The sequence below is a fragment of the Lutibacter sp. genome, from assembly GCF_021647475.1.
Taxonomy (GTDB): Bacteria; Bacteroidota; Bacteroidia; order Flavobacteriales; family Flavobacteriaceae; genus Lutibacter.
Genome location: NZ_JAKIUR010000028.1, coordinates 1 through 41,018, shown reverse-complemented (window position 1 = coordinate 41,018; position 41,018 = coordinate 1). Strand labels below are relative to the sequence as shown.

42 protein-coding genes are annotated in these 41,018 nt (G+C 27.8%); 26 read left to right on the top strand and 16 right to left on the bottom strand.

Annotated elements, in window-relative coordinates; all coding sequences use genetic code 11:
• Positions 1 to 104: 104 nt before the first annotated feature.
• The 3 genes from L3J60_RS08230 to L3J60_RS08220 all read right to left on the bottom strand — a co-directional run bounded on the left by L3J60_RS08230 (position 105) and on the right by L3J60_RS08220 (position 2,360).
• Positions 105 to 731: a hypothetical protein gene (locus L3J60_RS08230; RefSeq protein WP_291975019.1), complete on the bottom strand. Its 627-nt coding sequence runs from the start codon at positions 729 to 731 to the stop codon at positions 105 to 107.
• A gap of 9 nt (positions 732 to 740) precedes the next feature.
• The gene (locus L3J60_RS08225) at positions 741 to 2,144 is read right to left on the bottom strand and encodes a carboxypeptidase-like regulatory domain-containing protein (protein WP_291975018.1); all 1,404 of its coding nucleotides are present in this window, start codon (positions 2,142 to 2,144) and stop codon (positions 741 to 743) included.
• A 72-nt stretch (positions 2,145 to 2,216) separates the two neighbouring features.
• On the bottom strand, positions 2,217 to 2,360 hold the full coding sequence (locus L3J60_RS08220) for a hypothetical protein (protein WP_291975017.1): 144 nt from the start codon (positions 2,358 to 2,360) through the stop codon (positions 2,217 to 2,219).
• Positions 2,361 to 3,022: 662 nt separating this feature from the next.
• On the opposite strand from L3J60_RS08220, the gene L3J60_RS08215 reads away from it, so the two are divergent.
• From L3J60_RS08215 to lipA, 5 genes are read left to right on the top strand one after another with little or no spacing between them, the layout of a single operon-like run.
• Entirely contained in the window at positions 3,023 to 3,211 is a 189-nt protein-coding gene (locus L3J60_RS08215) for a membrane or secreted protein (RefSeq protein WP_291975016.1), read from the top strand.
• Between the two features lie 3 nt (positions 3,212 to 3,214).
• Positions 3,215 to 4,324 carry a glycosyltransferase gene (locus L3J60_RS08210; RefSeq protein WP_291975015.1) on the top strand — a complete coding sequence of 370 codons (1,110 nt, stop codon included), beginning with the start codon at positions 3,215 to 3,217 and terminating at the stop codon, positions 4,322 to 4,324.
• An 8-nt stretch (positions 4,325 to 4,332) separates the two neighbouring features.
• Positions 4,333 to 4,884 carry an RNA polymerase sigma factor gene (locus tag L3J60_RS08205; RefSeq protein ID WP_291975021.1) on the top strand — a complete coding sequence of 184 codons (552 nt, stop codon included), beginning with the start codon at positions 4,333 to 4,335 and terminating at the stop codon, positions 4,882 to 4,884.
• Position 4,885: 1 nt separating this feature from the next.
• Complete coding sequence (locus tag L3J60_RS08200; RefSeq protein ID WP_291975014.1) at positions 4,886 to 6,106, top strand: Nramp family divalent metal transporter; 1,221 nt, start codon at positions 4,886 to 4,888, stop codon at positions 6,104 to 6,106.
• A gap of 33 nt (positions 6,107 to 6,139) precedes the next feature.
• A complete protein-coding gene (gene lipA, locus L3J60_RS08195; protein ID WP_291975013.1) occupies positions 6,140 to 7,009 on the top strand; it encodes a lipoyl synthase in 870 nt (289 codons plus the stop codon).
• Positions 7,010 to 7,368: 359 nt separating this feature from the next.
• Here the strand turns inward: lipA and L3J60_RS08190 are convergent, their stop codons facing one another.
• A complete protein-coding gene (locus L3J60_RS08190) occupies positions 7,369 to 8,034 on the bottom strand; it encodes a uracil-DNA glycosylase (protein ID WP_291975012.1) in 666 nt (221 codons plus the stop codon).
• A gap of 59 nt (positions 8,035 to 8,093) precedes the next feature.
• Here L3J60_RS08190 and L3J60_RS08185 point away from each other — a divergent pair, with 59 nt between their 5' ends.
• From L3J60_RS08185 to L3J60_RS08175, 3 genes are all read left to right on the top strand, one after another.
• Entirely contained in the window at positions 8,094 to 10,298 is a 2,205-nt protein-coding gene (locus tag L3J60_RS08185) for a DNA mismatch repair protein MutS (RefSeq protein WP_291975011.1), read from the top strand.
• An 88-nt stretch (positions 10,299 to 10,386) separates the two neighbouring features.
• Complete coding sequence (locus L3J60_RS08180; protein ID WP_291975010.1) at positions 10,387 to 11,247, top strand: OmpA family protein; 861 nt, start codon at positions 10,387 to 10,389, stop codon at positions 11,245 to 11,247.
• 7 nt (positions 11,248 to 11,254) lie between these two features.
• On the top strand, positions 11,255 to 11,776 hold the full coding sequence (locus L3J60_RS08175; RefSeq protein ID WP_291975009.1) for a hypothetical protein: 522 nt from the start codon (positions 11,255 to 11,257) through the stop codon (positions 11,774 to 11,776).
• On the opposite strand, the gene L3J60_RS08170 is transcribed toward L3J60_RS08175, so the two are convergent.
• Together L3J60_RS08170 and L3J60_RS08165 are read right to left on the bottom strand one after the other, a co-directional pair.
• The gene (locus L3J60_RS08170) at positions 11,773 to 12,003 is read right to left on the bottom strand and encodes a hypothetical protein (RefSeq protein WP_291975008.1); all 231 of its coding nucleotides are present in this window, start codon (positions 12,001 to 12,003) and stop codon (positions 11,773 to 11,775) included. The two genes, L3J60_RS08175 and L3J60_RS08170, sit on opposite strands and share 4 nt — an antisense overlap.
• Positions 11,990 to 13,348: an MATE family efflux transporter gene (locus tag L3J60_RS08165; RefSeq protein ID WP_291975007.1), complete on the bottom strand. Its 1,359-nt coding sequence runs from the start codon at positions 13,346 to 13,348 to the stop codon at positions 11,990 to 11,992. The genes L3J60_RS08170 and L3J60_RS08165 overlap by 14 nt, the downstream gene beginning before the upstream one ends.
• A 363-nt stretch (positions 13,349 to 13,711) precedes the next feature.
• On the opposite strand from L3J60_RS08165, the gene L3J60_RS08160 reads away from it, so the two are divergent.
• From L3J60_RS08160 to L3J60_RS08125, 8 genes are all read left to right on the top strand, one after another.
• Positions 13,712 to 14,344, top strand: coding sequence for a peroxiredoxin (locus L3J60_RS08160; protein WP_291975006.1), 633 nt, complete (start codon positions 13,712 to 13,714; stop codon positions 14,342 to 14,344).
• A 93-nt stretch (positions 14,345 to 14,437) separates the two neighbouring features.
• The gene (gene tpx / locus L3J60_RS08155; protein ID WP_291975005.1) at positions 14,438 to 14,935 is read left to right on the top strand and encodes a thiol peroxidase; all 498 of its coding nucleotides are present in this window, start codon (positions 14,438 to 14,440) and stop codon (positions 14,933 to 14,935) included.
• Positions 14,936 to 15,304 (top strand): diacylglycerol kinase family protein, encoded by a 369-nt coding sequence (locus L3J60_RS08150; RefSeq protein WP_291975004.1) that lies wholly within the window; start codon positions 14,936 to 14,938, stop codon positions 15,302 to 15,304.
• Between the two features lie 52 nt (positions 15,305 to 15,356).
• Positions 15,357 to 17,714 (top strand): DNA translocase FtsK, encoded by a 2,358-nt coding sequence (locus L3J60_RS08145; RefSeq protein ID WP_291975003.1) that lies wholly within the window; start codon positions 15,357 to 15,359, stop codon positions 17,712 to 17,714.
• Positions 17,715 to 17,733: 19 nt separating this feature from the next.
• A complete protein-coding gene (locus L3J60_RS08140; protein ID WP_291975002.1) occupies positions 17,734 to 18,387 on the top strand; it encodes an outer membrane lipoprotein carrier protein LolA in 654 nt (217 codons plus the stop codon).
• 5 nt (positions 18,388 to 18,392) lie between these two features.
• A complete protein-coding gene (locus tag L3J60_RS08135) occupies positions 18,393 to 19,826 on the top strand; it encodes an LptF/LptG family permease (RefSeq protein WP_291975001.1) in 1,434 nt (477 codons plus the stop codon).
• 10 nt (positions 19,827 to 19,836) lie between these two features.
• Positions 19,837 to 20,979: a 3,4-dihydroxy-2-butanone-4-phosphate synthase gene (gene ribB / locus L3J60_RS08130; protein WP_291975020.1), complete on the top strand. Its 1,143-nt coding sequence runs from the start codon at positions 19,837 to 19,839 to the stop codon at positions 20,977 to 20,979.
• Positions 20,980 to 20,995: 16 nt separating this feature from the next.
• Positions 20,996 to 21,700, top strand: a complete 705-nt coding sequence (locus L3J60_RS08125; protein WP_291975000.1) for a DUF4369 domain-containing protein — start codon at positions 20,996 to 20,998, stop codon at positions 21,698 to 21,700.
• Here L3J60_RS08125 and pepE read toward each other — a convergent pair.
• Positions 21,692 to 22,399, bottom strand: coding sequence for a dipeptidase PepE (gene pepE, locus L3J60_RS08120; protein ID WP_291974999.1), 708 nt, complete (start codon positions 22,397 to 22,399; stop codon positions 21,692 to 21,694). The two genes, L3J60_RS08125 and pepE, sit on opposite strands and share 9 nt — an antisense overlap.
• A gap of 102 nt (positions 22,400 to 22,501) precedes the next feature.
• Between pepE and L3J60_RS08115 the strand changes: the two genes are divergently transcribed.
• The 4 genes from L3J60_RS08115 (at position 22,502) to L3J60_RS08100 (ending at position 26,941) form a co-directional block, all read left to right on the top strand.
• Positions 22,502 to 23,293: a hypothetical protein gene (locus L3J60_RS08115; RefSeq protein WP_291974998.1), complete on the top strand. Its 792-nt coding sequence runs from the start codon at positions 22,502 to 22,504 to the stop codon at positions 23,291 to 23,293.
• Positions 23,259 to 24,047, top strand: a complete 789-nt coding sequence (locus tag L3J60_RS08110) for a carboxypeptidase-like regulatory domain-containing protein (protein WP_291974997.1) — start codon at positions 23,259 to 23,261, stop codon at positions 24,045 to 24,047. Before L3J60_RS08115 ends, L3J60_RS08110 begins: the two co-directional genes overlap by 35 nt.
• A 60-nt stretch (positions 24,048 to 24,107) precedes the next feature.
• Positions 24,108 to 24,605, top strand: a complete 498-nt coding sequence (locus L3J60_RS08105) for a DUF6702 family protein (RefSeq protein WP_291974996.1) — start codon at positions 24,108 to 24,110, stop codon at positions 24,603 to 24,605.
• 65 nt (positions 24,606 to 24,670) lie between these two features.
• A complete protein-coding gene (locus L3J60_RS08100; protein WP_291974995.1) occupies positions 24,671 to 26,941 on the top strand; it encodes a M1 family metallopeptidase in 2,271 nt (756 codons plus the stop codon).
• Between the two features lie 362 nt (positions 26,942 to 27,303).
• Here the strand turns inward: L3J60_RS08100 and L3J60_RS08095 are convergent, their stop codons facing one another.
• The 4 genes from L3J60_RS08095 to cysS are packed head-to-tail and all read right to left on the bottom strand — an operon-like array spanning position 27,304 to position 30,464.
• Positions 27,304 to 27,879 (bottom strand): pentapeptide repeat-containing protein, encoded by a 576-nt coding sequence (locus L3J60_RS08095; protein ID WP_291974994.1) that lies wholly within the window; start codon positions 27,877 to 27,879, stop codon positions 27,304 to 27,306.
• 8 nt (positions 27,880 to 27,887) lie between these two features.
• Entirely contained in the window at positions 27,888 to 28,700 is an 813-nt protein-coding gene (gene lgt, locus L3J60_RS08090; RefSeq protein ID WP_291974993.1) for a prolipoprotein diacylglyceryl transferase, read from the bottom strand.
• Between the two features lie 11 nt (positions 28,701 to 28,711).
• The gene (gene yidD / locus L3J60_RS08085) at positions 28,712 to 28,990 is read right to left on the bottom strand and encodes a membrane protein insertion efficiency factor YidD (protein WP_291974992.1); all 279 of its coding nucleotides are present in this window, start codon (positions 28,988 to 28,990) and stop codon (positions 28,712 to 28,714) included.
• A 1-nt stretch (position 28,991) separates the two neighbouring features.
• A complete protein-coding gene (gene cysS / locus L3J60_RS08080) occupies positions 28,992 to 30,464 on the bottom strand; it encodes a cysteine--tRNA ligase (RefSeq protein ID WP_291974991.1) in 1,473 nt (490 codons plus the stop codon).
• A 415-nt stretch (positions 30,465 to 30,879) separates the two neighbouring features.
• Here cysS and L3J60_RS08075 point away from each other — a divergent pair, with 415 nt between their 5' ends.
• The 6 genes from L3J60_RS08075 to L3J60_RS08050 all read left to right on the top strand — a co-directional run bounded on the left by L3J60_RS08075 (position 30,880) and on the right by L3J60_RS08050 (position 36,842).
• Positions 30,880 to 31,632, top strand: a complete 753-nt coding sequence (locus L3J60_RS08075; protein ID WP_291974990.1) for a glycosyltransferase — start codon at positions 30,880 to 30,882, stop codon at positions 31,630 to 31,632.
• A gap of 15 nt (positions 31,633 to 31,647) precedes the next feature.
• On the top strand, positions 31,648 to 33,069 hold the full coding sequence (locus L3J60_RS08070; RefSeq protein WP_291974989.1) for a glycosyltransferase family 39 protein: 1,422 nt from the start codon (positions 31,648 to 31,650) through the stop codon (positions 33,067 to 33,069).
• A gap of 120 nt (positions 33,070 to 33,189) precedes the next feature.
• A complete protein-coding gene (locus tag L3J60_RS08065; protein WP_291974988.1) occupies positions 33,190 to 33,903 on the top strand; it encodes a glycosyltransferase family 2 protein in 714 nt (237 codons plus the stop codon).
• Entirely contained in the window at positions 33,903 to 34,523 is a 621-nt protein-coding gene (locus L3J60_RS08060; RefSeq protein ID WP_291974987.1) for a lipid-A-disaccharide synthase N-terminal domain-containing protein, read from the top strand. The genes L3J60_RS08065 and L3J60_RS08060 overlap by 1 nt, the downstream gene beginning before the upstream one ends.
• Complete coding sequence (locus L3J60_RS08055; protein WP_291974986.1) at positions 34,524 to 36,149, top strand: phospholipid carrier-dependent glycosyltransferase; 1,626 nt, start codon at positions 34,524 to 34,526, stop codon at positions 36,147 to 36,149.
• Positions 36,150 to 36,161: 12 nt separating this feature from the next.
• A complete protein-coding gene (locus L3J60_RS08050; RefSeq protein ID WP_291974985.1) occupies positions 36,162 to 36,842 on the top strand; it encodes a hypothetical protein in 681 nt (226 codons plus the stop codon).
• Here L3J60_RS08050 and L3J60_RS08045 read toward each other — a convergent pair.
• Genes L3J60_RS08045 through L3J60_RS08025 form a run of 5 tightly spaced genes read right to left on the bottom strand, consistent with a single transcriptional unit; the run spans position 36,832 to position 40,805 of the window.
• A complete protein-coding gene (locus L3J60_RS08045; protein WP_291974984.1) occupies positions 36,832 to 37,401 on the bottom strand; it encodes a phosphatase PAP2 family protein in 570 nt (189 codons plus the stop codon). The two genes, L3J60_RS08050 and L3J60_RS08045, sit on opposite strands and share 11 nt — an antisense overlap.
• A 9-nt stretch (positions 37,402 to 37,410) precedes the next feature.
• On the bottom strand, positions 37,411 to 38,523 hold the full coding sequence (locus L3J60_RS08040; RefSeq protein ID WP_291974983.1) for a peptidylprolyl isomerase: 1,113 nt from the start codon (positions 38,521 to 38,523) through the stop codon (positions 37,411 to 37,413).
• Positions 38,524 to 38,541: 18 nt separating this feature from the next.
• Entirely contained in the window at positions 38,542 to 39,264 is a 723-nt protein-coding gene (locus L3J60_RS08035) for an FKBP-type peptidyl-prolyl cis-trans isomerase (RefSeq protein WP_291974982.1), read from the bottom strand.
• Complete coding sequence (gene gldI, locus L3J60_RS08030; RefSeq protein WP_291974981.1) at positions 39,251 to 39,784, bottom strand: gliding motility-associated peptidyl-prolyl isomerase GldI; 534 nt, start codon at positions 39,782 to 39,784, stop codon at positions 39,251 to 39,253. The genes L3J60_RS08035 and gldI overlap by 14 nt, the downstream gene beginning before the upstream one ends.
• A complete protein-coding gene (locus L3J60_RS08025; RefSeq protein WP_291974980.1) occupies positions 39,774 to 40,805 on the bottom strand; it encodes a bifunctional oligoribonuclease/PAP phosphatase NrnA in 1,032 nt (343 codons plus the stop codon). The genes gldI and L3J60_RS08025 overlap by 11 nt, the downstream gene beginning before the upstream one ends.
• Positions 40,806 to 41,018 lie beyond the last annotated feature (213 nt).

Genomic DNA, 41,018 nt, shown 5'->3' with positions numbered 1-41,018 from the left:
AATCCCTGATTTTAATAGTTCAACTATCATAACCTTAAACTCATTGTCATACTTTGTTCTTGCCATAATTCAAATATATATTATTTATGGGCTTATTAAAATTGTCACATCAAAGGTAGACACTCCACTAATGCTACTAAGGCAGGAAAGAATATATATATTAAATCAAAGTCACTAATAGCTGTCCATAACCAAGGAGGATAAAACTCTTTTTTAAAATAAGTAGTGGTATCAAAATATCTATTAAACTTCCTAACATTTTCAAATGTGTAATCTGTTTTAAAAATTAAAAAATATATATTAGACAACATTTTAGGAATATAAAATAATATATAGCTTAATATAGTAACTTTTAAAATGTCCAGATATTTAACAATATTAAGCGTTTTATGAAATAAAAAGAAGAGCAAAAGCAAACAACTATAACCAAAAGCCACAACAAGCAATGGTACAAGCACTACTAGTGTATCTATATAAAAATAATCCCAATCGTACGAAGTGTCAACATCTGCCGATTGTTGGTCAAATGCTGCGAGCTCATCCTTAAACTCTGATAAATCTACATCTAAATCTTTATATTCATTATATTTTTTTTCGTATTTTTTATTTAAATATTTTTGATACACATTATCATTCATCACCACATCTAGGGAGATAAAATTAAGGGTATAGCCCATAATAACAACCAATAATAACAATAACCAAGTATTACTGTTTAGTATTTTACTCATAAACTTATATTAATTATGCTGTTTAAATTGTTCTTTTAATCCTACCTTTTTTTCTAAGTCATGTCTCATTTTTTGTTCTGTTGCACTCTCTAACAATACATTATAGTTTTTCCAAAATGCAGCATGATAAGGGTGTGGGCTAAACAAATTATCATTCCAAGGCTTATTTAGTAGCTTGTTAATCTTAACAGTATCTGTTATAATTTTAGTAAATAAAATTTCTTGCTTACTATAATAAAAATCTTCAGAATTAGGCTCAATACCATTTTTAATTTTTTCAAAAATAGTCTTTACTCTATTAATTGCTACAGGTTTGGAATAAGACAAATATTTTGGATACATTTTACCCGCAATTTCAATAAATTTTATAATAAAATGAGAGGCTACTCGTGTGCCTTTTATCTCAGAGAATAACTCACCTTTTTTACTATTTAACAATACATAATCTAATTTAATAATAGCATAATCTTTTTTTCTTATATAAATCCAACCGAAAGGAAGTTCATAATCGCCAACTTTTCTATTTAATTTTGCTGGTGGATTTTTGGGCATAATTTTAATTTTATAAATTATATCGCTATTATAAAGTATAGTATCTAACTTAAAAGTATGTGTTTTTAGCAGCTGTTTATTAAAAATTGCATTTTTTTGATTGTAATATCTAATTTTATTATTATCTGTTGTAAATATAGATGCCTGATTCTTTTTTAGATTATCTATAAAACTAACTGCATTTCTAAAATCATCCTTAGGAATTTCAGATAAATTAGCGGATTTTATACGACTATTTCTAAAAGATAAATGTTTTGCCTCTCTTAAATAAAAGTTATAAATCATAGAGGTATCAAGCACTCTATAATCCAAACTTTTACGTTTTTCTATAATATTCAATTTTATTTTTTTACACGGTTTATTAAAGCCGGGGTCATAAACCTCAATTGCCGCTTCTACCAACCATTTATAGGCTGTTTTGGTTTTTTCAGTATAACGTAAAAATCCTTTTTCTATAAAAGGTTTATCTGGGAAATTTTTATAATAATTAGCAAAAGCCTGTTTTACAATTTTGTTTACCGAAAGGGCTTTTACATTAATAGTTACTTGGTTTAGGTTTATAGTACTGGGGTTTAATTTTATTATTTGTGAACCAGCAGTAGTTAACTTAGCAATGTTTACTTTATAGGTTTCAAAACCCATAAAAGAAAAAACCAAGGTAGCCTTGGTATATTTTTGTGGGATGTTAATTTCAAATAAACCCTCAGTATTGCTAACAACTCCTATTGATGTATTTTTAATATAAATATTGGCAAAAGGGATAGGCTCGTTACTACTAGCATTAACTATATTCCCTTTAACAACATTTTGTCCGTAACTAAATATTGACGTTAAAATAAATAAAAATAGGATCCTTTTCATATTAAATTTAAACATAAAAATATTTTAAAAAGGGAAGTAAGTATATTTCCCTTTTTAAAATATTATTTTGAATTAATAACAATTTTTTACTAATCTAGCCAATAATCTTTCACCTCCTCCTCCATTAATATATCTAGCCTCCATCCTAGCACATCTTGCAGGAGAAGCAGTACCACCCATTATTTTACTTGTTTGTTCTCTTTTTAATTCTTTCATAATGTTACATATTTTAAATTAATAATAATTATTTATTAGAATTTAATACCGTAGTAAATACACTTTATAGTTTATTTTTAAGGATTTAAGTTGCAACTTTTTTAAATTCTTGTGCCAAGGTAAAAAAAAAAAAAAAACGATTTACAAAATTATTTTTTAAAAGTTCTTACTTGGTAAAAGATTATCTATCTTCTTTTTTAAGTAAGTTATCTTTATGATAATCTCCATTTTGCAACTAGTATAAACATAGTTTTACTACCAAGTTTTCTAATTTTGAATTAGTGCCAAACAACGTTCAACAAGAATTAACTAAGGCAATAAGTTAGAAATTAAATTAAGCTACAAAAACAAAGACTCACTTATTTTAAAATAAGCGAGTCTTTTTAGTTAGTAGATTTAGCTAATATTTATTAATTCCATGTTTTTTATAATTCACAAAGTTTTAGTATGGTCTAAAATTATAAAAGCACAAATATTAACTGAAAGCCAAATTATTAATTTTTTTTATAAATCAAAAAGAAACTTATTAACATATAGTCAGTTACCTAAAAAAGCAGTGTTATTTCAACCTTTAATCAATAGTTATTTTATATAAATTTTAACAACAAAATAAAGTGACAATTTATCATAAATAAGTATCTTTGTAGTCTAAATTTAAGCATATGAAACTTGTATTAATTACAATTGGAATGTTAGCAATAGGTATTCTCGGTTTATCTATTAAACTATGGGCTAAAAAAAATGGAAAATTTGCAGGAACTTGTGCAAGCCAAAGTCCACACTTAAATAAAACTGGAGAAGCTTGTGGCTATTGTGGAAAAATTCCTGACCATACATGTACTAGAAAATAATAAATGTCTGAATATCTATTTATTACTTTTATAGTAATTATTGGTATTCAATTAATTTATTATCTATTTATATTTGGAAAATTTGCTTTTTTCAAAAACAGAAAATTTAAACGCGATTTTAATCTTCCTGTTTCTGTTTTAATTTGTGCAAAAAACGAAGCTCAAAATTTAATAGAAAATATTCCTTTCATTTTAAAACAAAATTATCCAAATTTTGAAATTGTTTTAATTAATGATGCTTCTACAGATACAACTTTAGAAGTAATGAAAAAATTTAAAAAAGAATATCCTAACAAAATCAATTTAGTTGATGTATTACCTAATGAACAATTTTGGGGAAGTAAAAAATATGCTTTAACCCTAGGCATAAAAGCTGCTAAGCATAATCATTTACTATTTACTGATGCAGATTGTAAACCCGTTTCAAACTATTGGATTTTAGAAATAGCTAATAATTTCTCAACTAATAAACAATTAGTTTTAGGTTACGGAGCTTATAAAAAAATAAAAAAATCGCTTCTAAATAAATTAATACGATTTGAAACTTTACTAACAGCCATGCAATATTTTTCTTATCAAAAAATGGGTTTACCATATATGGGTGTTGGTAGAAATATTGCTTATACCAAATATTTATTTTTTAGTGCAAACGGATTTTCAAATCATATGAAAATAAAATCTGGTGATGATGATTTATTTGTAAACCAAGTTGCTACCAAACAAAATTCTACATTTTGCAGTTCAAACAAAAGTTTTACAGAATCTATTCCCAAAACTAGTTTTAAAGATTGGATTCATCAAAAAAGCAGACACATAAGTACTGCCAACTATTACAAACCAATTCATAAATTTTTATTGGGATTATTTTATAGCTCACAAATTCTATTTTGGATATTGGCAATTATTTTAATAATTCTAAATTTTAATTGGCAATTAATATTAAGCCTGATTATGTTTAGATTATTTATTCAGTATATAATTATAGGCTTATCGGCAAAAAAATTAAATGAAACCGATTTAATTTTAATCTTCCCTTTTATGGAAATATTTTTAATTATCATTCAAATGTTTATCTTTATCAAAAATCTTATTGCAAAACCCACGCATTGGTGAAAAAAAATATTGATATTCCCGATTTAGTAAAAAAAGCAAAAGAAAAAGATCAAAAAGCTTTTAATACTTTATTAAATACGTATTGGAGCGATGTTTACCGATTTCAATTTTCTAAAACTGAAAATGAAGATGAAGCTGAAGATATTACTATAAAAACCTTTTCTAAAGCATTTGATAAAATATATTTATATAATGACCGGTATAATTTTAAAACCTGGTTAATATCTATTTCTAAAAACATTTTTTTAGATCATCTTCGAAAACAAAACAACGATACCATTTCAATTAATAAAAAGGAATCTGAGGCATATAAAATATATGACGAAACACCTTCCGCAGAAGACCAATTAATTATTGAACAAAATTTAGCTCAACTTTTAAACTATATTAAAGAGTTAAAGCCTCATTATCAAGAAATTATAAACCTTCGTTATTTTCAAGAGATGAGCTATAAAGAAATATCAGCAGAACTTAATGAACCGTTAAGCAATGTAAAAGTAAAACTACTACGAGCTAAAAGCCTACTTGCACAAACTATTAAAAAATCTCGAAAAAAATAAAATGAAATTCAATTGGCTTAAAAAATTAGGTCCAGGCTTATTGTTTGCCGGTGCTGCAATAGGCGTTTCACATTTAGTTCAATCTACCCGAGCTGGAGCCGATTTTGGTTTCGGATTACTTTGGGCTTTAATTATCATACATATTGTAAAATATCCTTTTTTCCAATTCGGACCAAGATATGCAACTGCCACTGGTGAAAGCTTATTAGACGGATATAAAAGGCTTGGAAAACCTGTTTTAATCGCTTATTTTATAGTAACTTTTGCAACTATGTTTACCATTCAGGCAGCCGTAACTATAGTAACTGCAGGTTTGGCAGCAAATTTATTTGGAATCACTACAAATCCTGTAATTTGGAGTATCATTATTACTGTTATTTGCTTTTTATTACTCATTCTTGGCAAATACAAATTATTAGATAACTTAATGAAAATCATAATTGTAACACTTACTTTAAGCACTATAATTGCAGTTGTTGTAGCTGTTTTTAAAAATGAAAATCCCGTTAGTTTTACACAAATACTTCCAAAAGGAAGTGTTGAAGTTGGATTTTTAATCGCTTTTTTAGGATGGATGCCTGCTCCGTTAGATGTTTCAGTTTGGCAATCATTATGGGCAATAGAAAAACAAAAAGAAGTTGGAACAGAATTTAACACCAAACAATCCATCTTCGATTTTAATATAGGATTTTTTGCTACGCTATTTTTAGGAATATGTTTTCTAGCCTTAGGTGCATTGGTTATGTTTAATTCTGGAGAAACTTTTAGCGGAAGTGCTATTAAATTTTCTAACCAACTAATTAGCTTATACACCCATAATTTAGGTGAAAATATGCACGTTTTTATAGGTATAGCAGCTTTTACAACTATGTTTAGCACTACTATTACCACCTTAGATGCATCACCCAGGGCTATGACAAAAACGGTAGATTTACTCACAAAAAAATCTTACAAAAAAATGTATTGGTTTTGGATTAGCTTTTTAGCCATTGGCACTATTTTTATTTTAATCTTTTTTATGTCAAAAATGGGAAGTCTTATAAAAATTGCTACTATTCTTTCTTTTTTAACAGCACCGTTTTTTGCCATTTTAAACTTTATTTTAATTTCAAGTAAGCATACACCAAAAAAATGGAGGCCTTCTTTAGGATTAAAAATCTTAAGTTGGGGAGGCATTTTATTTTTAATCGGATTTAGTATTTGGTATCTTTCTATTTTGTAAATTCTTTGTATTTTTGCAGTCAATTTCAAAGAAATGTCTAAAGAAACTATAACAACTAATAAAATACACAAACCAAAATGGTTACGTGTAAAATTACCCGTTGGAAAAAAATATACAGAACTAAGAAACGTTGTAGAAAAATACAAACTTAATACGATTTGCACTAGCGGTAGTTGCCCAAATATGGGAGAATGTTGGACTGAAGGAACTGCTACTTTTATGATTTTAGGTAATATTTGTACACGTTCATGCGGATTTTGCGGAGTAAAAACTGGCAGACCAGAAACGGTAGATTGGGAAGAACCAGAAAAAGTAGCTCGGTCAATTAACCTTATGAAAATTAAGCACGCAGTAATAACCTCAGTTGATAGAGATGATTTAAAAGATGGCGGATCTATTATTTGGGCAGAAACTGTAAATGCAATTAGAAGAGCAAATCCAAATATCACTTTAGAAACATTAATACCTGATTTTCAAGCTAATAAAACAAATATTGATAGAATTTTAGCTGTTGCTCCTGAAGTAATTTCTCATAATTTAGAAACGGTACGTAGATTAACTCGTGAAGTTAGAATTCAAGCGAAATACGACAGAAGTTTAGAAGTTTTAAAATATATGAAAGATAAAGGTCAGCGTAGAACCAAATCTGGAATTATGCTCGGGCTCGGCGAAACAGAAGCTGAAGTTATTGAAACCATGCAAGATTTAGCAAATGCTAAAGTAGATATTATTACTATTGGACAATATTTACAACCTAGTAAAAAACATTTACCTGTACACGAATTTATAACGCCTGAACAATTTGAAAAATATAAAGAAATTGGTTTAAAAATGGGATTTAGACACGTGGAAAGTAGTGCTTTGGTTCGCTCATCATATAAAGCTCAAAAACATTTATTATAGTAAATAACAGGCTTTAACTTTTAATTAACAAGATGATAATATAGTTGGCACAAGTATTGCAAATTACAAAACAACAAAGAAGTTGTTAATCTTTGTTTTCATAATATAGATTTAGAGTTAATTTAAAAAAACCTTAACCTGATTTTGACCTAAGGATTTACTTTAAATAACTGAAAATCAAAATGTCATTGCGAAAATTATAAACGTAGTGCAATAATTTGAAGCAATCTTTTCATAAAAATGAGATTGCTTCCTCATTTCGCTTTGCTTCATTCATCGCAACGACGTAGCTTGTTGATTTTCTGTACACAACTTGTTTTCTTACATCAAACTCAAGCACTTAATAAGTGCTTTTTTTATTACCAAGATATTACGTTTGATTTATGGTTTTTTAAATAATTATTAGTTTTACTAAAATGCTTATTACCAAACCAATATCCTCTATTAGCACTTAAAGGTGAAGGATGACCACTCGTTAAAATACAATGTTTTTTGTGGTCAATTAAAACCGATTTCTTTTTGGCAAATCCACCCCAAAGTAGAAAAACTACGTTCTCTTTTTTGTCAGAAATTAAAGAAATTACATCATCTGTAAATTGCTCCCATCCTCCTTTCTGATGAGAACCCGCTTGATGAGCTCTGACAGTTAACGTTGCATTTAAAAGTAAAACACCTTGTTTTGCCCATCGTTCTAAATTTCCACTTTTTGGATAAGGAATATGCAAATCGGTTTCAATTTCTTTAAAAATATTAATTAATGACGGCGGATGAGCAACTCCTTCAGGAACTGAAAAACAGAATCCGTGAGCTTGTCCTTCTCCGTGATAAGGATCTTGACCAATAATAACTACTTTTAAATCATTAAATGAACATAAATTAAAAGCATTAAATATCTGATTTCCTTTAGGATAGCAAGTATTGGTAGCGTATTCATTTTTCACAAAATCGGTAAGATTTTTAAAATAAGGTTTCTCAAATTCATCTTTTAATAAAGGTTGCCAACTTTCAGCTATTTTAACATTCATTAGTGGTTAATTAAGTTAATTGTATATTTTTGTGTAATCTTTCAAAAGTAGTATTTTTTATGAGTATCATTTCAGAAAAAACTTTAAATGATTTAGAATTTTATACCATTTTAAAACAAGTTGGTGAATTTTGTATTTCCGAACTTGGAAAATCTGCTACGCTACAAATAAAACCTTACGCTAAACTTGAAGATTTAACTATTGAATTACAACGTGTTAATGAATATTTATCTTCTTTTGAAAATGATAATCGTATCCCAAATCATTACTTTGATGCTATTCAAAAAGAAATTCATTTATTAAAAATTGAGAACAGTTTTTTAGAACCAGCTTCCTTTTTAAAAATATTAAATAATACAAATACCATTTCTGAATTACTCCTGTTTTTTAAGAAATTTAAAATCTACTATCCGTTCTTACTCTCTTTTTCAAATACTATTGAATATCTACCAGCAATAGCTGATGCTATTAAAAAAATTATTACTCCTTTTGGAGAAGTAAATGCAAATGCATCATTATCTCTTAAAAATATTAGAATAGATATTAATGTGGTTAGAGGAAAAATTGGAATTAGTTTTAATAAAGCATTGCATAAATACTCCAGTTTAAATTATTTAGATGATATTAAGGAATCCGTAATTGACAATCAGCGGGTTTTAGCGGTACAAGCTATGTATCGTAAAAAAATTAAAGGCACTATTTTAGGCAGTTCAAAAACTGGAAGCATTGTTTATATTGCACCTGAAGCTACCTTACAATTTAGCAATGAATTGCAACATCTACTTTATGAAGAAAAACAAGAAATTATAAAAATATTAAAAGAATTAACAAATACATTAAGACCATCTATTACTGATTTAATTAGTTATCAAAATTATTTAATTGCGTTAGATATTATTGGTGCAAAAGCAAAATATGCAACAACTATAAACGCCTGTTTGCCTAAAATTACAAACACCAAAAAAGTGTTTTTTAAAAATGCCTATCACCCAATTTTATTTGAAAAGAATACTATTCAAAATATAAAAACAATTCCCCAAACACTTGAACTTCATAATGAGCAACAAATTATAGTAATTTCTGGTCCAAATGCTGGTGGAAAAAGCATCACTTTAAAAACCATCGGGTTGTTACAAGTTATGTTGCAAAGCGGACTTTTAATTCCCGTTCATGAACGTTCAAGCACTTACTTTTTTGAAAAAATATTAACCGATATTGGCGATAATCAATCTATTGAAAATCAATTAAGTACTTATAGTTATCGTTTAAAAAATATGCGTAATTTTTTACAAAAATGTAATAGTAGCACCTTATTTTTAATTGATGAATTTGGTACAGGAAGTGATCCTGAGTTAGGTGGTGCTTTGGCAGAAATATTTTTAGAAGAATTTTATAATAAAAAAGCTTTTGGAGTAATTACCACACATTATTCAAATTTAAAAGTTTTAGCCAATGAAATTGAGCATATTGCCAACGCAAATATGCAATTTGATGAAAGGACTTTAGAACCCTTGTTTAAATTGTTTATTGGGCAAGCGGGTAGTTCTTTTACTTTTGAAGTTGCTCAAAAAAATGGAATTCCATTTAGCTTAATTAATAGAGCCAAAAAAAGGGTAACAAACGAAAAAGTGCGTTTAGACAAAACCATTTCTAAGCTTCAAAAAGAACGCAATAAACTTCAAAAAACTTCTGAAAACCTAGAACAAGTTAAATCTGAAGCTTTATTGCATGCCGATAGTTTAAGTTTAAAACATACTAAAGTTCAAGAAAAACTAGAGAATTTTTACGAATTATATACTAACAATCAAAAAATGTTAGTGTATGGAAGAAAACTAAATGAATTATTAAATACTTATTTTCAAACCAATAATAAAAAGCAATTTAATGCTAATTTTGCAAAATGGTTAGCTATTGAAAAAACTAAATATCTAAAAAAGAATCCTGTAAAACCAGCTACAAAAGCTGAAAAAAAGAAAATTAAAGTTATTTTAAAAAAAACAGAAGAAAAGTTAAAAACGGTAGAAAAAGAAGTGCTAATAGCGGTAGAAAAAGTTAAGGAACAAAAAATTATAACCGCAAAAAAGGTTGAAAAACAACGAACAGACTATCATTTTAAAGTAAACGATAAAGTACGAATTATGGATAGTAATGCCTGTGGAACCATAAATAAAATTGAAAAAAAATACGCTTTTATCAACTATGGCTTTTTTACTACTAAAACCACATTGTCAAAATTAGAATTAGTAGAGGCTTCTAAAAAGTAATTTATACCTGTTAAACTTTTCATATATAACTATTTAGATTTGCATCAAATTTAAATATTACTTACATTTATCACGCTAAAATAAAATCATGCTAAATTATTTTAAAGCATTTTCGGTATTTTTAATTTGGGCTTGCATTGCATTGACTTCACATTATTTTATAACATCTCGTCTTTTTAATAAGAAGATTGCTAAATCGACCAAAAAAGTCACTACTATTTATGCGATTACAAATTATAAAAATGATACACTTTTTAGTTTTGATAAAGCTTTTAAAATTCAAAAAAATAATTCTGATATATTAAATTTAAAAGATTTCACTTTGCTTTTTGATTCTATAAAATCGTATTTGAAAAATCATTACGATAATCAATTAATAATTACAGGTTTTTATACTAAAAAAGAAATAGCTACTGCAACTCATAATAATATTGGATTATTACGAGCTAAGAATATAAAATCTTATTTTCAAAACGCTAAAATCAATAATTATCAACTTAAAATTTTAAGTGAAGTTAAAAACAACTTATTTAAAAATAACACAAACACTTCAGGAATAAATTTGAAAATTGAAACTATTTCTTCAAAAATATTAGATAGTATTGAAAAAACCATGAGCAATAAACGGCTATATGTCGATTTCAATAACAATCAACTAATTGAGAATAAGTCTATTACAAATTATGTAAATCTTTTAAAACAATACCTTAAAAAGCATCCACACAAAACCATCTATATAACTGGACATACTGATAACAATGGGTACTATCAAAACAACTTAATTATAGGATTGAACAGAGCTAATTTGGTAAAAAATTACTTTAACCTAAATGGAATTGATAATTCAAAAATAGTAACTTTATCAAAAGGCGAATCTGAACCTATTGCAGATAAAAATACTTTAGAAGGAAAAGCAAAAAACCGGAGAATAGAAATAGAAATTAACTAATAAAAAAATGGAACTATCTATGTTTTTAAATACAACTTTTTGGCAACTTTTTGAGCTGTTTATTTGGTTGCTTGGAGCGTTTTTAATTGGCTTATATTTTGGTAAAATGATTTCAGCAAAAAAAGAAATTAAACCTAAAAACCAACATTTTAAGAAAGAAGAATTAAAAATATTGGAAACTAAACCTAAAATTAGAGCTACAAAAACTTTTGAACGTGGAGGAAAACAATTGGTGTATAGCGTACCAAATAAATACCTAGATAAAGGTTTAAATTTTGATAGAATTGGTATTGCAAATAAAAATGATAAAAATAATTTAAAGCTCATTAAAGGAATTGGGACAACTATTGAACTAAAATTAAATAAATTAGGAATTTATACTTTTGAACAAATTAGTAATTTTAACAGTGCTGATATTAATAAAATTACAAGTGAATTAAAATTTTTTCCAGGCAGAATTGAACGAGATGATTGGGTTGGACAAGCGTTTCATCTTATCATTAGCATTCATAAAAAAAGACAAAATTAATTATGTTCATACCTTTCCATTTCTCTATCATAAAAAGCACTTGCTAATTCAATTAATACTGCAACCTCACTTTCTAATTCTTCTTCATCTGCATTAGAAAATTCTTCTAACCATTCAATTTCATCATCCTTTAAATTAATTATAAATCTTGGAAATTCAGTATGAATTATAAATATATCTTCTTTAAAATCAGTATTATCTCCCAATAAAAATTTAGGTAAGTTCATGTTTTTCTTTTATTAATTTATTCGACAAATAATTAAATCTAAAAAACAACATTATTGCCGAAGAAGTTAGTGCTGTTAATAATCCTATCCAAATACCAAAAGTACCTAAATTAAAAACAGTTGCCAAATAATAACTAATAGGAAATCCAATAACCCAGTAAGCAATAAAGGTTAAAATTGAAGGAATATTAACATCTTGCAAGCCTCGTAATCCACCCAATATAACGGCTTGCAAACCATCAGAAATTTGAAAAAATCCTACAATTACTAGTAATCCTGAAGCAATTTTTATAACTTCTGAATTACTAGTAAAAATCCAAGGAAGATCATTTTTTAATAACATGAATCCTATTGAAAAACCAAACATTATAAAAATTACTAAAATAAAATTTGAAAAAGCAATTCGCCTTAATTCTTTAAAATTTCCTAATCCCTTTTGGTTTCCAACTCTAATTGTTGCGGCAACACCAAGCCCCACAGCTACCATAAATGTTGTAGAAGCTAATTTTAAAGCAATTTGATTTGCAGCTTGTGGCAACGCTCCAAATGTACCCGCCAACAAAACTGAGGAAGTAAATAAACCAACTTCAAACAACATTTGTAAAGCCGTTGGAAAACCTAAACTTATAATTTTATTAAATACGCTACGTTTAATCTCTTTTAATTTTAAAAGGTGCATATATGGAGCAAATTTGGCTTTATATTTTAAAACCAAATAAAGAAAAATTACCATTACAATTCTTGAAACCAAAGTTCCTATTGCAGCACCAACCAATTCTAATCTTGGAAAAATCCAAAATCCATAAATTAAAGCAAAATTCAAGCTAATATTAACTACATTAGTTAAAATAGTAGCATACATTGAATATTTTGTTTGCGATAATCCATCGGCAAACTGTTTTAATCCTTGAAATAGCATTAATGGAATCATAGAAATAGCTACAATTTCAAAATAAGGAACTGCTAATTTTACTACTTCTTCGGGTTGGTCTAAATGAAATAATATGGGTTCTAATATCAATAATAAAATGTACATCACAATTCCAATTATAGTCATTAAAATAACTCCATGTTGAAAAATACTTCTACTCTTTTTCTCGTCATTTTCACCGTCTGATTCGGCTATTAAAGGAGTAATTGCAAATGAAAACCCTATTCCAATAGAAAGTGCAATAAAAACCAAACTATTCCCTAAAGAAGTCGCTGCTAATTGTACCGGTCCCAACCTACCCACCATAACATCATCCATTAAGCCTACTAATAAATGTCCCAAAGAACCCATCATTATTGGGGTAGCTAATTTTAAATTGTTTTTAAATTCTGATGAATATTTTGAAAATTTCAATATGTATTTTTTCTGCGAATATACAAGATTAAATATTCATTCTATGATTAAAAATAGTACCATAAAAAAAACTTATAACCACATAAAATTATAAAATAAGACATCTTTTAAAAAAAACTATATTTGATTACTTTTGTGTATATAAAAATTAATAATCACCCGTTGTGTATTATGATAAAGTTTCGTCAATTCGAGTGAATTTTAGCCTTTCTAGGCTTAAAATTAGTATCGAGAATAGGTTTTTTAGTTAGAGACAATCGTTCTCGATACAATTTTTTATCAAAAATTACTCGAACTGACGTAACAATAGGTTTAAAAAGTTAAAATGCACAATGGGTTAATAATCATTTAAAACATATAAAAATGGCAGTATTAGTAGGTAAAAAAGCCCCTAAGTTTAGTGCACAAGCAGTAATTAACGGAAATGAATTTGTTGAAAATTATTCAATAGACCAATTTGAAGGTAAAAAATATGTAGTTTTATTTTTCTACCCAAAAGATTTTACATTTGTTTGTCCAACAGAATTATTTGCTTTTCAAGAAAAATTAGCTGAATTTGAAAAAAGAAATGTACAAATAGTTGCTGCATCAACAGATACAGAACAATCTCACTGGGGTTGGTTACAAATGCCTAAAAACCAAGGTGGAATACAAGGCGTTACTTACCCAATTGTAGCTGACACAAATAAAACTATTTCTAAAAATTATGATGTATTAGCAGGTGATTATTATTATGATGATAATGATGAATTACAGGCTGAAGGGGAATTAATCGCTTATCGTGGTTTATTTTTAATAGATAAAGAAGGTATTGTTCGTCATCAAATTGTAAACGATTTACCTTTAGGAAGAAATGTTGATGAAGCTCTTAGAATGGTAGATGCATTACAATTTACTGAAGAACATGGTGAAGCTTGTCCTGCAAACTGGAGTTCTGAAAAAGAAGGATTAAAAGCAACTCATGAAGGTGTTGCAGATTATTTATCAAAACACTAACTAAATCAAAAATAAAAATTGTAAAAACTCTCGATTTTATTCGGGAGTTTTTACTTTTTAAACTAACTTTGATTTTTAATAAAAAAAACTATTATGACTAAAATAACATTAAAAGGAAATCCAATTAAAACTATTGGAAAATTACCAAAAGTAGGAAGCAAAGCTCCTAAATTTAACTTAGTAAAAGCTGATTTATCAAAAGCTAAATTAAAAGATTTTAAAGGTTCAAAATTAATATTAAACATTTTCCCAAGTTTAGACACAGATACTTGTGCCGCATCTGTTAGACGCTTTAACAAAGAAGCTGGTGAATTAGAAAACACAAAAGTATTATGTATTTCTAGAGATTTACCTTTTGCCCAAGCTCGTTTTTGTGGTGCAGAAGGTTTAGATAATGTAATTACATTGTCAGATTTTGTAAAAGGAAAATTTGGAAAATCTTATGGTGCAACTATTAAAACTGGCCCACTTTCCAATTTACTTTCACGTGCCATTGTAATTATAGATGAAGAAGGAAACGTAACTTACACACAACAAGTTCCTGAAATTGTTGACGAACCAAATTATGAAGAGGCCTTAAAAGCCCTTTAAATGAAAAAAGAGCATAATTTTTTTATAGGTAGATTAAAAGCATTTAAATATGCAGCTAAAGGATTTTGGATATTAATTACTACCGAACATAGTATTATTGCTCAACTTATTATTGCATTTATAATAACTATTGTTGGTTTTATAATGCATCTTTCTGCTACCGAATGGATGTTCCAAACATTAGCAATTGGACTTGTTTTGGTAGCAGAATCATTAAATACCGGGATTGAAAAAATGGCAGATTTTGTTCATCCAGATTATCATAAAAAAATAGGACTTATTAAAGATATTTCTGCCGGAGCAGCTTTTATTGCTGCAATAATTGCCACAATTATTGGTTTATTTATTTACATCCCTAAATTTATTTAGTAAATTGATTATTATCTTTTTTATTTTATATTTTTGTGTGATACTTATATAAATGGCAAAAAAGAAAAAAACAATTAAAAAATCAGCTTCAAAACCTCGATTTCAAAAATCAAAAGCGTTTTTTAGAAATAAACAAACTCATACTGTGTTTGGCTTATTTGTAGTTGTATTTGCAGTTTTTTTATTTTTTTCCATAATTTCTTACCTTTTTAATTGGCAACAAGATCAAAGTCAACTTGCCTTTTTTACTAATAAAAACATCACCGTTAAAAATTTATTAGGAAAAATTGGTGCAACCTTAAGTCATTTCTTAATTTATAAAGGCTTTGGAATTTCAGCAATTTATGTTCCTATACTCCTATTATTTTCTGGTATCGCCATTTTAATAAAAGGAAATTTCAAAAAAATAACAAATCTTTGGGGATGGGGAATTTTAGGGATAATTTGGTTTTCTATTTCTTTTGGTTTTTTAGCAAATAAATTATTGGCAGGAGTTATAGGTTTTGAAATAAATAACTATTTACAACAATTTTTAGGGAAAACAGGATTAATATTAACACTACTATTTTTGTTTTTAACTTACTTAGTCATCCGATTTAAAATTACTCCAGAAAAATTTAAAAGAAAAGCTACTTCGTTAGATGAAACAACTATTAATGAAGAAAAAACTATATTACCAAATGAAGAAAACACAACAACTATTGATTTATCTACAAGGGATAAAACAGCATCTTCAAAAATAAATACAGATAAAACTGAAATTCCATTAGATGTAAATTTAGATAGCATTTCTAATACGTCTGAAAATAAGGAGCTTAAAGAAGATGTTGAAATTGATATAGATAAAATTGTAACAGAAGAACAAGTTGGTGAAAATTTAGCAGATAAATTAGTGAAGGATTTTGGAGAGTTTGACCCAACCTTAGAATTAAGCGATTTCAAATTTCCAACCTTAAATCTCTTAAAATCTTATAATGAAAGTATTTCTGTAAATCAGGAAGAATTAGAAATCAATAAAAATAAAATTGTTGAAACCTTAAAAAACTATAACATTGGTATTGCTAGAATTAAAGCTACGGTTGGTCCAACGGTAACTCTATACGAAATTGTTCCTGAAGCTGGAGTAAGAATTTCGAAAATAAAAAATTTAGAAGATGATATTGCATTATCATTGGCTGCTTTAGGAATTAGAATTATCGCTCCAATTCCAGGCAAAGGAACTATTGGTATTGAAGTTCCTAATAAAAACCCAACCATGGTTTCTATGAAATCGGTAATTTCTTCTACAAAATTTCAAAATTCTGAAATGGAATTACCTATCGCTTTAGGAAAAACTATTTCAAACGAAACCTTTGTAGTTGACTTAGCAAAAATGCCACATTTATTAATGGCAGGTGCTACCGGGCAAGGAAAATCCGTAGGATTAAATGCTGTTTTAACTTCATTATTATACAAAAAACATCCTGCTGAAGTTAAGTTTGTATTGGTTGATCCTAAAAAAGTGGAATTAACTTTATTCAACAAAATTGAACGTCATTATTTAGCTAAATTACCTGATACTGATGAAGCTATAATTACGGATACCACAAAGGTAATCAACACCTTAAATTCACTTTGTATTGAAATGGATAATCGTTACGACTTGCTAAAAACAGCCATGGTTCGTAACATAAAAGAATACAATGTTAAGTTTAAATCACGTAAATTAAATCCTGAAAATGGACACCGATATTTACCTTATATCATTTTAATTATTGATGAATTCGCAGATTTAATTATGACGGCTGGTAAAGAAATTGAGACACCAATTGCTCGTTTAGCACAACTTGCCAGAGCTATTGGAATTCATTTAATTGTTGCTACTCAACGTCCGTCAGTAAATGTAATTACTGGAATTATTAAAGCAAATTTCCCGTCAAGAGCTGCTTTTAGAGTAACTTCTAAAATTGATTCACGCACTATTTTAGATTCACAAGGTGCGGATCAATTAATTGGAAGAGGAGATTTATTATATTCAGGAGGAAATGATTTAATTCGTTTACAATGTGCATTTGTTGACACCCCTGAAATAGAAAAAATTACAGATTTTATTGGCTCACAACGTGCCTATACTAACGCCTATTTATTACCTGAATATAGTGGAGAAGAAACTGGCACAAGTCTTGATATTGATATCAGCGAACGCGATAAATTATTCCGAGATGCTGCTTTAATTATAGTTCACGCACAACAAGGTTCTGCTTCTTTATTACAAAGAAAATTAAAGTTAGGTTATAACAGAGCTGGACGAATTATTGACCAATTAGAAGCTGCGGGAATTGTAGGACAGTTTGAAGGTAGTAAAGCTCGCCAAGTATTGGTGCCTGATGAAATAGCTTTAAATAAATTATTAGATTATGGAGAACAATAAAAATAACATCTTTATTAAAATGAGAAAATTACTACCAATTTTAATCCTAAGTTTAGTAAGTTTTGTTGGATTTAGCCAAAATTCAAAAACTGCAAAAGATTTGTTAGATGAAGTTGCAAAAAAAGTGGAAAGCTATAAAAATATTGAAATTGAATTTACACATAATTTAGATAATGTTGATGCTGGCGTTCACCAAGAAACAAGAGGTAAAGTTACTGTTAAAGGTGATTTATATCACTTAAATTATATGGGAACCGAACAAATTTTTGATGGTAAAAAAGTTTATTTAATTGTTAATGAAGATGAAGAGGTAATTATTCAAAATCCAAATAACGAAGACAAAGAATCTCTAACACCATCTAAAATGTTTACCTTTTACAAAAGTGGTTACACCTATACTATGGGCGATTTAAAAACCATAAAAGGAATAAAAATACAATATGTAAATCTTACTCCTATTGATACAAATTCTGATGTGAAAAATATACTAGTAGGTATTGATGTAAAAACGAAACATATTTTTAATGTTATTGAAATTGGAAAAAACAAAACTACCACTACCCTAGAAATTAGATCGTTTAAAACCAATCAAACGTTACCAGATAGTCTTTTTACTTTTAATCTAAAAAAGTATAGAGACCAAAAAAATTATACTATTTCTGAGCCTAAATAAAAATATTGAAAATACTTGACAAATACATTTTAAAAAGTTTTTTACAACCTTTTTTAGCTACATTTTTTGTAGTTCTTTTTGTTTTGGTAATGCAAGCACTTTGGTTGGCTTTTGATCAAATTGCAGGCAAGGGAATTGATCTATTTTTCATTCTAAAATTTTTAGGTTATTTAGGTTTAATACTTACACCAACAGCTTTACCAATAGGAATTCTTCTTTCTTCAATTATGGCTCTTGGTAATCTCTCTGAAAATTATGAAATGGCTGCAATTAAATCCGCAGGTGTTTCTCTAAAAAGAGTTATTAAACCTCTTATTTTTTTAACATTAATGCTTAGTGCATTAAACTTCGTTTTTCTAAATAACATCTACCCTTGGGCAACGCTTAAACAAAAGAATTTATACTTAAATATGAAGAAGAAAAAGCCAGCATTAGCGTTGGTTGCTGGCACATTTAATACGGAAATTCCTGGTTATAGTATAAAATTTGATGAAAAATATGGAAAAGAAAAAAATCTTCTTAAAAATGTACAAATTGCAGATTTAACTAAAGGTAGAGGAAAAATCAAAGTAATTACAGCAAAAAAAGGAATTATTTCAACAGAACCAGGAAGTAAGTATTTAACGCTAACCCTTGAAAATGGGAAATACTATGAAGACAATATCAAAAGGGTAATGACTCGAAAAGAAAGAAATAAAATGCCATTTACAAATGCAAGTTTTGACAAATACACTATTAATATTGACATTTCTTCTTTTAATGATACTAGTTTAAATGATGAAAAAATCAAACAACATCATGGTATGTTAAGCATTAAACAATTAGATTCTATTTCAAAAGATCAAAAGAAAAAATATGATGAATATATACTAAACAGAACTAAAATATTCAACAAAACTATTGATGCTAGTAATATGCATAAATATCCTGACTCTTTAATTGACAAGGAAATAAGTTACCCTATTCTTGATAATTTTGTTACAAAAAATAAGAGTATAGTTTTAGAAGAAGCCCTTAGAAAAGTTAATAGAGTTATAGAAAGAAATGACGTTAGAAGAAAAGGATTTAAAGATCGTAGAAAATTATTAAATTTATACGACTTTGAACTTAATCATAGATTTGCATTTTCACTAGCTTGTATCGTATTATTTTTTATTGGAGCTCCTCTAGGTTCCATTATTAGAAAAGGAGGGTTTGGAGTTCCTATGATATTTGCAATTATTATATTTGTAATTTACTTTTTTATTACACAATTAGGTAAAAATTTAGCTGAAGAAAGTGCTATTTCAGCACAAATTGGTAGTTGGCTAGCAACTTTTATTATGCTTCCTGTTGGCATTTTACTAACAAGAAGAGCGACTAAAGGAATGGGTATTTTTAATATAGATGCAGTATTTGATAAAATTAAAACACTGTTTAAAAGAATAAGGAAAACATAAAATGGATAACATGAAAACGGTAGAAAGCAGCTTTAAATTAAATACAATTAAAGAAGCTATTGATGACATTAAGAATGGAAAAATTGTAATTGTTGTTGATGATGAAAACAGAGAAAACGAAGGAGATTTTGTTGCTGCTGCGGAATTAGTAACTCCAAACTTAATTAATTTTATGGCAACCCACGGAAGAGGATTAATTTGTGCTCCAATTACCGAAAGTCGCTCTAAAGAATTACAACTAGATTTAATGGTTGGACTAAATACCGACCCTTTAGGAACTGCTTTTACAGTATCTATAGATTTTCATGGCAAAGGAGTAACCACAGGTATTTCAGCTAAAGACCGTGCAACTACGGTAAAATCATTAACAGATCCAAAAACAAAACCTCACGATTTAAGTCGACCTGGTCATATATTTCCTCTAAAAGCTAGAGATGGCGGTGTTTTAAGACGAACAGGACATACTGAAGCTGCAACCGATTTAGCAAAATTAGCTGGTTTGCATCCTGCGGGAGTAATTGTTGAAATTATGAATGCTGATGGTACTATGGCACGCTTACCTCAGCTTTTTAAAATTGCCAAAGAATTTAATTTAAAAATTATTTCTATTGAAGATTTAGTGGAATATAGAATGCAAAACGATTCGCTAATTGAACTTTGTGAAGATTTTAATTTAAATACTCGATTTGGAGAATATCGACTTAGAGCGTATAAACAAACCACCAATAATCAAGTTCATTTAGTTTTAAGTAAAGGAGAAATTTCTAAAGGAGAAGAAATTTTAGTAAAAGTCAATTCAGCCTTAGTTAATAATGATATTTTAGGAACGCTAACTAAAAATCCAGATCATAAATTAAAACGTGTTTTTGAAGCTATTAACAAAGAAGGAAAAGGTGCAGTTGTTTTTATTAATCAAGAAAATCAATCTTACGACTTAATAAATCGATTAGAAATAGTTAAAAAAAGTCAAAAAGAAAATATGCCATATACCCCAAATATTAAAATGGATGAAAAAGATTTTGGTATTGGAGCTCAAATATTAAGAGCTATTAATATTACCAAATTACGTGTTCTCTCAAACGCAACTACCTTTAGAAAACGTGTTGGAATGACGGGTTACGGACTTGAAATTATGGAATACGTAACTTATTAATTTGTAAATTTAACTTATGAAAAAATTGTTGTTCTTTTTTATTTCTTTTTGGTTAATTGGTTGTAATAATCAAACCTCTAAAAAGAATAAGGATATTATTACTTCAACTGCAAATTACACCTTAAATGGCACTATTGATTTTGATGCTACAACGGTTTATTTAAATAAAATAAGAAATGATTCGCTGTTTAAAATAGATTCTTCATCCATAAATAATAAAAAATTCAGTTTTAAAGGAACTATTATTTCTCCAGAACGATTTGCACTTACTTTTAAAAAAAAATTACCTGTAGTAATTATAATTTTAGAGCCTAAAGATTTTTCTGTTTTTATAAAAAAGAAGGCTTTTAACGACCCAAAAATAATAGGATCTCCTTTAAACACGCTGTTACTGAGTTATAAAAATACAGCAAAAGGTATTTTTAAAAATATTGATTATTTGTATCCTCAGTTTCAAAAAGCTAGGCTTGAAAATGATGTTTTAAAACTTCAAGAAATAAAACAAAAAATGGAAAGTATTGAAAGTGGATTTACAAATTATAGTTATCAATTTATAAAACATCATAAAAATTCTTATGTAGCAGCAATGTTATTAGCAGATCATTTAAAAACTACTAAAATTGACACTTTCAGAATTAAAGAAACCTATAATTTATTGCCAAAAAAAATTCAAAATTCAATTGATGGAAAACATGTTGCAAATTGGATAAAACTACATTAAAAAGCTTAAATTAGTTTCTGTTGGAATTTCTAATGGAGATTTATTCTTTTGAAATAATCTAGCGTGTAAATTCCCTTTTAAAATTACTTGATTACCAGTAACTTCTAACCAACTTCCTTCCCGTAAACCCAAAACAGCAATCGTATTAAAACAATGAAATTCTTTTATCCGAGTTTCTCTAGTTTCTCCCATATGCTTTGAATCTGTATCAGCATCTAAATAATGTGGATTCAAATTAAAATTTAAAAATCCGAAGGATTGAAAAGTTGGCGGATATACAATAGGCATATCATTTGTATTTTGAATGGTAATTCCAGTAACATTACTTCCAGCACTTGTTCCAAAATAAGGAATACCATTTTCAACTACATTTTTAATTACGGGCAACACTTTTTTTTCATACATTGTTTTTAACAATAAAAAGGTATTTCCTCCTCCAATAAAAATTCCTTTAGCATTATTAACGGCATCTACTTCATTAGTAAATTCGTGAATTCCAACTACATTAATATTAATTTTTTCAAAAGCGGATTTAGCTTTTTCAGTATATTCTTCAAAAGTTAAACCACTTGGACGAGCGTACGGAATAAACAATATTTCTTGTATTCCTTTAAAATGCACCGATAATTCTGGTAAAATATATTCTAAATATTCTTTACCGTGAACAGTAGAAGTACTAGCAATAATTAATTTTTTCATGTGCTACTAATATTTTTATAAATGTACAATTTAAGCTCCTTTAACAAAAATTTATGTACTTCTTAATACAATTTTAAGATATCATTAGTTTTATTTGTTTTAATGAAAACCATAAATGTATTTTTATTGTTCTTATTTGTTGTTTTAAATTGCTATACCCAACAACATCAAAAAACCATCACTGGCAAACTTTTAAATTATCAAAAACCTATTAACGATGTTGCTGTGTTAAATTTAAACACCAAAACAGGAACTATAAGTAATGATAATGGTAAGTTTACTATTATGGTAAAATTAAACGATACTTTGCTAATTACGTCTATTCAATATCAAACAAGAAAAATGGTAATTACAAAAAAAATAGTAGATTCATTTAAACCTATTATAATCCAATTAATACCTTCTGTTACTATTTTAGAAGAAGTATTTGTACATAGAAAAATAACAGGAGATTTAGTTTTAGACAGTAAAAATACCCCAAAAGACAAAACTCCTAAACCCAATTTTACAATTACTAAAGCTGAAATTAGCGGCTTTTCATTAAAATATTCAACTTCTAATTACACTAAACCCCCAAATGCAGAAGCTTTTACAAATCCTATACAAATGTATGGCGTTGGTGGAGGTGCAAGTATTCCTGATGAAAGATATGAAAAGTATTTAAAATCTAAAAAATTAATTCATCAAAAAAAAGATTTCCCAACTAAAATTGTAACAACTTTAGGGCTACCCTTTTTTATAAATGAGTTGAAAATTCCCAAAGAAAAAATCAATAACTTTTTAACTTATTGCGAGTATAAAAATATCATAGAAAAATATTACAACCACCAATTATTAGAAGTTATAAAAATATTGCAAGATGAAAGTAAATCCTATCATGAAATTAAAAATTAATAAAGCTCCATTTGTTTTTTTTATTTTAACATTTGTTATAAGTATTTCAAATGCTCAAAACAATCGTATTAAACTTAATGGATTAGTAAAATATGATTCCATTAAATTACAGGACATAAATATTAAAAACAAAGCCACAAATTTTGGAACTTCAAGTAACAAAAATGGACATTTCACAATTTATGCAAAAAAAGGGGATTCTATTTTATTTTCTTCTGTTGTTTATGAAGATAGAATTATAAAAATTTCAGATACACACATAAATGCAAAAAAAATGATAATTTACTTAGAACCAGACTATTATCAATTAGATGAAGTAATGCTAAACAAACAAATTAGTATTGATTGGAGCAATGCATCCGTTACACCTGGAACTGTTTTTAATGCTGATGAAATATCTAGTAAAAAACCACCCGATGCTCGTAAATTTACAGATCCAAATGCCAACGCTGGTGGTTTAAATCCTACTGCCTTATTTATGCAACTCACAAAAAAGGCTAGATTAAAAAGAAAAAAAAGAAAACTAGAAGCACATAAAAACCAATTATTAAAACAAGAATTTTCAACAACTATTAGAAATTTATATGGTAATGATTTTTATATAAAATCACTAACCATACCTGAGGAAAAAATAAATATATTTTTAGATTATTGCCAAGCAAACGGTTTAAATGAATATTATTTAAGTGATGAATTTATTATAAAAGATTTCCTTATTAAACAAGCTATAAAATTTAACACTCTAAGCAATTAACTTTAAAAAAATTATTAATTTTATTTTGCTTTTCGTTAATTAGCAACCTAAATGTTATAAATGAAAAAACTCAACTATCTACTATTTTTAGTATTAATTCCATTATTTGCATTTACACTACACAAATATTATGTAAGTTTAACTGAAATTGAATATGTTGAAGCACAAAAATCTATACAAATAATTTCAAATATTTTTATTGATGATTTAGAGGGTGAAATGGATAAAAAATACCATAAAACCTTTAATATTGGCACAAAACAAGAAGTTGATAGTATCAATTTTTATTTTAAAAAATATTTACATCAAAATTTTCATATTACTATTAATGACAGTATTAATAAATACAATTATATTGGAAAAGAATATGAAGATAATATTGTGCATTTTTATTTAGAAATACCTAATATTCAAAAACTTAACAGCATTCAAGTTGTAAATACATCATTATTTCAAAGTTTTGAAAATCAACAAAACATTATAAAAATTAAAGTGAAAGGTTTTAATAAAACTTTTTACTTAACTAGAAACAATGATAAAGGTTTGTTAAAATTTTAATATAAATTTAACCTTCTTACAAAAATTATTACTTTAGATTAAATAAAATCAAACAAAAATTAACCATGTTCAAAAAAACAATCCATTTTATTGTTATTTCTTTAATTTCAACAATGCTTTTTGCTCAAACTACTGAACAAAAAAATCCTGTTAAAAAAGGACATTATAATATTAGCAAGTTTAAACAATTAAAACAGGAATTACCTACTCCAAATAATCAACATACTGCTTCTGGAGCTCCAGGTTATGAATACACACAGCAAAAAGTGGATTATAAAATGAATATTATTTTAGATGATGAACATCAAAAAATATTTGGAGAAGAAACCATTACGTATCATAATAATTCAAAAGATAATTTAGAATATTTGTGGGTGCAGTTAGATCAAAATATGCGTGCTCCAAATTCCAAAACTCCAGATATAAATGGTGGAGGACCAGGCGTTTTATATTCTCCGTCAAAATTTACAAAATCATTTATGGGGAAACCTTTTCAAGGTGGTATTAATTTAGATTATGTCAAAAATTCAGATGGTACTCCGCTAAGTTATACGGTAAACCAAACGATGATGCGAATAGATTTACCAAAACCTTTAGCAGCAGGTGCTACCTTTAATTTTAAAATTAAATGGTGGTATAATATTAATGATTACATTGCTCTACAAGGCAGATCAGGCTATGAACCATTTCCTGACGGAAATAAAATTTATATAATTGCACAATTTTTTCCTCGTTTAGCAGTGTATAATAATGTTGAAGGTTGGCAAAATATGCAATTTTGGGGGCGTAGCGAATTTGCTTTAGAATTTGGTGATTATGAAGTTTCAATCACTACTCCTAAAGATCATATATTAAATGCCACTGGGGTACTTCAAAATCCAAAGGAAGTTTTTACAAAAAAACAATTTAAAAGATACGAAGAAGCAAAAAAATCCTTTGATAAACCTTTAGTTATTGTTACTCAAGAAGAAGCTGAAAAAGCTGAAATGGGACACGCTAAAAAAACAAAAACTTGGAAATTTAAAGCTAAAAATGTTAGAGATTTTGCATTTGCATCTTCCCGTAAATTTATTTGGGATGCAATGGCTGTTGATATGCATGGAAGAACGGTAATGGCCTACTCATTATATCCAAAAGAAGGAAATCCACTTTGGGGAAAACATTCAACTAAAGTTGTTGCCAATACCTTAAAAGTATATTCTGAACATACTATAGATTTTCCTTATCCACAAGCTACTTCAGTAAATGCCAAGCGTCAAGGTATGGAATATCCTATGATTTGTTGGAATTATGGAAGACCAAAAGCTGATGGAACTTATACCGATAGAACAAAACATGGAATGATTGGAGTTGTAACCCATGAAGTTGGTCACAACTTTTTTCCTATGATTATTAATTCAGATGAGCGACAATGGACTTGGATGGATGAAGGCCTTAATTCGTTTGTACAAATTTTAGCAGAAAAAGCATACGATAAAAATTTCCCAATTTCTCGTGGTTTACCTAAACAAATTACAGGGTATATGAAAGGAGATCAATCTAGAATAGCACCAATCATGTCTCAAGGTGATAATGTTTTTAATTTTGGTTCTAATGCTTATGCCAAGCCAGCAGCAGGATTATATATGCTACGACAAACTATTATGGGACCTAAATTATTTGACAAGGCTTTTAAAACTTATGCAAAACGTTGGGCTTTTAAACATCCAACTCCTGCTGATTTTTTTAGAACAATGGAAGATGCCTCCGCTATGGATTTAGATTGGTTTTGGAGAGGCTGGTTTTACACCACAGGTAGCAATGATATTGGAATTAAATCAGTAAAAAAATACTATGTTACCAATAAACCAACCAAACGAGCACAAAATATGGCAAAAAGATATGGAATTACAATAGATCAATTACCTCCTGCCTTATATTTAGTTTCTGAAGATAGCGATGAGTTTACGAAAGAAATGAAAACTAATAAACCCAAAGATTTTCCTTTGTTAAAAAATTATATCAATAAAAACTTTACACCTCAAGAACAAAAAACATTAAAAACACCTAAATATTTTTATGAATTAACTTTTGAAAAACCTGGTGATTTGGTAATGCCAATTATTGTTGAATTTCAATATGAAGATGGTACAAAAGAACGCAAACAATATCCTGCTCAAATATGGAGATTAAATGATAAAGAAGTAACCAAGGTTTTTCCGTCTGCAAAAGCGATAAAAAAGATTGTAATTGATCCAGATAATGAAACTGCAGATGTTAATTTAAAAAATAATAGCTGGCCTAAAAACACTGAATCTAAATTCGATAAATTTAAAAAGCAACGTATTAAAAGTTAATAAATTAAAAGAGAAAAAAGTGGTTTAAACCATAAAATTTCGTCAACCTGAACTTGTTTCAGGTTCTTATTCAAATTAACTATTGGCATTATGAACCTGAGTTCAATGCAAGAAAATAAATACCGGACTGAAAATCAATAAGCTACGTCATTGCGATAAATGAAGCAAAGCGAAATGAAGAAGCAATCTCATTTTTATGAAAAGATTACTTCAAATTATGGCACTACATTTATAATTTTCGCAATAACATTTTGATTTTCAGTTATTTAAATTAAATCCTTAGGTCGAACTCAGGTTATGAGATTCTGAAACGAGCCTGTCTTGCCGACAGGCTCGTTTCAGAATGACGGTTTTAATATTTTTTATGAAATTATTTCAATTTTAAAATCTTGTAAAAGTACAGAAAAGTTTTGTTGCGAAAACTTTGCTCCTTTCATTTTATTTATTGCCGGATTAATACTAAAATTAAACGCCGAGCTAAAATCAGCTAAAGACAAATCAGCTTCTTTAAAAATAGTTTCTGCTAAATCTACATTTTCAAAAACTGCATTGGTTAAATTAGTTTCGGTGAAATCAACTTCAATTAATTTACAATCTTTAAAATGAATTCCTTTAAGGTTCAATTTATAAAAAGAAGAAATGTTTAAATAACAATCCTTAAAATTAAAGGATAAAAGAAATTTATCACATTCATTAAATTGTATTCCTACTAATTTACAACTCTTAAAAGTTACATTTTTTAAAGCGGTATTTTTTAAATTAGCATTACTAAAATTACAAGAAATAAATTCGCATTCAGTAAAAGAACTGTTAGACAAATCTACATTTACAAAAGCACAATTTATAAAAGTACAAGTATCATATTCGGCTTTTTCAAATTTTTTAACTGAAAAATTAACTTTTTCATAAGTTTCATCATCAAAAAATAAATCCTTCATGTTAAAATTTACACTTTTGGCTTTCTATACATTAAGTAAAAACCAAGAATTATTAAAGGAATACTTAATATTTGACCTGTATTTAAAATCCATTGAGCTCTATCTTCCACTTGGGGTGCTTTAAAGAATTCAACAAAAAACCGTACAGTCCAAAGTAATACAAAAAACAGTCCAAAAATATAACCTAATTTTTCTTTTTTATCAGTTTTCCAATACACAAACCATAGAATTAAAAAGATAATTAAGTAACTAACTGATTCATAAATTTGTGTTGGATGACGAGGAAAATTTTCTCCTAATTTTTCAAATATAAATCCGTAATTAGAATGTGTTGGCTTCCCAACAATTTCTGAATTCATCAAATTTCCTATTCTAACAAATATTGCACCAGCAGCTACAGGAATAGAAATTCTATCTAAAATATATAATATTGGTTTTTTAAGTACTTTTTTACTATACAAATACATTGCTATTACAACACCAATTACCGCACCATGACTAGCTAAACCAGCATAACCTGTGAATTTAAATGGATTAAACCTAAATGGTAAAATTACTTCTAAAGGATGATGAATTAAAAATTGAGGATCATAAAATAAAAAATGTCCTAACCTTGCTCCTGCCAATGTTGAAATTACTGCATACATAAATAAGGAATCTAATTTTTCTAACGGAATTTTATCGTTGATAAAAATCTTTTTCATTAAATATAAACCTAAGCTAAACGCTATAACAAACATTAAACTGTAATAACGAATTGCAAGCGGACCAATTTTAAATAATATGGGTGATGGATTCCAGTTGATGGATAATAAAATCATATTTTATCTATTTATTTTTTATGTTGATGTTGATGTTGATGTTGTGCTAATTCTTCTTTTGTAGGAACTGGATCATAACCACTTCCGCCCCAAGGATGACAACTTCCTATTCTTTTTATAGCCAACCAACCTCCGGTAAAAATACCGTGCTTTTTTAAAGCCTCAATGGTATAATGTGAACAAGTTGGCGAATAGCGACAACTTGATGGTATAAGAGGCGAAATTGCTGCCTGATAAAACCTAACCAAGACAATAAATGGTAATGCTAATATTTTTGTAAAGCTTTTCAATTTAATTTATAATAAATGTAGTTCCGTCCTTACCGTCTTTTAATTGAATACCTATAGCCAACAATTCATCTCTAATTTTATCAGATAATGCCCAATTTTTATTTGCACGTGCTTCATTTCTCATTGTAATAAGTAATGCTACAACTCCAGAAATTTTTGAAGAATTATCATCACTTGTTTCATTTTGCAATCCTAAAATATCAAACACAAATGTTTTAATTGTTATTTTAAAATCCTTTAAATCTTCTTCATTCAAAGTGTCATCACCTAATTTTAACAAATTAATATATTTTACTGCTTCAAATAGTTGTGCAATTAAAACCGGACTGTTAAAATCGTCATCCATAGCCTCATAACATTTTTGTTTCCAGCTATTTATATCAATACTTGATGTTTTATTTGCCGTAATGTTTTCTAATTGATTTACAGCTTCCATTAATTTTAAAAACCCTTTTTCTGAAGCTTCTAAAGCATCATTTGAAAAATCTAAAATACTTCTATAATGAGCTTGCATCATAAAAAATCGAAGTGCACTTGGTGAAAATGCCTTTTTCATTAATTTATTTTCACCGGTAAATATTTCATTTGGCAAAATATAATTTCCTGTTGATTTTGACATTTTTTGACCGTTTAAAGTCAACATATTGGCGTGCATCCAATAATGAACGGGGTTTACATTGTTACAAGCTTTAGATTGTGCAATTTCACATTCATGATGCGGAAATTTTAAATCCATTCCGCCACCGTGAATATCAAATGTCTTACCTAAGTATTTAGTACTCATTGCCGTACACTCTAAATGCCACCCTGGAAAACCATCACTCCAAGGTGAAGGCCACCGCATAATATGAGATTCTTCCGCTTTTTTCCAAAGTGCAAAATCTTGTGGATTTTTCTTTTCAGATTGTCCATCTAAATCTCTAGTATTTTGGATAGAATCTTCTATTTTTCTTCCTGATAAAATTCCGTAATGTTCCGTTTCATTATATTTTAACACATCAAAATAAACCGAACCATTTACAACATACGCCAATCCTTTATTTAAAATAGTTTTAATAATTTCTATTTGATCAATAATATGCCCCGTTGCAGTAGGTTCAATACTTGGTGGAATATTATTAAGTTTTTGTAAAATATTATGAAAATCTAGTGAATAACGTTGCACTACTTCCATAGGTTCAATTTTTTCTAAACGTGCTTTGGTAGCAATTTTATCTTCGGTTCCATCATCCGTTAAATGCCCAGCATCTGTAATATTACGAACATATCTAACTTTATATCCTAAATGTTTTAAATAACGGAATACCAAATCAAAACTCATAAAAGTTCGAACATTACCAAGATGAACATTGCTGTAAACCGTTGGACCACAAACATACATACCCACGTGACCTTCTAAAATTGGCTTAAAAATTTCTTTAGATTTACTTAACGAATTGTATATTTTTAACTGATTGGTTTTGTATAATTCCATTAAAATTAAATTGAATTTGAGGCTGTAAAGATAGTAAAATTATAGAATGTTAAAACCTAATAATTCACTAAATATAAGTTCAAAATTATAGCATTTCAGTATAAAAAGTTAAAAGTATTTAACCCGTTGTGCATTATAACTTTTTAAACCTACTGTTGTCAATAGTAGTATTTTTTGATAAAAAATGGTATCGAGAACGGCTGTTTTTAATTAAAAACCCTATTCTCGATACTAATTTTAAGCCTAAAAAGGCTAAAATTCACTCGAATTGACGAAATTTTATCATAATGAATAACGGGTAAGTATTTACTATTTCAACATTATTTTAGAAGTTTAAAGTTTAATTGAAATAAAAAATTAATTTTACAAAAACAAAAACCGTAAATTCATAGCAATTATTTATATCCTATTTTAAATGCAAAAAACAGTAAAAGAAACCACAACCACTTGTATTGTAATTCCTTGTTATAATGAAGAAAAAGGACTTCCTTTAGCTGAATACGAAAGTTTTCTGCAAAATACTGAACACATAATTTTGGCTTTTGTAAATGATGGTTCTTCTGATAATACGCTTGTTGTACTTGAAAAATTGAAATCAAAATTTCCTGCTAAAATAAATTTAATTAGTTATGATAAAAATAAAGGAAAAGCTGAAGCCGTTAGGTTTGGAATGCAATATTGCTTAAAACATATTGATTTTAAATACATAGCCTACCTTGATGCAGATTTGGCAACTTCATTAGAAGAATGTAGTGAAATTGCTTTAAATCTTAAAAATGATATTACTTTTGTTTTTGGTTCTAGAATAAAAAGAATTGGAGCCAATATTGATAGAAAACGCTCTCGATTTTTAATTGGAAGAATTATTGCAACAGCTATTTCAACCATTTTGAAACTTCCTGTTTATGATACTCAATGTGGCTGTAAAGTTTTTACCAAAGATTTGGCTAAAGAAGTTTTTACCACACCTTTTATTTCTAAATGGTTATTTGATGTAGAAATATTTCAACGTATTTTAGCTCTTTATGGGAGAGAAAAAGCTTTAAATAAAATGATGGAAATTCCATTAAAATCATGGATTGAAAAAGGAGATTCTAAAGTAAAAACTTCTTATATTTTTAAATTATGGATAGATTTGTTTCGAATTCGCCAACTTTCAAAAAACTAACAAAACGTTATTTTTATGTCTCAAAAAAAAAATAAAAACACTCGTTTATATTTACTGATTTCTGTTATTACGATTATTGTTTTCAAATTTATACTAAGTGCTGCTATTCCATTATTGGATAAAACAGAATCGAGATACGCTGAAATTGCACGGATTATGGCAGAAACTAAGGAATGGGTAGTACTTCAAATTGACTATGGCGTTCCGTTTTGGGCTAAACCTCCGTTATCTACGTGGCTTTCCGCATTAAGTTTTGATATATTTGGAGTGGATGAATTAACCGCAAGGCTCCCTTCGTTTTTAATAAGTTTACTTATTATTTATATCGTTGGTAAAAGCATCAAAAAAACAAATATTTCTTTTTATTTAATTGCTTTTATTTTGTTAACCATGCCTGAATTTTTAATTCATACAGGCGTAGTTTCCACAGATACTGCCTTAAATTTTTGTGTAGTAATTATTATGCTTTCCTTTTGGAAAGCTATGGAAAATAAAAATAAATCTTTTTGGAATTATTTGTTTTTTATAGGAGTTGGATTAGGATTTTTAGCTAAAGGACCGTTAATTTTAGTTTTAACTGGACCTCCAATTTTAGCTTGGATTATTATTCAAAAAATTAAATTAAAAACCGTTTTTACTAAATTACCTTGGTTTATTGGAACAGTTTTAGTACTAATTATTGCAGTTCCGTGGTATATAATTGCCGAAGAACGATCTCCTGGTTTTTTAGATTATTTTATTGTTGGTGAACATTTTAAACGATTTTTAGAACCTGGTTGGAAAGGCGATTTATATGGCAGCGGACACTCGCAACCTAAAGGAATGATTTGGGTGTTTCTATTTATTTTTACATTTCCTTGGTTTCAAATTGTGCTGATTAAATTATGGAAAAACCGAAAATCCATTTTAAACAACAAATGGATTTCCTATTTAGTATTTTGGTTAATTTGGACTCCTTTATTCTTTACCATGTCAACTAATATTTTGCATACTTATATTTTACCAGTAACAATTCCTATTGCATTATTGGCAGTTTATTATTGGGATTCTTACACAAATAAAAAGGTAGTTTTAGGTTTAGGATCTATATTTCCAATATTGGCAATAGTTGCTTTCATTGGCATTTCATTTACTAATAAAGTAGATTATTATGCCAATTCAGATAAATATTTATTACAACATCAATTTGTAAATTCTACTAATAAATCTGTTCCCATTTATTACTGGAAACAAAAAAACTATTCTGGTCAATTTTATTCAAAAGGAAAAGCTAAAGAAGTTAAAAATGAAAAGGAATTAGATTCTGTTAGTACAATTTATCCTGAAATATATTTTTTAATTTCCAACAAACATAAAAAAGATATTTCAAAAGAAATGCTCTCAAAAATGAATTTGCTAGAATCAAATTACAAAACATCTATTTATAAAATTGAATAATAGCTGTTTCACTTTAACTTATTCATTTTTTATAGAATTAATAAATACAAATAAATAGATTAAATTTGCCAAAATTCTAACCAAATAAAAAGAATTTTAAAACTAAAATATTGATTACTAATGCAATACGAATTTACCATTGTAGTTCCGGTGTTTAATGAAGAAGACAATTTAAAAAGAGTTGAAACAGAACTTTCTAAATACCTTAAAATAGCAACAAAAAAAACAAAAATTCTTTTTGTTAATGATGGAAGTAAGGACAAAAGTCAACAAATCATTGAAGAAATTTGTGCTAAAAATACTGATTTCTCCTACATCGAGTTCAAAGAAAACAAAGGTTTAAGTGCTGCCATAACTGCCGGATTTAAAAATGTAGACACTGAACTTGTTGGCTATATTGATTCTGATTTGCAAACTGCTCCTGAAGATTTTAATTTATTATTAAATGAAATTGGAGAATACGATTTGGTAACTGGCGTTAGAGCTAATAGAAAAGATTCGTTTGTTAAAAATATGTCTTCTACCATTGCCAATGGAATTAGGCGTGCTTTTACACACGATGGAATGGATGATACGGGTTGTCCATTAAAAGTTATAAAAACTGAATATGCAAAAAAAATTCCAATGTTTAAAGGTTTGCATCGCTTTTTACCAGCCATGATTTTATTACAAGATGGAAAAATAAAGCAAATACCTGTACAACATTTTCCTAGAATTGCCGGAGAAGCAAAATACGGTTTATGGAATAGATTATTAGGACCACTTATGGATTGTTTTGCTTACTTATGGATGAAGAAAAAATACATTAATTACGAAATTTCCAAAAAAAGTTAATGAGTAATTGGATTATTTATAGTGTTGGTTTTTTTGCTCAACTTTTATTTTCTGGAAGGTTAATTTTACAATGGATTTTATCTGAAAAAAGCAAAAAAGTTTTAACGCCTTCTATTTTTTGGAAACTAAGTTTATTAGCTTCGTTTTTATTGTTTGTTTATGGTTATCTGCGGAATGATTTTGCCATAATGCTTGGACAGGCACTCACCTATTTTATCTATATCAGAAATTTACAATTACAAGGTGAATGGCAAAAAGCACCTAAATTTTTACGGATATTTTTATGGATTTTCCCTGTATTAATTGTTATTTATTCATTTAATAATAACACATATGATTTGGTTAAACTTTTCGAAAATAAAGATATCCCATTTACTCTTTTACTTTGGGGAAGTATTGCTCAAGTAATTTTTACGTTACGTTTTGTGTATCAATGGCTTTATTCAGAAAAAAATAAAGAATCTTCATTACCATTCGGATTTTGGTTGTTAAGTTTAATTGGCTCATTAATGATTTTAATTTACGCAATTTTACGTAGAGATCCTGTTTTATTTGTTGGTCATATGATGGGTTCCATTATTTATTCTAGAAATATCATATTATCAAAAAGACATGCATAAATGATAAAAATTTTTGAAAAATATCCTATTGCAAGTTTAACCGTATTGGTTTTAGCCATGCTATTGATTCATTTAAACATTCCAAATGTAACCATTATGGAAGCTCGTAATTTTATTTCAGCACGTGAAATGATTCAAGATAACCATTGGTTGCTTACTACAATGAATGGAGAACCTCGTTATCAAAAACCTCCTCTACCAACTTGGTTAACAGCAATTTCAGGATTAATTTTTGGAGTAAATAGTTTATTTGCTTTACGATTACCAGCAGCTTTAATGGTATTATTTCTAGGAATTTTCGTTTATCTATTATCCTTAAAATTACAACTTTCTAAACTTCATAGTTTTAACAATAGTTTAATTGTGGTAACTTCATTTTATGTTATTGGCATTTTAAACGAAGCACCTTGGGATATTTTTGCTCATGGTTTTATGATTGCAGGAATTTATTTCCTATTTCAGTTTTTTGAAAGCTCAAAACAACTTTGGAAAAATGCATTGTTGGCATCTTTTTTTGTTGGGTTATCGTTTTTAAGTAAAGGTCCTGTTTCTTTATATGCATTATTTTTACCGTTTATTATATCCTACGGAATTGTATTTAAATTTAAAGATTTTAAATCTAAAACGCTTTCTTTTATAAGTTTTATATTCTTATTCATAATTATTGGCGGATGGTGGTTTATTTATGTAAGAATTGCTGATGCTGATGCTTTTTTAAAAATTGCGACTAAGGAAACGGGTAATTGGAATAGTTATAATGTTAAACCATTTTATTATTATTGGAGCTTTTTTACACAATCGGGTATTTGGACTATTCCTGCTTTTATCAGCTTACTTTACCCTTATTTAATAAAGCGTGTACAAAACAAAAAAATATATAAATTTACATTTTGGTGGACTATAATTGCGGTAATTTTATTATCCTTAATTCCAGAAAAAAAACCACGTTATTTAATGCCTGTATTAATTCCTTTAGCATTAAACACAGGTTTTTACATTCAATATTTAATTCGAAGTTTTGCTAAACTTAAAAATAAAAAAGAAACGATTCCTGTTTATTTTAATTTTGGTTTAATAGCTTTTATTGGCTTGGTATTTCCTTTTATTATTTATTTCTTATTAAAAAATGAAATTCAAAACTTCCTTATAAGTTATATTTTAACTTCCTTAAGTTTAGTTTTAATTGGCATTTACATCATTAAAAACCTTATAAAAAAGAACATTCAAAATGTATTTTATTTAAATGTTCTTTTTATTGCTTTTATCCTTATTTTTGGATTACCTATTTCTACAAACCTGAATAAAAACGATGCTTATAATGAAATAAATTCCTTGCATCAAATTGAAAATAATAATCATATAACCACTTATTCAGTTGGAGAAGTAACTCCAGAATTATTATGGAATTACAACGGGAAAATAAAAAATATTTATAAAAATAAAATAGTACAAATTCCAAAAGAAACTAAGTTTGGACTTCTAATATTAAATGAAGATGTACCTAAAATCACCAAAAAACTCTCTAAAAATTATCAATTAATTTTGAAAGAAACTTATAATTTAAATAAAGGTTCAAAAAAGAAGGAAAGATTAATTAGACCGTTTTATTTAGTTTTAAAAAAATAGTACTTTTGACTTATGAAAATTAATACACTTACAAAAACAGACAAGCTTGGCTATGTATTTTTAATTATAGCTTTTGCCTTTGGATTATATTATGCAAATACCGATTTAAATTATTTTGAAACAGTTTATGCCGTTGAAGATGGCTTTGTAGAAAATAGTCAATTTGTATTACTTTTATGTTCAAGTCTATTGCTGTTTTATTACTTTTTTAAATTCTTTAAACATAAAAACGCATCTTGGAAATTAGGTGTTTTAGTAATGGCGATAGCATTCTTTTTTGCTTCTGGCGAAGAAATTTCATGGGGTCAACGCATTTTCAATGTTCAATCCTCTGAATTTTTTATAGAAAATAATGCACAACATGAAACTAATTTACACAATATGGTTGTTGATGGTGAAAAAATTAATAAACTTATTTTTAGTCAGTTACTAACTATTCTATTAGTTATATATCTTTTAATATTACCTATTTTATATAGGAAAGTGGCATCCATAAAAAAATTAGCAAATTTATTTGCCGTTCCAATAGTAAAATGGCATCACACTATTGCATTTTTAATTGCTACCGGATTAATTGTTTTTGTTCACTCGAAAAAAAAATGGGAATTATATGAATTAGCGTTTGCGGTTATATTCTTATTAATATTTATAAATCCGCTGAATAAAAGAGAAATTTTTACTGCTAATTCTTAATTTTTTTCAAAAAATAGATTAGCAATTTATTAAATAACGTTCCGTATAGAACTCCAAATAACATTCCTGTTAATACATCTAAAGGATAATGTACACCAACGTATATTCTACTATAACCAATTAGTATTGCCCAAAATATTAATATTGGGAATAAATATTTATAACTATTTTTTAATAATAAGCCAAAAAACACTGCGATTCCCATAGAATTAATAGCGTGACCAGAAAAATAACCATACAAACCACCGCATCCTTCCCTAACAATTCTTATTAAAGAAGAAATATCATCATTATGACAAGGTCTTAAACGCTTAAAACCATATTTAAAGATATTGCTAGTTTGGTCGGATAGAGCAATTAATAAACCTCCAAACAGCAAAACCAATAACATTTTTTTAAAACCAAGCTGTTTATAGGTTAAAAATAATAGAAAGATATACAATGGAATGGATGTAAATTTATTAGTTACAAATAACCAAAACCCATCCCATTGAGTACTACCTAAATTATTGAGGTAGATAAATAATTCTATATCCTTATGAATTAAAAAATCTAACACCTAATAAATCTATTTTTTTGCCAAACCAACTAATTCCAGTTCAAAAACTAAATCGGTATTAGGTGGAATTACCTTACCTGCTCCTTGCTCTCCATATCCTAAATATGACGGAATATACAGCATTGCTTTATCTCCTATTTTCATGTGTTGTAATCCTTCTCTAAAACCAGCTATTAAATGAGCATCTGGACCATAAACCGTTGTAAACGATTCATAACCATGGCGTTTATCTCGTGCTTCATTATATACCTGATAGGCTTTGGCTACTTCTTTAAGATTGGTATCAAATAATTTTCCACTAGTAAAATAACCTGCATAATTTACTTTAACTTTTACTCCTTTTTTTGGCGTTTCACCATTTTTAGTTTCAGTAATAGCAATTTTTAATCCAGATGGCAATATTTGAGCTTTTGCCATATTTTCATTTATTTTAGCTACGGTATTATCCATAGCTTGTTGAATTTTTTCTTGCTTTATTTTTAATTCTTCGGCATAATTTTTATAAAATTTAGAAAATTCTTTTGCCGCTTTAAATTTTTTAGCTGCAGCTCCAATTTTTATAATTTCAACCGATTTAATAGTGTCGTTTTTAGCAATGGAATCAACTACATTTTGTCCTTTTACTACATAGCCAAAAACCGAATGTTTGCCATCTAACCAAGGTGTTGCTTTGTACGTAATAAAAAACTGACTTCCATTGGTGTTTGGTCCTCCATTTGCCATAGATAAAGTACCTGCTTTATCATGTTTTAGAAGTAAATTTCCATTTGCATCTTTAGGAAATTCGTCCTTAAAACTATAACCTGGGCCGCCTTCTCCTATTCCTGTAGGATCACCTCCTTGAATCATAAAATTTTTAATAACCCTATGAAATAATAATCCGTTATAAAATGGTTTACCTTTTAAAGAATCTGTAACTTCTTTATTTGTTCCTTTAGCCAAAGAAACAAAGTTTGCTACTGTTATTGGCGTTTTATCATAAGTTAATTTCAATAAAATTGCACCTTTATTTGTATTCATATTTGCATACAAACCATCTTCTAGATTTGTATATTTTGTAGGTTTACAAGAAACGATAATTGCTAAAACAGAAAGGATTATTAAAAATTTTATGTTCTTCATTTTTAAGTTTATTTAAGTTTATTTTTTTGGAATAGCTACCAATTCTACTTCAAAAATTAAAGTTGAAAATGGTTTTATAACTCCACCTTTACGTGGAAAAGCACCATAAGCCAAATCTTGTGGGATAAAAAATTCATATTTTGAACCAACTTTCATTAATTGTAAACCTTCTGTCCATCCTTTAATTACTCTATTAACAGCAAATTCCACAGGTTTTTTAGAACTATCAAATTCAGTACCATCAATTAATGTTCCTTTATAATTAACTTTTACTCTTGAAGTTGCTTTTGGTGAATCTCCTTTTCCTTCTTTTAAAACAATATATTGCAAACCGCTTTTGGTTACTTTAACTCCTTTTTTAGTTTTATTTTCTTCTAAAAATTTTTCTCCTTCTTTTTTAAGATTACCATATTTTTCTTCTGCTTTTTTTAATGCTTCAGCTTTCTTTTTTTCTCTTAGCTTTACTTGCCTTTTAGTAAAAAAACTTCGTAAAATTGCATCTACTTTTTTTGGTTCTATTAAAATGTCTGTAGAATCAATACCACTAACTACTCCTTGAATAAATAAATCTCTATCCACTTCAGGAAAATTTGCTTTTAATTTATTAGCGATATCAATACCTATTGCATAACTTACGGTATCTTTTTCGGTTTTTAATGCTTTTTTTGTAAATCCTTGTTGATTACATGAACTTAAGGCTACTAAAGCGGCCATAACAATTGATAACTTAATTACTTTCATTTTTATTTATTTTATTTAATTTAACTTTAAAAATTAGTGGCTGATTTACAGCTATTTTGTTTTGGTCTCCTGAAAAACCATAAGCAACATTTGATGGAAATAAGAAGGTTATTTGGTCACCTTGTTTCATAAGTTTTAAACCAATTTGTAATCCTTCTATAATATTTTCTTTATCTACCCAATATTTTTTTTTTGTTAATCCATAAATTAATTGATTATGAGCATTATAAACCTTGTAGGTATATAATATTTCATCTCCTTTTTTTGGGATATAACTTGTATTTCCTTTTATATCATACTTATACCAAAATCCATATTTTGAAGAATAATAATTACTTAAAGAATCTTTTTTTTTAATTTCTTTAAATATTAATTCTTGCTCCGTTTTTAATTTATTATTTATTGCTATTGTATTTTCTACTTGTGAAACCGATTTTTGAATAATTGGCAACCTTGGCACTGGTTTTTGACACGAGATTAGCAATAAAAAAATTATTATAAATACAAAACTACTCTTCATAGGAATTTAAAAGTTCTTTTTTATAATCTGGTAAAATTCGTAAGAAATTAGAAATAGTACTATCTAAAGAAACAAATGATTTTCCTCCAGCTGCATTATCATGACCTCCGCCATTAAAATGCTCACGAGCAAATTTATTTACGGAAAATTTTCCTTTTGATCTTAAAGATATTTTTATAATTTCTTGATCTGTATCTTCAATAAAGATTACAGCAAAAATAATTCCTTTTAATGATAATGCATAATTTACAACACCTTCCGTATCTCCTTTTTGAAAATTAAACTCGTCTAAATCTGCCTGACTTAATGGAATATATGCGGTTTTTAGTTTATCAATTACCACTAAATTACTCAACGCTCTTCCTAATAATTGCAATCTACCGTAGGAATTGGTATCATATACATTATTATATATTTTGGAATTGTTTGCCCCATTATCTATTAAATTAGCTATAATTCGGTGGGTTGTACTTGTGGTTGACGGAAACCTAAATGAACCTGTATCTGTCATAATACCTGTATATAAACAGGTTGCAATATCTTTATTAATTAGTGCTAAATCATCTAATTTTTCAATAAAATGATATACCATTTGGCAGGTAGAGCAAATAGAAATATCAGAATATAAATAATCTGCAAAATCATCTGGTTGTTGATGATGGTCAATCATAATAACTTTACCAACAAAGGTTTCTAATTTATGTTGCATATCATCACCAACTCTATTTAGTGCATTAAAATCTAGCAAAAATAGTATAGATGCTTCATCAATAGCAGCTTGAGATTGCCTATTTTGCATATCATATTTAAATACCTCTTTAGAATTAGGCAACCAATGTAAAAACTCTGGATAATCATTTGGTGAAACCACCATGGCATGATGTCCTTTATTTATAAGATATTGATATACCGCTAAGCTAGCTCCAATAGCATCTCCGTCTGGATTTCTATGTGGAACAATAACTATATTTTTAGGACTTGAAAGCAAGTCGTTAATTTCCTTTATTTCGTCTTCATTCATAAGGAGCAAATATACAATATATTGATAAACGTTACTTTGATTAAATAACTACATTTGTTAAAATTTACTTAATAAAATAAAATGACTCAGGGCAAACTCACACTTTTTCTTTGATAAAAGCTAGATAATCAGTTGATTTATAGTTGTCAAAGTTATTAATTATTTGTATATTATACTGATAATCAATAATTTACATCAATGACATCAAGTAGT

Excerpts from the sequence above, each read along its gene's own strand:
- L3J60_RS08230 (WP_291975019.1), bottom strand. The coding sequence starts at position 731 with ATGAGTAAAATACTAAACAGTAATACTTGGTTATTGTTATTATTGGTT.
- L3J60_RS08225 (WP_291975018.1), bottom strand. The coding sequence starts at position 2,144 with ATGAAAAGGATCCTATTTTTATTTATTTTAACGTCAATATTTAGTTAC.
- L3J60_RS08220 (WP_291975017.1), bottom strand. The coding sequence starts at position 2,360 with ATGAAAGAATTAAAAAGAGAACAAACAAGTAAAATAATGGGTGGTACT.
- L3J60_RS08215 (WP_291975016.1), top strand. The coding sequence starts at position 3,023 with ATGAAACTTGTATTAATTACAATTGGAATGTTAGCAATAGGTATTCTC.
- L3J60_RS08210 (WP_291975015.1), top strand. The coding sequence starts at position 3,215 with ATGTCTGAATATCTATTTATTACTTTTATAGTAATTATTGGTATTCAA.
- L3J60_RS08200 (WP_291975014.1), top strand. The coding sequence starts at position 4,886 with ATGAAATTCAATTGGCTTAAAAAATTAGGTCCAGGCTTATTGTTTGCC.
- lipA (WP_291975013.1), top strand. The coding sequence starts at position 6,140 with ATGTCTAAAGAAACTATAACAACTAATAAAATACACAAACCAAAATGG.
- L3J60_RS08190 (WP_291975012.1), bottom strand. The coding sequence starts at position 8,034 with ATGAATGTTAAAATAGCTGAAAGTTGGCAACCTTTATTAAAAGATGAA.
- L3J60_RS08185 (WP_291975011.1), top strand. The coding sequence starts at position 8,094 with ATGAGTATCATTTCAGAAAAAACTTTAAATGATTTAGAATTTTATACC.
- L3J60_RS08180 (WP_291975010.1), top strand. The coding sequence starts at position 10,387 with ATGCTAAATTATTTTAAAGCATTTTCGGTATTTTTAATTTGGGCTTGC.
- L3J60_RS08175 (WP_291975009.1), top strand. The coding sequence starts at position 11,255 with ATGGAACTATCTATGTTTTTAAATACAACTTTTTGGCAACTTTTTGAG.
- L3J60_RS08170 (WP_291975008.1), bottom strand. The coding sequence starts at position 12,003 with ATGAACTTACCTAAATTTTTATTGGGAGATAATACTGATTTTAAAGAA.
- L3J60_RS08160 (WP_291975006.1), top strand. The coding sequence starts at position 13,712 with ATGGCAGTATTAGTAGGTAAAAAAGCCCCTAAGTTTAGTGCACAAGCA.
- tpx (WP_291975005.1), top strand. The coding sequence starts at position 14,438 with ATGACTAAAATAACATTAAAAGGAAATCCAATTAAAACTATTGGAAAA.
- L3J60_RS08150 (WP_291975004.1), top strand. The coding sequence starts at position 14,936 with ATGAAAAAAGAGCATAATTTTTTTATAGGTAGATTAAAAGCATTTAAA.
- L3J60_RS08145 (WP_291975003.1), top strand. The coding sequence starts at position 15,357 with ATGGCAAAAAAGAAAAAAACAATTAAAAAATCAGCTTCAAAACCTCGA.
- L3J60_RS08140 (WP_291975002.1), top strand. The coding sequence starts at position 17,734 with ATGAGAAAATTACTACCAATTTTAATCCTAAGTTTAGTAAGTTTTGTT.
- ribB (WP_291975020.1), top strand. The coding sequence starts at position 19,837 with ATGAAAACGGTAGAAAGCAGCTTTAAATTAAATACAATTAAAGAAGCT.
- L3J60_RS08125 (WP_291975000.1), top strand. The coding sequence starts at position 20,996 with ATGAAAAAATTGTTGTTCTTTTTTATTTCTTTTTGGTTAATTGGTTGT.
- pepE (WP_291974999.1), bottom strand. The coding sequence starts at position 22,399 with ATGAAAAAATTAATTATTGCTAGTACTTCTACTGTTCACGGTAAAGAA.
- L3J60_RS08115 (WP_291974998.1), top strand. The coding sequence starts at position 22,502 with ATGAAAACCATAAATGTATTTTTATTGTTCTTATTTGTTGTTTTAAAT.
- L3J60_RS08110 (WP_291974997.1), top strand. The coding sequence starts at position 23,259 with ATGAAAGTAAATCCTATCATGAAATTAAAAATTAATAAAGCTCCATTT.
- L3J60_RS08105 (WP_291974996.1), top strand. The coding sequence starts at position 24,108 with ATGAAAAAACTCAACTATCTACTATTTTTAGTATTAATTCCATTATTT.
- L3J60_RS08100 (WP_291974995.1), top strand. The coding sequence starts at position 24,671 with ATGTTCAAAAAAACAATCCATTTTATTGTTATTTCTTTAATTTCAACA.
- L3J60_RS08095 (WP_291974994.1), bottom strand. The coding sequence starts at position 27,879 with ATGAAGGATTTATTTTTTGATGATGAAACTTATGAAAAAGTTAATTTT.
- lgt (WP_291974993.1), bottom strand. The coding sequence starts at position 28,700 with ATGATTTTATTATCCATCAACTGGAATCCATCACCCATATTATTTAAA.
- cysS (WP_291974991.1), bottom strand. The coding sequence starts at position 30,464 with ATGGAATTATACAAAACCAATCAGTTAAAAATATACAATTCGTTAAGT.
- L3J60_RS08075 (WP_291974990.1), top strand. The coding sequence starts at position 30,880 with ATGCAAAAAACAGTAAAAGAAACCACAACCACTTGTATTGTAATTCCT.
- L3J60_RS08070 (WP_291974989.1), top strand. The coding sequence starts at position 31,648 with ATGTCTCAAAAAAAAAATAAAAACACTCGTTTATATTTACTGATTTCT.
- L3J60_RS08065 (WP_291974988.1), top strand. The coding sequence starts at position 33,190 with ATGCAATACGAATTTACCATTGTAGTTCCGGTGTTTAATGAAGAAGAC.
- L3J60_RS08060 (WP_291974987.1), top strand. The coding sequence starts at position 33,903 with ATGAGTAATTGGATTATTTATAGTGTTGGTTTTTTTGCTCAACTTTTA.
- L3J60_RS08055 (WP_291974986.1), top strand. The coding sequence starts at position 34,524 with ATGATAAAAATTTTTGAAAAATATCCTATTGCAAGTTTAACCGTATTG.
- L3J60_RS08050 (WP_291974985.1), top strand. The coding sequence starts at position 36,162 with ATGAAAATTAATACACTTACAAAAACAGACAAGCTTGGCTATGTATTT.
- L3J60_RS08040 (WP_291974983.1), bottom strand. The coding sequence starts at position 38,523 with ATGAAGAACATAAAATTTTTAATAATCCTTTCTGTTTTAGCAATTATC.
- L3J60_RS08035 (WP_291974982.1), bottom strand. The coding sequence starts at position 39,264 with ATGAAAGTAATTAAGTTATCAATTGTTATGGCCGCTTTAGTAGCCTTA.
- gldI (WP_291974981.1), bottom strand. The coding sequence starts at position 39,784 with ATGAAGAGTAGTTTTGTATTTATAATAATTTTTTTATTGCTAATCTCG.
- L3J60_RS08025 (WP_291974980.1), bottom strand. The coding sequence starts at position 40,805 with ATGAATGAAGACGAAATAAAGGAAATTAACGACTTGCTTTCAAGTCCT.